This window comes from Bradyrhizobium sp. C9, assembly GCF_002532045.1.
Lineage (GTDB): Bacteria > Pseudomonadota > Alphaproteobacteria > Rhizobiales > Xanthobacteraceae > Bradyrhizobium.
Genome location: NZ_NWTG01000006.1, coordinates 282,351 through 338,578, shown reverse-complemented (window position 1 = coordinate 338,578; position 56,228 = coordinate 282,351). Strand labels below are relative to the sequence as shown.

Here is a 56,228-nt window from a genome sequence, read left to right as displayed (position 1 = left end):
TCTATCAGCTGCCCGACCAGCAGTTCGCGAACCTCTACTGGTTCCGCTACGACTGGTTCACCAACCCGGAGTACAAGGCCAAGTTCAAGGCCAAGTATGGCTACGACCTCGGCGTGCCGGTGAACTGGTCGGCCTATGAAGATATCGCCGACTTCTTCACCAACGACGTCAAGGAGATCAACGGCGTCAAGGTCTACGGCCATATGGACTACGGCAAGAAGGACCCCTCGCTGGGCTGGCGTTTCACCGACGCTTGGCTGTCGATGGCCGGCAACGGCGACAAGGGTCTCCCGAACGGCCTGCCGGTCGATGAATGGGGCATCCGCATGGAAGGCTGCCGTCCGGTCGGCTCGTCGGTCGAGCGTGGCGGCGACGTCAACGGCCCGGCGGCGGTCTATTCGATCGTCAAGTATCTCGACTGGATGAAGAAGTATGCTCCGCCGCAGGCGCAGGGCATGACCTTCTCCGAGTCGGGCCCGGTGCCGTCGCAGGGCAACATCGCCCAGCAGATCTTCTGGTACACCGCCTTCACCGCCGACATGGTGAAGCCGGGGATCGCCGTGATGAACGCGGACGGTACGCCGAAGTGGCGTATGGCTCCGTCGCCGCACGGCTCGTACTGGAAGGACGGCATGAAGCTCGGCTACCAGGACGTGGGTTCGGCCACGCTGCTGAAGTCGACCCCGGTCGACCGCCGCAAGGCGGCTTGGCTCTATCTGCAGTTCATCGTCTCCAAGACGACCAGCCTGAAGAAGAGCCAAGTCGGTCTCACCTTCATCCGTGAATCCGACATCTGGGACAAGTCGTTCACCGAGCGCGCGCCGAAGCTCGGCGGCCTGATCGAGTTCTACCGCTCGCCCGCGCGCGTGCAGTGGACCCCGACCGGCAACAACGTGCCTGACTATCCGAAGCTCGCCCAGCTCTGGTGGCAGAACATCGGCGATGCGTCGTCCGGTGCGAAGACGCCGCAAGCTGCGATGGACGCGCTCGCCGCGGCCCAGGATTCGGTGATGGAGCGTCTTGAGAAGTCCGGTGTGCAGGGTGCCTGCGGACCGAAGCTGAACAAGAAGGAAACCGCCGAGTACTGGTACAAGAAGGCCGAGAAGGACGGCACCATCGCTCCGCAGCGCAAGCTCGCGAACGAGAAGCCGAAGGGCGAAACGATCGACTACGACACGCTGATCAAGTCGTGGCCGGCGAGCCCGCCAAAGCGCGCCGAAGCGAAGTAAGAAGGCGTACCAGCCCACGCCATCCGCAAACTGCAAAAGGCCGGGAGCAATCCCGGCCTTTTTTGCTGGATCTGTGGCTGTGGAGACCGGTTCAGGATTGTGCTCAAATGCGACGATGAGGTCATCATGCGTCTCCTTGTCGTCGCATCATGACCGGGGAGTTTCGCCATGCGCATGATTTTTCGCTGCGACCCGCGGCTTGCCGATCATCTGCCGCGGCCGTTCCCGGCCCGCAGCGCGTTGCCCGATTGGCTGCGCGCGATGCCGGCGAAGGCGCATTCCGACATCCACGACCGCGAGATCCGCACGGTCAAGCAATGTCCGCCCTTCGTCGATGCGATGGCCCATGGGGTCATGATCCCGCTGCCCTGCGACGTTAGGGTCGAGCGCGGCGTGTTCGCCTGGGACTGGGACATTCCGGAGCCGGCGACGCAGCGCCATCCGCGCGCGCCGCTCAGCTTCCATCCCGTCGCGCAATTCGCCGGCGCGCCGTTCGCCAACGGTCAGGCTGCGCTGAAATTCAACAGCTTCTGGACCATCGAGCTCGAGCCGGGCTGGTCGCTGTTCGCGACGCATCCGGTCAATCGCGACGACTTGCCGTTTCGCGTGATCTCGGGACTGGTCGATGCCGACCGGTTTCACGACGGCGGGATCAATTTCCCCGCGGTCTGGACCCAACCGGATTTCGCCGGCGTGTTGCCGAAGGGAACGCCGGTCGTGCAATGCTTCGCGGTGCCGCGCGCGGCCCCTGAACTGGTGTTCGAGGCCTTCGACGACGCGCATCGCGAAGCCTATTCGAAGGTCGTCGGCGAGGTGCTGGCGGCACCCAATGTCTACCGCAAGCATTTCCGCGCCAAGCGCGGCCGGTTAATGACCTAGCGCCGCGCGCAGCGCGCGCTCATCGAGCCACAGCCGGCCGTGCGGGGCCGAGGTCAGCGCCATCGCGATCGATCCGAACAGCTGCGGACGCAAGGCATAGGCGCGCGCGAACGCCTGCATCGCGGCATCGGGCTCGCCGCTCTCCTGCAGCGTGATCCCGAGGTTGAGTGCGGCTTCGGCGTAGTCCGGCTTGATCTCGATCGCCTTGCGATAGGCGCGTGCGGCGCCGTCGCGATCGCGCAAATCCTGCCTTGCGACGCCGAGATCGAACCACATCGAGGCCGGCGCCGCGCTCGCGGTGGCGCGCTCGAGCAGGCTCACCGCAGCGGCGAGGTCACCAGCCTCCCACGCCAGCCGGCCAAGTCGTGCATTGGCTTCCTGATGCCCGGGGATGGCCTTGAGGATCGCCTCCCACGCCTCGCGGGCCTGCGGCTTGCGGCCGGCCAGCTCCAGTGTGCGTGCCTTCTCGACGAAGGCCTCGCGCTGCGGCTTGAGGGCGATGGCGCGGTCGAGATGGGCCAGCGCCGCATCGAATTCGCCGCCGCTGCGCGCGAGGCGCGCCGCGAGCAGCCGCGCCGCGGCATTGTCAGGCCGCCGCGCCAGGCTGGTCTCGACATGCCTGCGGGCCGGTGCGATCTCGCCTTTGGCGAACAGCACGGCGGCCAGCAGATGGCTCAGCATCGGCTCGCCGGGCTGGCGCGCAAGGCCGCGCTCGCAGAGTTCGATCGCCTCGCCATGCCGGCCGCCATTGAAGGCGACGGTGGCGCGTCGAACGATATCCTCGGCGTTGTCCTTGCTCATTCCGTGCGCGACCGTCTTCGGGTTAGCTCGTTGCAGTCCATGCTATGCGGCGCCGCAGGTCATGGCCAGCGCTCAGCGCGCCGCCGAGTGGCCGGCGGCCGCGCGCATCTGCATGTACGCCTGGTGGTGCGCCAGCGTCAGTTCCTGGCTGATGTGCGACAGCTCGGTCGCGGCGGCCTCGGCAGCCTCGCCGGCGGGCTGGGCGACGCGCACGAACATCCCGGCCTCGTAGGCGCGAACGGCCTCGCGCCAATCCTTTGATCCCGCCAGATGGGCCGCCAGCTCCACCGCATCCAGCATCGCGGCGTTGACGCCTTCACCACCGAACGGCGACATCAGATGCGCGGCATCGCCGAGCAGGGTGATGCCGGCGCGGTTGGTCCAATGATGTCCGACGGGCAGCGCGTGGATCGGCCGGAGTGCGAATTGATCACTGCTGGCGCGGAGCAGGTCGAGCAGGGCATCGGTCCATCCGGCGAATTCGCCGAGCAGCGCGTCACGCATCGCGGATGGGGAGGTGACGTCGAACCGCCGCTCGGCCCATTCGACGGGCACGCGGAACACCGCGTAGCCGCGCAAATGGGCATTGCCGTTGCGCAGGACCATCAGGCTGCGGCCGGCGCTCTCGGCGCCCATCTTGCCGCGGCCGACCAGCTCCGACAGAGCAGGGTGCCTCGTGTCGACATCGTCGATGCCGAACTCGACGAAGGTCAGCCCGCTGTATTGCGGCTGATAGCGCGACACCAGCGGCCGCACCCGGGACCAGGCGCCGTCGGCGCCGATCACGAGATCGAACGGCCCTTCGCGCGCATCGTCGAACAGGAGATCGTAACGGCCGTCATCGCGAGGGACGACCTCGCGCAGGCCGCGCGCCCAGGCCACGGCATCCGGCGGCAAGGATTGCAGCAGCAGGTCGCGCAGCGCCGTGCGGTCGACCTCCGGACGGTCGCCGGTCATGTCATCATCCGCGAGCAGCAGCCGGCCATCGCTCGCGTAGAGCCGGCTGCCCTGATCCTCGTAACGTGCGATGCGCAGGAAGCCGTCGGTGAGCCCGGCGCGCGCCAGCGCCAGTTGGCCGCTCTCGGTGTGCAGGTCGAGCGTGCCACCCTGCGGCCGCTCGGTTGCCGAGCTTTCGCGTTCGAACAGGCTCGTCTTGATCCCGGCAACCTGCAGCAGGCGGGCGAGCGTCAGGCCGCCGGGGCCGGCGCCGACGATGGCAATGCGAATGGGATCGGGACTCATGGACATCACGCTTACAGCAGGATACATAGGTGCCTATCTAATATAAATAGGGGCCTATGTAAATGGTGGGATCGTGACCGATTGGGACCTGTTCGATCGTCCAGCGCCGCTGGTCAATATGGCCTCGCGCAGCTTCCTCTGGCTCGGCGAGCGGCGCGTGAAGCCGCACGGCTTCAGCATCGGCCAGCTGCCGGTGATCTATCTGCTGCGCGACGGCAAGGCGATGTCGCAACGCGATCTCGCCCGCGCGGCGAAGGTCGAGCAGCCGTCGATGGCGCAGATATTGGCGCGGATGGAGCGCGACGGCCTGGTCCAGCGCACGCCGATGCCGGGCGACGGCCGCAGCCAGCAGGTCACGCTGACCAAGGCGGCCAGGGCGAAACTGCCGGCCGCGCGCAAGGCGTTGCATCGCAATCAGGACCAGGCACTCGCGGGTTTTACCGCAGCCGAAACCGCAACCCTGCTCGACCTGCTGCGGCGGCTCAATCGAAACCTCGATCGCATGGTCGTGGAGGAGGTTGAGAGCGGCGAAGCTGCCGAGGCGTAGAATCCGGCATGCAGCGCGCAATGAAAGAGGCCGGGAGTGATCCCGGCCTTTTCTGTTTTCTCCGTGGTCATCGCCCGGCTTGCCGCCTTCGCGGGGCATGACAGGCTTTGGTGTATGTCACTCCGCCGCTTCGGTCGCCTTCAGGGTCGGATAGTCGGTGTAGCCCTTGGCGCCACCGCCGTAGAAGGTCGCCTTGTCCCAATCGTTGAGCGGGGCGCCGGCCTTCAGCCGCTCGACCAGATCGGGGTTGGAGATGAACGGCTTGCCGAATGCGATCAGGTCGGCCGCACCTGCTTCCAGCACCTTCTCCGCCAGCGCGAAGTCGTAGCCGTTGTTGGCGACATAGGCCTGCTTGAAGCGCTTGCGCAGCGAGGCGTAGTCGAACGGCGCGTTGTCGCGCGGGCCGCCGGTCGCGCCTTCGATGACGTGGATATAGGTCAGCTTCAGCGCATTGAGCTGGTCGACGATGTAGTCGAACAGCGGTTGCGGATTGCTGTCGGAGACGTCGTTGGCCGGCGTCACCGGCGAGATGCGGATGCCGGTACGCTCGGCGCCGGCCTCCTTGGCGACCGCCTTGGAGACTTCCAGCATCAGTTGGGCGCGATTCTCGATTCCGCCGCCGTAGGCGTCGGTGCGCTTGTTGCTGCTGTCCCTCGCGAACTGGTCGAGCAGGTAGCCGTTGGCGCCATGGATCTCGACGCCGTCGAAGCCCGCCGCCAAAGCATTCGCGGTGCCGCGCTTGAAGTCCTCGATGATCCCGGGGATTTCCGACAGTTCGAGTGCGCGTGGCTCAGATACGTCGGCGAAGGTGCCGTTCACGAAGGTCTTGGTCTTGGCGCGGATCGCGCTCGGCGCCACCGGTGCGCCGCCGTTCGGCTGCAGCGAGGTATGCGAGATGCGGCCGACATGCCAGAGCTGGATGAAGATGTGGCCGCCGCGTTCATGCACGCGATCGGTGACCTTGCGCCAGGCCGCGACCTGTTCCTTCGAATAGATGCCGGGCGTGTCCTGATAGCCCTGGCCCTGCTGCGAGACCTGGCTCGCCTCGGTGATCAGTAGGCCGGCGGAGGCGCGCTGGCCGTAATAGTCCACCGCGAGCGGGCTTGGCACCATGCCGGGCGGCACCGCGCGGTTGCGCGTCAGCGGCGCCATCACGAAGCGGTTCGGCAGCGTCAGCGGGCCAAGCTTGTAGGGCTCGAGAAGTTTGGTCGGTTGGCTCATGTGAAACGGTTCCAGACAATGATCGATGAGGAGAGATTTGTGCATTGCCGCGACGAGCGCAATGGCCGGGATATGCCCAGTTTGCAGGCTAGCCGCGCACAATTCCGCCCATGTGGCCGGCGTCGAGGAACAGCGTGTGCGCGTTCACATAGGAGGATTCATTCGAAATCAGGAACAGCGCACTATAGGCGACCTCCCAGCCGGTGCCCTGGCGGCCGAAAGGCACTGTCACGGCGCGGTCCGATCGCCTGCGGCTGGCATCGCGGCCCATCGGCGTGTCCATGAAGCCGGGCGCGATCACATTGCAGCGAATGCCCTTGTCCTCGCCGGCGCGCGCGATCGCCCGTCCGAGCGCGATCTGCGCCGCCTTGGAGGATTCATAGGCCGGGTTGCGGCCGCCGGCGCGCTGGCTCGCCATCGAGGAGATCAAGATGATCGCGCCGCCCGGTGCCATCACCTCGAGCGCCTTCTGCGCGAACAGCATGTGGCTGCGCACATTGACGGCGTAGTCGCGGTCCCAGGCTTCCGCCGTCATCTTGGGCAGCGACAGTCCGGAGGAAATGCCGACATTCAGCGCCAGCCCGTCGAGCCCGCCGAGCTGTTGCGCGCAGCGTTCGACCGCAGGCGCGATTGCCGCGACATCGGAGACATCGACTACATCGGTGAAGGCCTTGCCGCCTTCGCCCGTGATCTGCGCGACCGTGTTGTCGGCGGCCTCCCGGTTGACGTCGAGGCAGGCGACCGAGGCGCCCTCGCGCGCGAACAGCACGCTCATGGCGCGGCCGTTGCCGATCGGCGGCTCTTCGTCAACGGTTGTGCGCTGTCCGGCACCGACCACGATGATGCGCCGGCCGGCCAGGCGGCCGTGGTTCTTCGCCAGCCCGAGCGATTCCGCATGCAGCGAGGCGGACGGATCGATGGCTTTCGGTGCGTGGGTCGACATGGCGTGCTCCCTGACGTCTTGTTGTTGTCAGGGAGCAGTAGCATGGCTGGGCGTGCGAGGCGACTTGTCCGCCGCAGCGGAAAAATCCCGCGACGGGGAATATGACGTCAGCTCACGCCGAGGAAATCGCGCTTGCCGATCTCGACGCCGTTGTGACGCAGGATGCCGTGCGCGGTGACGGCGTGGAAGTAGAAGTTCGGAAACGAGAAGGCGCTGACGAATTGCTGACCCTTCAAGGTCATGGTGCGCTCGGCGCCGATCGGGAAGGTGACGTCCTTGGCGTCCGCGCCGTCGAACTGCTCCGGCTTGAACGACTTCACGTAGTCGATCGTCTTCGCCAGCCGCTGTTTCAGTTCGCCGAAGCTCTTCTCGGTGTCGGGCGTCGACGGCACCTCGCTATGGGTCAGCCGCGCGCAGCCGCGTGCGGCGTGATCGCAGACCAGCTGCACCTGCTTGGTCAGCGGCAGCATGTCGGCATAGAGCCGCGATCCCAGCAGCACCTCGGGCGCGATCTTCTTGGCTTCGCAATGCGCTTCGGCCTTGGTCAGCTCGCCGGTGAGGCTGTTGAGGATCTGCAAGTAGGCGGGGACGACGGCGTCATGAAAGGACATGGGGATGCTCTTTGTTCTGATGAAATCCGGATCTGCCGAACGGCGATGCTGCACATGGGGCCGCGGTTGGAAAATACAACTGCGGACGGCTGTAACACTTGGTCAAATATTTCTCGGCCTTACCTCGCCCCGCTTGCGGGGAGAGGTCGGATCGCATCGTAAGATGCGATCCGGGTGAGGGGGACTCACGGCGAGTCGTGCGCGTGGAGAGAGCCCCTCACCCCAGCCCTCTCCCCGCAAGAGCGGGGCGAGGGAGTCCGAGCGCCTACCGCGTCCCCGGCATCGCGGCGTCGGCGGCCGGCTGCGTGCGGCCACCGCCGCGCATCCGCGCCAGCAGCTCCGCGGTCGGCCAGGAATCCGCCGGGAGGCCGTATTTCATCTGCATCGCTTTCACCGCACTGCGGCTCGCCTGGCCGAGCACGCCGTCGATCTTGCCGACGTCGTAGCCGGCGCGCGCCAGCAGGGACTGCAGCTCCTTGATCTCATTGAACGGCAGCTGCGCCACCGGCGCATGCGGCCGCTGCATCGGCGGTGCGCCCGCGATGCGGCCGGCGAGATAGCCGGCGGTGGTCGAGTAGATCAGCGAGTTGTTCCACTCGGTGTAGGCCGCGAAGTTGGGGTAGGCGAGGAACGCCGGACCCATCCGGCCCATCGGCAGCAGCAGCGAGGCCGGCATCTCGTCGTTCGGCAGCGGCTTGCCGTCGGTCAAGCTGACGCCGAGCGACGCCCATTTCGAGCGCGGCAGCTTGATGGTGAGGTCGGCCTGGTCCCACGGGAAGTTGGTGGCCGGCGGCACGCGCACCTCCTGCAGCCACGGCTCGCCGCGCCGCCACTTCAATCCGTTGGCGATGTAGTTTGCGGTCGAGCCGATCACGTCGGGGCCGCTGGCGAGCAGGTTGCGATGGCCGTCGCCGTCATAGTCGACCGCATAGTTGAAATAGTGCGTCGGCAGGAATTGCGTCTGGCCGAGCTCGCCGGCCCATGAGCCGATCATCTCATCGGGCGAGAGGTCACCGCGCTCGATGATCTTCAGCGCCGCGATGGTCTCGCCCTGGAACATCTCCGAACGGCGGCAATCATAGGCCAGCGACACCAGCGATTTCAGCGTCGGCAGATTGCCCATCTGGACGCCGAAATCGCTCTCCAGTCCCCAGAACGCGGCGATCACCGCCGGCGGCACGCCATACTCCTTCTCGGCGCGCGCGAACGCGGCCGCGTAGGTCTTGATGTATTGCTGGCCCTGCTGCATCCGGTAGTTCGCGGCCATGCGGCCGGCGAACTGGGTGAAGATCTGCCCGAATACGCGCTGGCCGCGGTCGCGGTTGACGATGCCCTGGTCGTAAATCAGGTAAGGCGCGGCCTCCGCGATCGTCCGCTGCGAGACGCCGGCGGCGACCGCCTTCTGCTTCAGCTCGGCCAGGAAGCGATCGAAGCTCTGCCCATTGTGGCAGGACGCGGCCCTTGGCGAGGCCACCGCGGCCGGGCGTGCCCTGACCGGAGCCGGACCTGCGGGATTGGGCAGCGGCTGCTGCGCCAGGGCAAGGGAAGAGAGCGCCAGCGCCCCCGCGATCGCTGCGATCATGATCGGGGCGCGGAGGGGAGATGCTGGCATCGATGTCACCGGCTGGGATAGGGGATCAAGGCACATCCTGCATACACCAGGGCGACACCGGGCAACAACGGGGTGCTGGTGTTAGACCAATTGGGCTTCGGCAGGTTGAAGAGCCGCCGCTATGATCGATAGGTGATTCGCGGGCAGGGGTGCTGGCGGATCGATCACGCCCGGAGGGACCCATGTGGAGTTTTCTCGAGCGTCTGTTGGATTCGTCGACGTTTTCACCACACGGCATCTGCCTGTTGTGGGAGCCGGAGCTGATCTGGCTGCACGTGATTTCAGACGCGATCATTGCTGCTTCCTATTTCTCGATTCCGTTTGCGCTGGCGATACTCGTATCCAAGCGGCGCGACTTTCAGTTCGGCTGGATGGCCTGGCCGTTCGCCGCCTTCATCCTCGCCTGCGGCCTCACGCATGTGTTCTCGATCTACACGCTGTGGGTGCCGATCTACGGGCTCGAAGGAATAGTCAAGGCGCTCACCGCAATCGCCTCGATCTTCACCGCGGTGCTGCTCTGGCCGCTGATCCCGAAAATCCTGGCGATCCCGACCGAGCAACAGCTGCGCGAGGCGCATGTCGCGCTTGCCGAGGAGGGCCGCCAGCGCCAGCGCTCGGAAGTCCTGCTCGAGCGTTTCCGCGAGGCCGAGGTCAATGAGAGCAAGATCCGCCAGGCGCAGAAGATGGAAGCGGTCGGCCAGCTCACCGGCGGCATCGCGCATGACTTCAACAACATCCTCACCGTCATCACCGGCACCATCGACATCCTGGCCGAGGCGGTCACCCACAACCGCCAGCTTACCGAGATCACCAGTCTGATCCGCGACGCAGCCGAGCGTGGTGCATCGCTGACGCGGCATCTGCTCGCCTTCGCGCGCAAGCAGCCACTGCAGCCGAGCGATGTCGACGTCAATGCTCTGATGGTCGACACCATCGAGCTGCTGCGGCCGACCATCGGCGACCATGTGGATATCGATTTTCGCGCGATGCCCGATCTGCCGCGCGCGTTGGTCGATTCCAACCAGCTGGTGACCGCGATCATCAATCTCGCGCTGAACGCGCGCGATGCGATGCCGAAGGGCGGCCGGCTGCGGATCGAGACCCGCACGGCCGAACTGAAGCCATCAGACGTGCATGGCCATGACGGGCTTGCCGCCGGCGACTATGTCGCGATCGCGCTGATTGACAACGGCCAGGGCATCGCGGAAGCCGATCTCGCCAAGGTGTTCGAGCCGTTCTTCACCACCAAGGACGTCGGCAAGGGCACCGGCCTCGGCCTCTCCATGGTCTACGGCTTCGTCAAGCAGTCCAACGGCCACATCGCGCTCGACAGCGAGGTCGGCCGCGGCACCAGGGTGATGCTCTATCTGCCGCGCGCGGCGGTGCTCTCGCCGGCCGCCGCACCCGAGCGCCGGCAGCCGGAGGTACGCGGCGCGCAGGAGATCGTACTCGTCGTCGAGGACGACAGGCTGGTGCGCTCCTACGTGCTGACCCAGATCGAGAGCCTCGGCTACACGACGTTGTCGGCCAACAATGGCGGCGAGGCGATCGCCGTGCTCGACAGCGGCGCGCCGGTCGATCTGTTGTTCACCGACGTCATCATGCCCGGCGCGATGAACGGACGCGATCTCGCCACCGCGGCGCAGAAACGGCGCCCCGGCCTGCGCGTGCTGTTCACCTCCGGCTACACCGAGAACGCCATTGACCAGGACGGCAAGCTCGAGGAGGGCATCCTGTTCCTGGCAAAGCCCTACAGCCGCGCCCAGCTCGCCCGCATGCTGCGCGTCGCGCTGCGCGAGGAGGAGACCGCACGCGCTCAGGAGCCGGCCGAGTAGGAAGGATCTCGTAGCCCGGATTTCGGTGCGCTCCACCGGGCTACGGGTGATTGCGTTTGCACATGACCAATCGTTAATCCGCGCCGCGTCGCTGCGACGCACGCCTTGCCCTTGCGGCTTCGGCCGCAAAATCCCTACCTCAACGGCGTCAGTTGTGGCAGCATTCCGCTCGCCGTGAGGGAACAACGATGAACTATTTCCGCACCGCGCTCCTGCTTGCCGGCCTCACTGCGCTGTTCATGGGTGTCGGCTATCTGATCGGCGGCGGCACCGGCGCCGTGATCGCGCTGATCGTTGCTGCTGCGACAAATCTGTTCACCTACTGGAACTCCGATCGCATGGTGCTGTCGATGTACGGCGCCCATCAGGTCGATGCGCGTTCGGCGCCGGACCTTTACAATCTCGTCGCCGAGCTCGCACAGCGCGCCAGCCTGCCGATGCCGCGCGTGTTCGTGATGGACGAGGCGCAGCCGAATGCATTCGCGACCGGCCGCAACCCGGAGAACGCCGCGGTCGCCGTCACCACGGGCTTGATGCAGCAACTCAGCCGGGAGGAGCTCGCCGGCGTGATCGCGCACGAGCTCGCGCATATCAAACACTACGACACGCTGACCATGACGATCACCGCGACGATCGCCGGCGCGATCTCGATGCTGGCGCAGTTCGGCATGTTCTTCGGCGGCAACCGCAACAACAACGGCCCGGGCATCGTCGGCTCGATCGCGATGATGATCCTGGCGCCGCTCGGCGCCATGCTGGTGCAGATGGCGATCAGCCGCACCCGTGAATACGCTGCCGACAATCTCGGCGCGCGCATCGTCGGCCAGCCGATGTGGCTGGCGTCCGCGCTCGCGAAGATCGAGAACGCTTCGCATCAGCTGCCGAACATGGAAGCCGAGCGCAATCCGGCCACCGCGCACATGTTCATCATCAACCCGCTGTCGGGCCACGGTGTCGACAATCTGTTCGCCACCCACCCTTCGACTGCGAACCGCATCGCCGCGCTGCAGCAGCTCGCCGCCGAGCTCGGCACCCAGACCGCGCCGCGCCCGGCCGGCGCGAGCTATCCGCCGCGCAGCCCGTGGGGCGGTGCATCAGGTCAGCGCGGGCCGTGGGGCTAGGGCGGGGCGAGTAGCGGCCGCAAAGGCGATGTGCTCCCTCGCCCCGTTCTTACGGGGAGAGGGTTGGGGTGAGGGGCTGTCTCCGCGCATTCGGTGACAGCTATATTGCGGAGGCTCCCCCTCACCCGGAAACGCATCTAACGATGCGTTCCGACCTCTCCCCGCGCGCGGGGCGAGGTGAAGCGGAGCGGAGCGTCGCTACGCGCTCGCGGCGTCCAGCCGCTCGACCTGACCTTTGGTCAGCTCGAGCCTTGCCGCCGCGACCAGCGTTGCGACCTGCTCGGGCTTGGTGGCGCTGGCGATCGGTGCGGTGATGCCGGGCTTTGCCATCAGCCAGGCCAGCGCGACCGCGGCCGGCTCGGCGTGGGTCTCTGCGGCGACCTCGTCGAGGCCGGCGAGGATGCGCATGCCGCGCGGGTTCATGTATTTCGGAATGCTGCGCGTACCGCGCGGGCTTTTGGCGAAGTCGCTCTCCGAGCGATATTTGCCGGTCAGGAATCCCGCAGCGAGCGAGAAAAACGTGATCACGCCGACGTCGTTCTCGACGCAGACGCGTTGCAGCGCGCCCTCATAGCTCGACCGCTCCGCCAGGCTGTATTCGGGCTGCATGCTCTCGTAGCGCGGCAGCCCGTTCGTTTTGGAAATATCCAGCGCGCTCTTGAGCCGCTCGGCCGAGAAATTCGAAGCGCCGATCGCCCTGACCTTGCCGGCCTTGATCAGCTTGTCGTAGGCCGCGAGCGTCTCTTCCTGCGGTGTCGTCTCATCGTCCTTGTGGGACTGGTAGAGGTCGATGTGGTCGGTCTGCAGCCGCCGCAGCGAATCCTCGACGGCGCGCGCGATGTAGTCCGGCTTCAAGCCGACATTGCCGTTGCCCATGTCCATGCCGACCTTGGTGGCGAGGATGATGCGGTTGCGGTTGCCGCGCGCCTTCATCCATTTGCCGATGATCGTCTCGGATTCGCCGCCATGATGGCCCGGCACCCAGCGCGAATAGACGTCGGCCGTATCGAGGAACGTCAGTCCATGCTCTAGCACGGTGTCGAGCAGCCGGAAAGACGCAGCCTCGTCCACCGTCCAGCCGAACACATTGCAGCCGAAGCAGAGGGGAGGGACGGTGAGGCCGGAGCGGCCGAGCGCGCGATGCTTCATGCGTGTTCTTTCTCTTGTTCTTGAGGGAGGCGCGGGACACTGGGGCAGATTGCCCCTATTTGCAAGGCACTGCGCGAGCCGCAACGACCAGAGGCGAAGCCGGAAGGGACCGATCGGAAAGCATGATGCAGGTCGTGTGTCAGGTCAGCCTCGCTGCCCCTCAGTCTGCGTCCTCGGGCGATTTCGTCGCAGCGCAGGATTTCATTCGCAGGACGTTTGATATAGATTGTCGCGCGAGCTGCCACCGGTCACGCCGAATTCCGGAGAATGAGCGGCAGCGCAACTGGCTATCGGCAGGCTGCTTCTTCCTCATTTCAGTACGAAATCTTCTTCTGCCCGGGCGGCGCCCGGGTGAATGGCTTTTCATTTCCAGCCAAATGGAGCGATTGCCATGCATTTCTGTCTCTCAGGGGAATACACGCCGCGATCCATCAACAGCATCATGGAGAACCCGACGACCAATCGGTATGAGGCGGCCAAGAAGTTGATCGAGGCGGGCGGCGGCAAGCTGATTTCGATGTATAGCACGGCGGCCGATGGCCCCGGCGTGATGGTGATCTTCGACGTGCCGGATCCGACCGTCGCACCCGCCATCACCGGCGTGGTCGTGGCGGCCGGCGCCATCCAGAATGTGAAGCTGGTCCGGCTCTTCACGCAGGACGAGATCAAGGTGGTGCGTCAGCACGCGAGCAAGCTCAAGGCCGCCTACTCGACTCCGGGAAGCTAGCAGGCAAGGACGACGAAACGCGGTGCAGATCGATCTGACGACCGCTGTCACTCGCGCGCGGCGGCGCTTCGCAGCGTCCCGCGCGGAGGCGAGGACCGTTGCGCGCCGCTGATCCGGGGCGCGTTTAACGGATGGGCAGTCGCTCGGGCGGACGTCGCGCGCGCATGCTGGCTCGCATAGCCCCGGCCGGTGGTGCCGTCGCATGACGTCCGCCGCCTCGTTCTATCTGTCTTCGACGCGGGGATTGCGGCAACCGTGCCGCTGCCGCTCACGAGGGCGGAGAGTCCAGATACACGTAAAGCGCCGCGATCTTGCCGTCGCGCGCGATGATGAAATCCACGCCGGTATAGACAGGCGTTTCGCCTCTCGGTCCGGAGCCCCACGCCAGGCGTCCCGAATTGTGCAGCGCCTGCGGCGCGCCGTGTGGCGTGTAAACAAAGTGCGGATGCGTCGCGCGGAGATCGCCGGCGAACTTGTCGAGCGCATCGCGGCCGACGAGAACGCCCGGCGGCGCGTAGAGCACGCAGTCCGCGGTGTAGAGCTCGTCGATTGCGGCCCTGCGGCGCACCGGATCGCCTTCGCCGAAAACCTCCGGGAGGTTACGGATGAGCAGCGTTTCGATCCGGCCCGCGTCTGCGCCCACGGAGGGCGGGACGCTGGTCTTGCCGGCATGCTCGTTCATCTGAGACCTCCATGTGGCTTCTGAGATGATGTGGTCACAGCCGCCGTCCTGAAACGGCAATGATGGAAAGTTATCGTTTCACATTTTGATGCATCGTCATGACGGGCTTTCGTTCGAAAACGTCCTGGCGCGCCGCATCGCGCCGCCAGCATCTCGGCGCGCGTCACATGCCTGCAATAATGAGCGACTAGTTGCTGCGTTGTCCTGTCAGCCTGCTGTCCGCGGTCAACCCTTGTCCAGAACCATGCTCATCTTGCGGGGCACGCTCGTGCTCTCGTTCGGCCTCTTGATCCTGTCCCCCGCGCCGGGCCACGCTCAAGACGCCAAATTTCGCAATCCGGAACAGGCGCCGCCGTCGTGGGCGCAGTTTGCCAAACTGGTCAAATACCGGTTCGAGGAGTGGATTGCGGCCGACGAGACGATTGCCAACCGCTTCCGCAACTGGGTCATCGAGCATTCCGGCAAGGAGAACGGGCCGCCGCCGACGCTCATCGTGCGTGCCTGGCTCAACCCGGACGGCACCGTCGAGCGCGTCTCGTTTCCGGCGCTCAATGATGCCGGCGCGACCGAGGACCTGCGGACCATCCTGAAGCGCGGCAATGTCGGCGAGGCGCCGCCGCCGGAAATGTTGCAGCCGCTCAACCTGCGCTTCTCGCTCAATCTGCGCAAACCCTGAGCGGTCGGCTACGCTCCTGCATTCTGCTCTCCTACCTCGGCGTCGTCCCGGCGAAGGCAGGGACCCACAACCACAAATGATCATTGTTGCGCGATGCCGGGACGACGAGTCCCGTTTACAATGCCTGCTGCGGAGCATGGGTCCTGGCCTTCGCCGGGGCGACGCATGGGGTGAACACCATGGCCAAACAACAGTCCGAACGTTCGCGACGCGCGTTCATCGCCGTCGCCATCGCAGGAATTCCCGCCGCACTTCTGCCGCGACCTGCCGCAGCCACCGACAAAATGACAAAGCCGCAGGCCGAATACCAGGACACGCCGAACGGCATCTACTCCTGCGGCCTGTGCACGTTGTTCGTCGCGCCCGACGGCTGCAAGGTGGTGGAGGGCGCCATCAGTAAGGACGGCTGGTGCAAGGCCTTTGCCGCGGTCGATTGATCTCACAATTCCCGCGCATTCGAGAACGCGAACGACGACACCCGCCGCGTGGTCTCATCCAGGATCAGGGTGCGCGTGATTGGCGGTTCGGCGCGCTGGCTGCAGTTCTCGCGCTCGCAGAGCCGGCAGTTGACGCCGATCGGCGTGCCCTCGACCTTCTCCAGATCCATGCCGGTGGCGTAGACGAGCTTGGCCGCATGACGGATTTCGCAGCCGAGCCCGATCGCAAAGCGCGGCTGCGGTTGCGGATAGGGTGCCACCGGCCGCCGCACCGTCTGCGCGATCGAGAAATAGCGCGTGCCGTCCGGCAGCTCGATCACCTGGCTGAGCAGGCGATCGGGCATGTCGAAGGTCGAATGCACGTTCCAGAGCGGGCAGGTGCCGCCGAATTTGGAGAACGGGAACGTGCCGGAGGAAAACCGCTTCGACACGTTGCCGGCATTGTCGACCCGCAGCAGGAAGAACGGCACGCCGCGCGCGTTCGGCCGTTGCAGCGTGGTGAGGCGGTGGCAGATCTGCTCGAACCCGGCATTGAAGCGCTGCGCCAGCACGTGGACGTCGTAGCTCAAGGCTTCGGCCGCAGAATGAAATGCCTGATAGGGCATCATCGCGGCCGCCGCGAAATAGTTGGCGAGCGTGATGCGGTAGAGCCGGCGCGCGGTGTCGTCGAGCGGGCCGGCGCGGCTGACGATCGCGTCGATCGCGGCGCCGCATTCGACGAAGCCGATCTGCAGCGCAAGCTGGAAGCTGCGGCCGGCACTGTCGACCAGTTCGGAGATCAGGATCTGCCGGCGATGCCGGTCGAAACGGCGCAGCGTCTCGCGCATCACGTCGACCGGCATGACGCGGGTGACGATCGAGTGCTTTTCGCGCAGCCGCGTGGCGAGGGCCGTGAACAGGCCTTCGGTCGGCACGTTGAGCTCGTCGCGCAGATTCTCCGCCGAGGTCTCCAGTTCCGGGAAATAGTTGCGGTTGGCCTCGATCAGGTCGCGCACCCGCTCGATCGGGTTGGCGTCGAACTGTGAGCCCTCGCGATCGGCCATCTGCGCCGCCACCAGCGTCTCGCCGCGGCGCGCCTCGGTATAAGCGGCGTAGAGCCGCTGCAGCGCATGCGTCACCCCGGGGCACAGCTCGGCGAGATCGCGCAGTTCCTGCTTCGGCAGGTCGATCTGGCGGAATAGCGGATCGGAGAAGATCTCGTTCAGTTCGGCGAAGAAGCGGTCCTCGTCGGCGGTGGCAAGGTCGCGCAGATCGAGGTCATAGGTCTCGGCCAGCCGCAGCAGGATCTGCGCCGTCACCGGGCGCTGGTTGCGCTCGATCAGGTTGATGTAGGAGGGCGAGATGCCGAGCCCCTCGGCGATCTGGGTCTGCGACAGCCCCAATTGCTGGCGAATCCGCCGGAAGCGGGGACCGACGAACAGCTTCTTTCCGGACTCGCCGGGCATGGCAGCTATCCTGACCTATTTTTGTGACAAATTTGACAAATCGACATTTATTACAAGTTCAGATGTTACATGACATCACCAATAAAAAACAAGGCATCTGTACGAACTTTCCGTTTTCGCGTTTATCTCCTGACACCCACTTCGCGATACTCTGTCAAGAATGTCGGTACGCCGAGCAGGTGCGAGGATCAGAATTCGGGCGGCTGAGCAGAGGCAGCAGGATTTTTTAGAGGAGACTGACGATGAGCAAGGGCAGCAATTTCTGGGTGATCGGCGGCGAGTTCGGCTCGATGAACTTCCACAAGCTCGTCGAAGGCTCCGCCCAGGTCCGTGGTCCGTTCAAGACCCGCAAGGAAGCCGAAGAGTGCTGGAAGGAAGTCTCGGAAGAGAGCCGCCACAAGGCCGGCGTGCGCTTCTCGATCGTCGAGGAGCCGTCGCGGGTTTCGGCCTGACGCCAAAATTATCTAGCTTAAGAAACGTCCAAGGACGGCGGCCCCATCCGGTTCATCCGGGTGGGGTCGACCGCTTTTGGGACAGTGCCGGGATCTTTCAGCTGGGGATAAGTGGCCACCTAAGTGCTTGGGAACCAACGTGCTTTGCGGACGTCATGGTTGCTGATAGGTTAATGGGTAAGGCAACCCGTCACCACGAGGCCGTAAGGCATGTCCGATCCGCAGAACACCGGCAGCGAGGCGCGCGAGATGCGGCCGACGTTGCGAGAGGCGCTGCGGCGGGCGCGGATCGAGGCGGCCGATCGCACCGGGGTCGTCGTCGAATTGCGCGACGCCGAGGTGGCGCGGCTCGAGATCCTCAACGACGCGCTCGATCCCTTGTTCGCGCAGGTGCCGGAGAAGGTCGATTTGTTCGACCGCGGCATCAGCCAGGGCGAAACGCCGCGGCTGTGGATTGACGTGGTCGCGCATGTGCTGATGGGCCGCGACAAGCGCATCTACCGCTTCGTGCAGGACACGAGGTTCGGCCGCATCGTGCTCGCCGAATCGCACGATGTGGCCGCGATCGTCGATGCGGTTACCGATTATGTCGCGCGGCGCATGATCGAGCGCGAGCATGCGATGGTGGCAACGCCGCTTCCGGCTGCCGAGCCACCGGCGCCGCCGCCCATGCCGGTGGTAGCGCCCAAGCGCCGCGGTGGGGTCGGCATGTTCGTGCTCGGCTTCGTCCTCGGCGCGCTGGCGCTGTTCGGCTTCGCGCTGCTGGCGAGCTTGCAGAATTTCTAAAGCATGATCCGGAAAAGTGCGAAGCGGTTTTCCCTCGCGACAAGCGCGGAGCGCGTTTGCGCGGAGATCATGCTCAAATGAAGGAAGGGGCGGGGGCATCGTGGTCATAACACCCGCCTCGGCATTTTTCGGCGTCCTGGCGGCTGCCGCGGTGGTCGGCAGCGCCGTGCTGTTCGGCAAATGGCAGGCGCTGCGGCGCGCCGAATATATCCGCACTTTCAAGTGGCCGGCGGGACTGCTCGCCCGGCTCGAGAAGCATCACCCCGGCTTCAGCCGCAAGGACAGCGCGCTGGTGTCGCGCGGCCTGCGGCAGTTCTTCCTCGCCTATCTGATGAGCGGCAAGCGTTATGTCTCGATGCCGTCGCAAGCGGCCGACGACCTCTGGCACGAATTCATTCTCTACACCCGCGAATACGACGCGTTCTGCCGCCGCGCCTTCGGATCCTTCCTGCATCATACGCCAGCGGTCGTGCTGGTGAAGGAGCGGCGCCGGAGCAATGAAGGGCTGCGGCGAGTGTGGTGGTATTGCTGCAAATACGAGAACATCGATCCGGTCAGGCCGACGCGGCTGCCGTTGTTGTTCGCGCTCGACGCCAAGCTGAACATTGCGGGCGGCTTCGTCTATCACACCGACTGCGAGGCGCTGCGCCGCAGCGGCATTGCCGGCGACAGTCCCTATTGCGGCGGCGATTTCTCCGACTCGTCGATCGACGGATCGTCGGCGGGGTTTGGCGATGCCGGCAGTGACGGGAGCCATGGCGGCCATGGTGGCGACGGAGGTGGCCACGGCAGCGGTGATGGAGGCGGAGGCGACGGGGGAGGCGGCGACAGCGGAGGCGGCTGCGGCGGTGGGTGTGGCGGCGGGGGCGGCGACTAGGAGAGCCGCTGCCGCTTCAACTCGCGAATGCCGTCGTGACTGCCGAGGCCGCGCACGGTCTGCTCGCAGCGCCAGCCGTTGCCGTCGCGCTCGATCGAGAACAGATTGTAGGCCGCCGCCGGATAGTGCTTGCGCGCCAGCGCCGAGGCCGACGGTACGCCGATCGCCGGGATCTTCCGTTCGGGGCCGTCGAACCACATCGTCGAATGGATGTGGTCGTGGCCATGCAGCACCAGCTCGACGCCATGCCGCTTGAGCAGCGCCAAGAGATGATGCGAATCGGTCAGCCGCTTGGCGCGCCCGTCGGAGTGTAGCGGGTGATGCACCAGGAGGACGCGGAAGGCATCCTCCTGCGACAGGTGCGCGAGGATCGTCTCCAGCGCGTCGAGCTGGGCATGGCCGAGCCAGCCGGTCGCCATCAGCGGCGGCGTCGGCACCGCCGAGGAGACGCCAATCAGCGCCACCGGGCCGCGGCGGCGCACGAACGGAAAGTGCGTCGCTGCGCCATCGGCGTCGCCGCGCAGATAATCGCCGAAGTGACTGACGAAGCGATGCCGGGTCGCGCGCACGTAAGCATCGTGATTGCCGGGGACCACCGTGACGTCGGCAGCGCCGCCGACGCCCTCCAGCCATTGCCGGGCCGGATTGAACTCGGCATCCAGCGCCAGGTTGACGAGGTCGCCGGTGACGGCGACATGGTCCGGTTGCTGCGCCTGCATGTCCGACACCAGCGCATCGAGCACGTCGCGGCGGTGATATTTGTGACGATTGCGCGTCCAGTTCAGGTAGCCGAAGGCGCGCTTGCCGGCGAGATCGCGCAGCCGCGCCGCCGGCAGCGGCGGCAGATGCGGATCCGACAGATGCGCGAGGCGGAACGCCGCCATCACGCGATTCCCTGCGGATTGTCCGTGAAAAGTGGCCGGCCACCGGTCATGTCGTGCTATCCCGAACGTCCTGCCCTGTATTGGCAAGAGCTGCGCAGCGGCGCAAGGATCAAAGCACGGATCAAACACCATGATGTCGAGGGTTCAGTGACGGTCCTGCTGAATTTGCGCAAGCGCTACGAGCCGCAGATCAGGTGGGTGTTTCATTTCTATTGGCGGCTGGCCCGGAGCATGACGCTCGGGGTCCGCGCCGTCGTGCTCGACGCCGACAACAAGGTGTTCCTGGTCAAGCACAGCTATGTCCACGGCTGGTACCTGCCCGGCGGCGGGGTCGAGGTCGGTGAAAGTTTTATCGAAGCGCTGCGGCGGGAGCTGGAGGAGGAGGGGCGGATCGCGCTCATGGGCGAGCCGGTGCTGCACGGCATCTTCCACAACAGCCACGTCTCGCCGCGCGATCATGTCGCGGTCTATGTCGTCAGGAACTACCGGCAGGACCGGCTACCGGAGCCGAATCGCGAGATCGTGGCCTGCGGCTTCTTCGATCCGGCCGATCTGCCTGACGACACCACCCCTGGTACGCGGCTGCGGATCGCTGAGGTGCTCGAAGGCAAGCCGCCGCCGGCCACATGGCGGTGATGGACCGCGCCCGCGCCAGATGCTATCCCGCGCCCCACAATGACTGAATTGTCCCTGACCATCCTGCCCGAGACCCCGAAAGACGCCCAGGCGATCGAGCGTCTGCACGAGCGCACCTTCGGGCCCGGCCGCTTCGCGCTCAGCGCCTACCGGTTGCGCGAGCATGTCGATCATCTGCTCGACGTCTCCTTCACGGCGCGGATCGGCACGCTGCTGGTCGGTTCGGTGCGCCAGCTCCCGGTCGCGATCGGCGATACGCCGGCCCTGATGCTCGGGCCGTTGACGGTCGAGCCGCCGTTCCGCAGCCGCGGCGTCGGCCGCGCACTGCTCGAACGCGCGATCAACGATGCCCGCGCCAAGGGCCATCGGCTGATCGTGCTGGTCGGTGACGCGCCGTACTATTCGCGGGTCGGCTTCAAGCCGGTCCCGAAGGGACGGATGACGATGCCTGGGCCGGTCGACTACAGCCGCCTGCTTGTCATGGAACTGGTCGACGGCGCTGCCGAGGGCGTATCCGGGCCGATCCAGCCGGACTGGAGCAAGGCGATCTGACGTTTCCGCGAGTGTTGCCGGAACGGTTGCGCGCTCTCGGAAACTGAAGCACAGTTGAGGCAAGCGCCGGGACAAGACCGACGCATGTCATATCAACAGGGAGAGTGCGCGCCATGATCAAGGTCAGTGTGATGTATCCGAACAATCCAGGCGCACGCTTTGATCACGAGTATTACCGCGACAAGCACATGCCGCTGGTGAAGGCGCGGCTCGGCGACGCCTGCAAATATTACACCGTCGACAAGGGGCTCGCCGGCGGCGCGCCGGGGACGCCCGCAACCTATGTCGGGATGTGCCACATCTTCTGCGACTCGGTTGAAGCCTTCGCGGCCGGCATGGGCAAGCACGCCCAGGAGATCATGGGCGACATTCCGAATTACACCGATCTGCAGCCGGTGATTCAGATCAGCGAAGTCGTCGTCGGCCACTGAACGGCGCAGACGTAGGGCACGATCCCTCTGCCGCTGACGGCAGAGGGATACGCTCATCTCAGAATTTCAGATTGACGAAGGCCCGCACGCCGAGGCCCGGCATCAGCACCTCGTCCTTGGTGTAGGACACCGAGCTGCGGATGTTCTGGTTGAGCAGATTGTTGCCGGCCAGGCCAAGCGTCATCTCGCGCGCACCGATCCACGATTGATTGAGCTTGGTGTTGTAGGTGATCTCCGCGTTCAGCAGATTGTAGCCCGTGGTCGGGGTCTCGCCGATCACAGCGATGTCGTTCTGCGCGAAGGCGTGCACCAGGTTGATGCGGGTGAACCAGTTGCTGTCGCGCCAGTAGACGCCGCCGCCGAGCCGCACCGGCGGAATCCGCGGCACGTTGCTGCCGTCGGTGAAGGTGGCGCGCACCACGTCGAACTGGTTCTCGATGCCCCAGATGCCGCCGTTGAGCGGGCCGATGTCGAGTTGGCTCTGGAATTCGGCGCCGCGGAGGATCGCATCGCGCTGTGAATAGACCGCCTGGCGGCCCTCATTGCCGGGATCGCCGTTGCCGCAGGAATCGAAATCGTCGCCGCACATCACCCCGGTCAGGCGGCGATAGATGAAGTTGCTGAAGCGGGTGTAATAGGCGGTGGCCTCGAAGCGGAACGGGCCGGTCGCCTTGCGCAGGCCGATTTCGACCGACTTCGCGGTCTCGATGGTCAGGTTCGGATTGCCGATGTCGAAGGTCGCGGTCGCATCATGCGCGCCGCGTGAGAACAGCTCGGCGGGCTTCGGCGCGCGCTCGACATATTGCGCCGTGATGCTGCCGACGAGATCGCCGGGCAGGTTCTGGATCAAACCGACGCTGCCGCTGACCGGCGTGTAGGACGGATTGCGTGAAACCGAGCTTTGCGGCGCGCCGTCCGGCAGGAAGTCCGCCGGGAAATCCGGTGTCGATCCATGCAGCTCGACATGCTCGATGCGGCCGGCGACCTGTGCCTTGGTCTGGTCCGTGAACTTGAACTCGTTGAACACATAACCCGCGATGCGGTTGTTGTTGTTCGGATTCCACAAGCCATTGAACAGTGTGCCCGGGTTGTCCGGGCTCGGCGCGGTCAGCTCCTGGTGTCCGCCCTGCAGGCCGAACGCAGTGGTCACCGTGGCGAAGCGCGCGTTGAACGGCATCATCTGCACCTCGACGCGAGCCTCCTGCTCCTTGCTGGTGAAGGTCTGGCGCACGCCGTCGCTGAACAGGTCGGCCGGATCCGCGAGGCCGAGTTCGTTGTGCCGATAGTCGGTCGCGCTGACCCAGAACCGCACGGCGTCGATCGCGGCCGCATCAGGCCGGTACTCGCCCTTGACGGCGATCTTGGTCTGATGCGCGTCGATTCGGGTCTGGTGATCGGAACCGTCGATGCCGGGGATGTGGTAGAGCGAGTCGTTCTGGGTGATCGACGCACCGATATAGCCGCCCTGGAAGAAGTAGGACGCGCCGACCGAGGCGCCGTCCGACTGCGTCGCGGAGTTCGGCTGGCGGCTATTCACCGGCCGGGTCTGATCGAACAGATACGGATAGCTCGGGATGCTGTAGTCGCTTGTCGTGCGGCCATAGACGTCGGCATGCACCGCGACATTGTTGCCGCCGGCGTCAAGCAGCATGCCGCCTTCGACGCCGCGATTGACCGAGCTCACCGACGTGCGGGTCTCGACATTGAGGCAACCGGGCGCGCCTGTGTCAGCCAGCGGCGCCTTCACCGGGAGCCCGTAGCTCTGGAACGGCGCCGCGGCACAGGTCGGCATCGCGTCGGGAATCCGGTTGTTGGTGGCGCTCACCACGCCGCCGATCGAGGTCGAGCCGTAGCGCAACGCCGCAGGTCCCCGCACCACCTCGATCTGGTTGGTCGAGAACGGATCGATCGGCACGAAATGGTCTTCGCCGAGATCCGAGACGCCGCCACCGCCGAGACCATTCTCGACAATGCCGACGCGGTTGACGTCGAGGCCGCGGATGATCGGCCGGCTCGATGCGCCGGGCGCGAAGCTCGAGCCGGTGATGCCAGGTTTGGAGAACAAGAGATCGCCGAGCGTGGCACCGCCGGCGCGCCGCAGTTCCTCGTTGGGCACCACGGTAACGGTCGCGAACTGGTCGGTGACGACGGGCAGCACGCCCTGCTGTGGTGCCGGCGACGGCGCTGCGTGCGCGGGTTGGTCCGCTGCGGCGCGTTCGCGGTTACGGCTTGGCGCGGCCCGGACGACGTGAACCGGCGCGCGCGTCGGCACCGTCCGATGCCGCTGGATCGGGCTTGGCGCCGTCACCGTGATGTCCGGGAGTTGCGTCGACGTGTCATCGGCCAGCGCGCCGCTATGCATTGCGCCGAGCAGCAGCCAGCTCGCGCCTCCGATGTGGAGTGCTCGTTTCTTCTGAAGTGTCATTGTCCCGATCCAAAGTCCCGGTCCCGTCGAAATGACGGATCGATCCCGATTTGCCCTGGCGGAGCAGGCCGCAACTGTGGCGCGGCCGTCCGCTCAGGGCGTGCAGCAATCAGTCGATGTCAGGACAGAGGAGGTGCGCGGGAGTGGAAGGCCGAGGGGGCCGATTTCAGATGGACGAATTCGGCATTGGTGGTGCGGAACAGAAGCTCGACGGCTTCCGGCAGCAACAGCACCGGCGGCGCCGTGAACAGCATGCTGCTCGCGAGCGAGATGACAGCGCAGATCGCGCAATTGTCGGCCGGATGGCGGTCGTTGTCGTGCCGCGTGGGCGGCTCGGTCCGGGTCACCTGGGCCGCGAGATCCGGCGTCGCCGAGGTCCCGATATAGGCGAGATCGAGCAGCGACAGGCCGGTCTGGATCGCGGGTGCCGCTTGCGCGGCCGCGATCGGGTGGAAGTGCCCGAACGACAGCACGAACTGGACGGCGAGCGCGAACAGCGCCAGCCGCGAACCAGTCTTGATGTGTCTCCGGAACCACTTCACGCCGATTGAACCCCGTCCATCGGAACGGCGCTCGTTCCCCAGCCGCCCGATGTTACATTATAACATCGGAGGGTGGCCGCGATGTCAACGGTGGTTCAGACACACTGTGTCGATCCGTTGCTGGTGTGTGATTGAGGCAACGGGGCCGATTGGACATCGAGCGTTATCGGGCTCAGCGTCCCTCGCGCAGCCAGGTTGCCGCGAATGCGCCGAGCAACAGCAGCAGGCCGACCAGGCCGGCGAACATCGGCAACACGCCAACGCCCTTGACCACGCTTGCGTCGCGCATCTTGACGCCGAGCCAGCCGTCGCCGCGGAAGATCGTCGACGCGCGCACCGGCACGATGCGCGGCATGTCGAGGCTCGATCCGTCGACGATGCGCCGTGCGTCGCCGCCGGTCGCCTGCGCCAGCGGCTTCAGCATGTCGGTGGTCGAGGTGACTTCCGAGAATTCCTTCGGGTTGGTCGGGCCGACATTGATCAGCGCCTTCAGGGTGCCGTCGGTGGCCTGCCACAGGCCAAGCTCGCTCGCCGGCAGCGTGGCGCGCCACTCGCCGGGATCGCCGGCGGTCAGGGTCAGTTCATGCGTGGCGCCGCTCGGCGACGTCACGGTGACCGGCGCGACGGTGTCGGCCATGGTCTGCCGCACCACCATGAGGTCCTTGCCCTGCACCTGCATGCGCAGCGCCTCTTCGTCGAGGTCGGGCTGCTTCATCAGCCAGTGCGACACCCGCCGCAACAGATCGAGATGCGGTCCGCCGCCTTCATAGCCGCGCGCCCACAGCCAGATCTGGTCGGAGAGCAGCAGCGCGACGCGACCTTCGCCGAACCGCGACAGCAGCAGCAGCGGCTTGCCGTCGGCGCCGGTCATGACCGGAGGGTTGATCGCGTTGCGGGTGTCGACGGTGCGGAAGAACCGGCTCCAATGCGGCGGCTCGGCATTCGAGCCTTCCAGCCCGCGCGTCACCGGATGGCGTTTCCCGGCATCGCTCAGATGCGCGTAGAACGGCTTCTCGGTGACCCCGACCGGTTCGGCCGGCAGCACCGAATCCAGCGGCGTGCGCCAGATGCTGGTGGTCGAGGCGTAATCTGGACCGGCCGAAACCAGCACCGCGCCGCCGGAGCGGACATAGCGCGCGATGTTGTCGAAATAGGCGATCGGTAGCACGCCCTGGCGGGCATAGCGGTCGAAGATGATCAGCTGGAATTCGTTGATCTTCTGCTGGAACAGCTCGCGGGTCGGAAACGCGATCAGCGACAGCTCGTTGATCGGCGTGCCGTCCTGCTTCTCCGGCGGACGCAGGATGGTGAAATGGACGAGATCGACGCTGGGGTCGGACTTCAAGAGGTTGCGCCAGGTGCGCTCGCCGGCATGCGGTTCGCCGGACACCAGCAGCACGCGCAGCTTGTCGCGCACGCCGTCGATCGCCACCACGGCGCGGTTGTTGACCGGCGTCAGCTCGTTCTCGAGCGGCGAGGCCTCGATCTCGACGATGTTGGGGCCGGCATGCTTGATATCGATATCGACGCTGGAGGTCTGGCCGCTGGTCAGTGTGCGCTCGTTGATCACCTCGCCGTCGCGGCGGATCGTTACCTTGGCGCGCTCGCCGGTGACGCCCTGATCGTCGAGCCGGTAGGTGATGGTCTGGGTCTGGCCGACGATGCCAAAGCGCGGCGCGGCCGTGATCGCGATGCGGCGATCGCGCTCGTCCTTGCGGCCGGTGATCAGGGCGTGCACCGGCGCCTGGAAGCCGAGCGCTTGCGCGTTGGCGGGAATATCATGCACGCGGCCGTCGGTGATCATAAACGCGCCGGCGACGCGCTCGACCGGAACGTCCGATAGCGCCGACGTCAGCGCGCCGAACAGCTTGGTGCCGTCGGTTTCGCCGTCGGCCTGGCCGGCTTCGACGACGCGGACCTCGAGGCCCTTGATCTGCTTCAGGCTGTCGACCAGCGCTTGCCGCGCCTTGTCGGTCTCCTGGGTGCGTGTGCCGAAATTCTGGCTCGGGCTCTTGTCGACCACCACCGCGGCGACCGAGGTCAACGGCTCGCGGTCCTCGCGGGTGAAGGAGGGATTGGCCAGCGCAAGCAGGATCAGCGCCAGCGCAGCGACACGCACCGCGGCGCCGCGCGCGCGCGACAGCAGCAACAGTGCCGCGATGACGACGATCGCGCCGAGCGCGATCCACAGCACGATCGAGGGAACCAGCGGTGTGAACGCGATACCGTAGTTCATATTATTGTCCCAGCCGCTCGATCAAGGCAGGCGCGTGCACCTGGTCGGCCTTGTAGTTGCCGGTCAGCGTGTACATCACGATGTTGACGCCGGCGCGGAAGGCGAATTCGCGCTGGCGCGGCTCGCCCGGCGTCAGCGGCAGCATCGGCTGCCCGTCGGGACGGATCGCCCAGGCGCCGGCGAGATCGTTCGACGTGATGATGATCGGTGAGACGCCGTCGCCGCCACGTGCCGGACGCTGCGCGGCCTCCTCGTCGTCCTCGCGCGGCAGCGCCTCGACCCAGGTCTGGCCCGTGTTGAAGCGGCCGGGGAAGTCGCGCAGCAGATAGAACGTCTTTGTCAGCACGTGCTCGCGCGGCACCGGCTCGAGTTCGGGCACGTCGAGAGTCGACAGCAATTCGCGCAGCGTCTGCATGCCCGGCGTCTGCGAGGCGCCATTGTCGCCCGGCGGCGCCTCGACGGCGTCGCGGGTGTCGAAGATCACCGTGCCGCCCTGCTTCATATAGGCGTCGATCTTGTTGATGGCGTCTTGCGCCGGCTTCGGTGCGCCCGGCACGATCGGCCAGTAGATCAGCGGGAAGAACGCCAGCTCGTCGCGCGCGGGATCAATGCCGACGGGATCGCCGGCCTCGAGCGCCGTGCGCTGGCCAAGGAACAGCGTCAGTCCTGACATCCCGGCCTTGACGATGGAATCGACGTCGGTGTTGCCGGTCACGACATAGGCCAGCCGGGTCTGCGACACCGCCTTGATGGCAAAATCGTCGCTGCTGCTGTTCTGCGCGCGCGTCGGCGACGGCACCATCATGGTCGCAAGGATGAAGGCCAAAACGAGCACGGCCGGCGCGGCGCGGCGCCGGATCAGCGCGGCAAGGCCGCCGCCGAGCATCGCCACCACGATCGCATCGAGCAGGAACAGCGCCAGCGCCGTCGACAGCATGATGCCGCGCAGGTCACGCGGCTCGGTGTTGGTGTAGGTCGCATGCTTCGCGCGCAGGCCGGACGTATCGAGCGGCGCAATGCGGTCGGCGGACGCGAGCGTGTTGACCGCGATCGGGCTCTCGGCGGTGCCGTAGAAGCCGGGCGGATGGTCCGCGGTGCCGCGGTCGCGATAGTCCGCCGACATCGGCTTGGCGGTCGAGGGCGGCGGGCCGAACGCGCCGAAGCCGTCCAGCGTGCGCAGCGGCGCCACGGTCTCGGCATTGGGATCGCTGGCGACGCCGGGGCCGGGCTTCGAGGTGTAGCCGGACATGTCGATCAGCCGGCGCAGCATCTCGACGAAGGTGCCGGACATCGGCAGATCCGACCAGCGCATGTCGGCGCCGACATGGAACAGGCTGACCACGCCCTTGCCACGATGCTCGCCGGTGACGAGCGGCGTGCCGTCCTCAAGTGAGGCCCAGCTCTTGGTCGCGAGCACGGCGTCGGGCTCGGCCAGCACCTGGCGGCTGACAGTGATGTCCTTCGGCACGGTGAGGCCCGTGAACGGGCCGTCGGCGGCGAACGAGGCCATGTGTTGCGGCTTCTCCCAGGTCAGGCTGCCGCCGAGCGTGCGTCCGCCGCGGCGCAGCTTGACGGGAACGAGGTCGTCATCGGCCTGGGCGAGGCGGGGACCTGCGAAGCGCACCAGCACGCCGCCTTGCTCGATCCAGGCGTTGAGGCGGTCGCGGATTTCCGGCGACAGCGTGCCGACATCGGCCATCACTATCATCGGCAGCCGCTGATCGAGGAATTGCCCGATCACCTGCTGCGGCGCGCCGCGATCGCCGAGCCTGACATCGGCGAACGGCGACAGCGCGCGGGAGAGATAGAAGGTCGACGCCAGCAGCGGCTGGGCGGTGTCGCTGCTCGCGCCCGAGACCACGCCGATGGCGCGGCGGCGCCAGCGCCGGTCGAGCAGTTGCACGGCGCCGGCCGAATGCTCGCCGGAGATTTCGAGCCGTGCGATGTCATTGCGCAGTTCGACCGGAAGATCGAAGGCGGCTTCGGTCTCGCGCTCCTGCGGGCCGAAGGCGTAGCGGGCCTCGCCGATCGGCGAGCCCTTGGCGTCGACCGCGCGCACCGTTCCTGCCGCGATGCCGCTTTCGGTGCGCAGCACCTTCACGGTCATCTTGGCCGCGGCGTTCTCGGCCGCGACCAGCGCCTGCGCGGATTGCGCGCCGCCGGCATAGATCGTCAGATTGCGGCTCTCGATCACCTTGCCGAGACCTTCGGTGAATTCGCTGCCGCGGCCGGTGTCGACGCCATCGGACAGCCAGGCGATGTCGCAGTCGCCGGTCGATTTGAGGAAACGCTCGAGCGTCGCCAGGGTTTCAACGCGATCGATCGAGTAGGGCTTCGGCGCAAGCTGGCGCAACGCGACGCGCGCCGCGCCGGCCGGCATCAGCGTGATGTCGCGCGTCGGCTCGGACAGCGGCACCAGCGCGACGCCGCGGCGGTCGCTGTCGGCATTGGTGACCAGTTCGTCCGCGGCCTTGATCCGCGCGTCCCAGCTCGAGGCCGCGCTCCAGCCGTCGTCGAGCAGGATCACCAGCGGCTGCTTGCCCGCGGCAACGCCGGTCTGCGGATTCCAGATCGGTCCGGCAGCGGCGAAGATCACCAGCGCGGCGGCGGCGAGCCGCAGCAACGTCAGCCACCACGGCGTGCGCGACGGGGTCTCTTCCTTGGGCGCGATGTCGAACAGCAGCCGCGTCGGCGGGAACTCGATCCGGCGCGGTCGCGGCGGCATCACGCGGAGCAGCCACCACAGCACCGGCAGGCTGACCAGCCCCAGCAGCAGCAATGGTTCGGCGAAGGAGAGCGGGAGGCCTGCGATCATGCGCTGCGTCCCGCCTTGACGGTTGACCGGCCGCCGCCCTTGCTCACCATCATGCCGGCGTGCAGGAACAGCAGCAGTTCGGCCGCGGAGCGGCTGGTGGTATGGGGCGAGAACAGCCAGTCGAGCCGGTTGGTCTCGGCACGGATCTGGTCGCGATGCAGCGCGACGCGCGCGACATAGTCGCTCGCCCAGCTCTCGGCGCGGCCTGCAGTGATGACGCTGCCGGCCTCCGGCTCGACGAATTCGACGCGGCCTGAATAAGGGAAGGTCTCTTCGGCGGGATCGACGACCTGGATCATGGTGCCGTGCGCGCCCGACGAGGCGAGCCCGGCCAGCATGGTCGTGATCTCTGCGATCGGCGACCAGAAATCCGACAGCACGACGACTTCGGCCAGCGACGACGGCACGAAGGACGGCGGCAGGCTCGCGCGCGTCGTCTCGTCGTGCAACATCGCTTCCGCCATCTTGTCGATCACGTTGAGGCTTGCTGTCGGGTTCAGCAGGCCGGGAATGCCGACGCGTTCTCCGCCCGCAACGAGCAGCTCGGCAAGCGCGAAGGCGACGATCAGTCCGCGCTCCAGCTTGCTGTCGCGCGCCTCGCGCGAGGCAAAGGCCATCGAGGGCGAGCGGTCGGGCCAGATCCAAACGGTGTGCGCGGCCTCCCACTCCTGTTCGCGGACATAGAGATGGTCATCGCGCGCCGAGCGGCGCCAGTCGACGCGCTGCGACGGCTCGCCGGACACGAAGCGGCGGTATTGCCAGAAATTCTCGCCCGAGCCGGCGCGGCGGCGGCCGTGCAGGCCATGGATGACGTTGGCGGCGACACGGCGGGCCTCAAGCACAAGACGCGGCAGCGATGCGGCGAGCGTTCGGCTTTCGCCATCGGCACGTCGAACCGCCAGGATCTCCTCGTTCTGGTGCCTGTTGTCTGCCGCCATCAACCGATCCGCGTCTTCAACTGCTTGATCACGTCAGGAATGGTGCGGCCCTCGGCGCGCGCCGAGAAGGTGAGCGCCATGCGATGCTTGAGCACGGGCTCGGCGAGATCGAGCACGTCGTCGATCGACGGCGCGAGCCTGCCGTCAAGCAGCGCGCGGGCGCGCACCGCCAGCATCAGGGCCTGGCTGGCGCGGGGACCGGGTCCCCATGCGATCAGCTTGCCGGCTTCGCCGCCCTCGGTGCCGGGGCGCGCGGCGCGCACCAGCGTCAGGATCGCCTCGACCACGGAATCGCCGACCGGCAGGCGGCGCACCAGGCGTTGCGCCGTGATCAGCGTCTCGGCGTCCATCGACGCCTTGGCGAGCGTCTCGTCGGCACCGGTGGTTTCGAACAGGATGCGCCGCTCGGCGTCGCGATCGGGATAGTCGACGTCGATTTCCATCAGGAAGCGGTCGAGCTGCGCCTCGGGCAGCGGGTAGGTGCCTTCCTGCTCGAGCGGGTTCTGCGTCGCGAGCACGTGGAACGGCTTCGGCAAATCGTGCCGCGCGCCGGCAATGGTGATGTGCTGCTCCTGCATGGCTTGCAGCAGCGCCGACTGCGTGCGCGGACTGGCGCGGTTGATCTCGTCGGCCATCAGGAGCTGCGCGAACACCGGACCCGAGATGAAGCGGAACGAACGCTTGCCGGCCGAATTCTCGTCGAGCACTTCGGCGCCGAGAATATCCGATGGCATCAGATCGGGCGTGAACTGGATGCGCTTGGCGTCGAGGCCGAGCGTGACGCCGAGCGTCTCGACAAGCTTGGTTTTGGCGAGGCCGGGCACGCCGATCAGCAGCGCGTGGCCGCCGGACAGGATCGTCACCAGGGTGTTTTCGATCACCTGGTCCTGGCCGAAAATGACGGTGGCGACCGCTTCCTTGGCGGCCTTGATCTGGCCCGCGACCTGTTCGGCCGAGCGGACGATCACATCTTCCAGTTTCTCGACACTGTCTGCACCGGCCATTCGATCCGCTCCTTCTTGACGATGCGCTCGATTCTCGCGTCGTCACCACATGGGCCGCATGCTAAACCTATGCGAAGGCCATGTATTCGTTGAATTAAACTATCCCCACCTTATCGGTATTTCAGGGTATGAACGGCATCACGATGTGGCGAGAATGACATCCCGACCACATCTCAGGATACGTGCACCAAATGTGCCAGATTGAGGGTTGGAAACTTCAGGGCAAACAATGGCGAAGCAAGGGCAGAGCGATTCCGGCAGTGAAACTACGGGGCTCGGAGCGAAGGCGCTCGGAGGCAAGGGCCTCGAAGGGCTGACCACCGCGGCAAATCAAGCTGCGACATCGGGGCCGGCCGGACGCAAGGGCCTGCCGCCGGTTCATCTCTGGAATCCGCCGTTCTGCGGCGATCTCGACATGCGAATCGCGCCCGACGGCACCTGGTTCTACATGGGAACGCCTATCGGCCGCCCCGCGCTGGTGCGGCTGTTCTCCACGATCCTGAAGCGCGAGGACGGCAAGCACTTTCTCGTGACACCGGTGGAGAAGGTCGGCATCCGCGTCGACGACGCGCCGTTCCTTGCCGTGGAAATGCAGACGGAGGAAGACGCGCGCGGCCGTTTGCTCCGGTTCCGCACCAATGTCGATGATTGGGTCGATTGCGAGAAGGGCCACGGCCTCAGATTCGAGGCCGCCGAGGATGGCGGATTGACGCCCTATCTGCACGTCCGCGCCGACCTGTGGGCCAAGGTCACCCGCGCGCTCTACTACGATCTGGTTGACATGGGCGAGGAGCGGATGGTCGATGGTCAGGAGATGTTCGGCATCGAGTCCGGCGGCGAGTTTTTCGCGATGGCCGATGCCAGCCAGGTGAGGGGCGCACTTTGAACGAGCCGTTGCTGAAGGTGAAACCGGCGACGATCAGCTCGACGGAATTCTTCGCGCGAGCCCGCACGCGGCTCGATTTCGAAGTGCCGCCGGGCCTGGTCGATCCGCATATCATTCCGCGCACCGGAGATTCCGGCAACGATCGCATGCTCGAGATCGTAGCCCAGGAGCAGCCGGTGCGGCCGGCCGCGGTGCTGATCCCGGTGGTTGATCATCCCGAGCCGACCGTGCTGTTGACGCAGCGCTCGCCCAATCTGTCGAGCCATGCCGGCCAGATCTCGTTTCCCGGCGGCAAGATCGACGCCACCGATGCCTCGCCGCTCGATGCGGCGCTGCGCGAAGCCTGTGAAGAAGTCGGGCTGAAGCGGGAATTCATCGACCCTGTCGGCTATCTCGACCTCTATGGTACCGCGTTCGGCTTCCGCATCCTGCCGACGGTCGCCAAGGTGAAGCCGGGATTTACCTTGGAGATCAACGAGGCCGAGGTCGTCGATGCGTTCGAGGTGCCGCTCGCTTTCCTGATGAACCCCGAGAATCATCAGATCCACACCAAGGAATTCCGCGGCATGGACCGGTCCTACTACGCGATGCCGTTCGCTGAGCGCTACATCTGGGGCGCGACCGCCGGCATCCTGCGGGTGCTGTATGAGCGGATCTACCTGTCATGATCCGCACGGTGTTGACCGAGATCGGCATCTTTCTGGTCCCTTTCGCGGTCTATGCCATCTTCCTCTTCGCGACACGGTCCGGCGTGACGCTACCGGCATCATGGCCGCTCGACATGATCGCGAAGCTGACGCTGGCGGCGCTGGTGCTGGTCATCGTGAGCTTCGTGCTGCTCGCCGAACTGACCGGCGCGCCGCCGAACTCGACCTACGTTCCCGCTCATATCGAGAACGGCAGGCTGGTGCCGGGAGCTGAGAAATGAGCGAGGTGCGCCTGTTGTCCGACGCGCCATGGCTCGCTTCGGGGCCCGCGGCGCGCGTGCTCGGCCTGCTCAATGCCGGCGGCGAAGAGGCGCGGGTGATCGGCGGTGCCGTGCGCAACGCGCTGATGCAAATTCCGCTCGCCGACATCGACATCGCTACCACGGCATTGCCGGAGGAGGTGATCCGCCGCGCCAAGCGGGCGACCATCAAGAGCGTGCCGACCGGCATCGAGCACGGCACGGTGACCCTGGTCGTCGACGGTCAGCCCTTCGAGGTGACGACGCTGCGCGAGGACGCCGAGACCTATGGCCGCAAGGCCAAGGTGGCGTTCGGGCGCGACTGGGTGCGCGACGCCGAGCGGCGCGACTTCACCATCAACGGCCTGTCGGTCGACGCCTCCGGCGTCGTGCATGATCACGTCGGCGGTCTCGCCGATATCGAAGCGAGGCGGGTGCGCTTCATCGGCGATCCTGCGCAGCGGATTGCCGAGGATTATCTGCGCATCCTGCGCTTCTTCCGTTTCCACGCCGCCTATGGCGCAGGCGAGGTCGATCGCGCCGGCTATCTCGCCTGCATCAGTGGGCGCGCCGGACTTACGGGCCTCTCGGCCGAGCGCATCCGCATGGAGATGCTCAAGCTCGTGGTTGCGAACGGCGCTGCCGGCGCGGTGACCGCGATGGGCGATGGCGGGCTGTTGCTGCCGTTGTTTGGCGGCGTCGCTTATACCGGGCCGTTCGCGGCGATGATCGAGATCGAAAGGCTGATGGGCCTCGCGCCGAGCCCGACGCGCCGGCTCGCCGCGCTGACCGTCGCCGTGACCGAGGACGCGCGGCGCATCGCGAGCCGGCTACGGCTCTCCAATGCCGAAGCCAAGGCGCTCGATTCGATGGGGCATCGCTGGTGGCGCCTGCCCGGCATGGACGAGGCGCGTGCCAAGCGCAGGCTCTACCGGCTCGACGAGGAGCCCTATCGCGACCGGCTGCTGCTCGCATGGGCGCGAACCGGCGCGGGGCGCGATGTCGAGCAGTGGCGCGCGCTCGCCACGCTGCCGCAACGCTGGCGCGCCCCTCACTTTCCCTTGAGGGCGTCTGATTTCATTGCGCGCGGGATTGCCGAAGGACCAGCGCTCGGGCATGTACTGACCTTGGCCGAGGATGCTTGGCTAGCCGCGGATTTCCCGCTTGATCCGCAGGTGTTGTCGGGCATCGCCGACCAGACCGTTTCCCGCTTCACCCGCGATCATCGGCTTTGAATTTCCTCTCCGGCTTCGCAGACATCTCGCTCGTTCAAATTCTGCTCGTCGCAGCGGTTGCGCTGTTTGCTTCCGTGATCGGAGGGCTCGCCGGCTACGGCACCGGCGCCTTGATGCCGCTGGTGCTGGTGCCGATGGTCGGCGCCGAGCCGGTCGTGCCGATCATTGCGATCTCGTCGATCTTCACCAACACCAGCCGCTTCGTCGCCTTTGTCAGATTTGCCGACCGCCGCAAGGCGATCATCGTGATCGCTGCAGCATTGCTCTCCACAGCGCTCGGCGCTTACGGCTATACGCGGCTGACGAGCTCCGGCGCCTCGCTGGTGATCGGCAGCATGCTGATCACCAGCGTCCCGCTCAGGCGGCTGCTGCGCAAGCACAGCGTCAGGATCGGTGAGCGGGGCCTTGCGGCCGGCGCCGTCGGCTATGGCGTCGTGGTCGGCGGCACCGCGGGCTCCGGCGTCATCCTGCTGTCGCTGTTGATGGCGGCGGGCCTCGAGGGCGCCGCTGTGATCGCAACCGATGCGGTGATCTCGCTCACAAGCGCCGCGGTCAAGATTTCGGTGTTCGGTTTGACCGGTGTCATCACCGTGCAGGTGCTGGCGCTTGCGCTTCTGATCGGCCTGGTCGCCATTCCCGGCGCGTTCCTGGCCAGGGCCTTTGTCGAGCGGATGCCGGTGCATATCCACACCGCGATCCTCGATGCCGCCGTGGTCACCGGCGGCGTGGTGATGATCTCGAGCGCGCTGCGGGCGTTGTGACGGGAAGCGGCGGCGACGCTGCCGGCGGAGCGCCGGGCAGCATCGCCTGAATCTCATGCAGCCCTGTCAAGCAGCTTTACGCTTCTTCTTGCGGTCGCCGTCCTCGTCGTCGTCCTCTTCTTCGTCGTCATCCTCTTCTTCGTCGTCGTCCTGCTCGTCATCTTCCGGATCGATTTCGGTCGACTCGAGTGCGACGAGCGGCAGGGTTTCGCGGAACAGGTCGCCGTCCGTGCCCATCCACAGGCACTCGACCTTGTCCTCGTCGACTTCCACCACCGTGATCGGATGGCCGCCGGATTTCAGCATGACGACATCGCCTGGTTTCAGTTCCATGATTTCCCTCCGCGCTGGATGACGCGGATGGCAAGCTAGCGACCGGTGATGACAGTGCGATCACGGCCGGCGCCTGGCGCGATGGATTTGCTGTGAATACAGAAGCTGCGTTATTTCCGCGCGACCGGAACCAGTTCGGTCAGCGAGCGGATGATGCGGTCGGGCTTGATCGTCGATCCCGGCGGCAGCCCGACGCCGTGCACGTCCATCCAGATCGCGTAGATGCCAAGGCGCTGCGGCGCCACGACTTCCCACTCCAAATTGTCGCCGATCATCCAGGTATCCGGTGCGGTGACGCCGAGTGCCTGCATCGCGTGCAGGTAAGCGCGCTCCTCCGGCTTGCCGAAGCCGTGCTCGCCCTCGATCTGGATGTGATCGAAGCGATGGCCGAGCGCGAAGCGCTCGACCTTGGCGCGCTGCATGTCGGCGGCGCCGTTGGTGACCAGCGCGAGCTTGATGCCGAGCGCCTTGAACGTATCGATCGCTTCATGCGCGCCGGGGAAGATGAACATCTCCTCCTCGCGATAGGCGGTGAAGCGATCGGCGATGCGGTCCGCGAGATCGTCCGGCAGTGCACGGTGGCCGGCCGCCGCAAGCTGAGCGAAGCCGCCCTTCACGGTCAGCCGGCGCGCCTCGCCGAGCTTGATCCGCCAGATCGGCTCGGCGGTCGACCAGAATTGCCGTGCATAGGCCAACAGCGCGGTCGCGACCATCTCCGGGGGCAGGGGCGCGAGCTCCGCGGCGAACTCGGTGGTGATCGTGTTCCAGGCGATCTCGGGACGTCCATAGGCCGACAGGATGGTGTCATCCATGTCGATCAGCATCGCGCGCGGCAGCTTGGTCACGGCCATTTCACCTCCGGCGGCAGCGACGACAGGATCGAATCGACATTGCCGCCGGTCTTCAGGCCGAAGATGGTGCCGCGATCATAGAGCAGGTTGAACTCGACATAGCGCCCGCGACGGATCAATTGCTCATCGCGATCCTCCGCGCTCCAGTCGCTCTCGAAATTGCGCCGCACGAGGTCGGGATAGATCTTCAGGAAGCTGCGCCCGACGTCCTGGGTGAAGGCGAGATCGGCCTCCCAGTCGCCGCTGTCGTGCCAGTCATAGAAGATGCCGCCGACGCCGCGGGCTTCCTTGCGGTGTGGCAGATAGAAATAGTCGTCGCACCATTTCTTGTACTTGTCGTAGTCGGCGACGCCGTTCGGCCCGGTGCAGGCCTCTTTCATTGCGGAGTGGAAGGCGACCGTATCGGGGTCTTCCTGGGTGCGCCGCCGGTTCAGCACCGGCGTCAAATCGGCGCCGCCGCCGAACCAGGCCTTGGTGGTGACGACGAAGCGGGTGTTCATGTGCACGGCGGGCACGTTCGGATTGCGCAGATGCGCGATCAGCGAAATGCCGGAGGCCCAAAAGCGTGGATCGTCGGCGGCGCCCGGAATCTGCGCGCGGAACTCGGGGGCGAACTCGCCATGCACGGTCGAGCAGTGCACGCCGACCTTCTCGAACAGCCGGCCCTTCATGATCGACATCACGCCACCGCCGCCGGGCTTGCCGGTATGGTCGGTGCGATCCCAGGGGGTACGCACGAACCGGCCGGCATTGCCGGGATAGAGCGCTGCGGGGGCGTCGTCCTCGAGCTTCTCGAAGGCCGCGCAGATGTCGTTGCGCAGCGCCTCGAACCAGCTGCGCGCACGCGCCTTGCGGTCTTCGATGATGGCGGGGTCTGTTGGCAGCATGGCTAACCTTGCGGGCCGAAATAGGTGCAGCACTCGTTGCAGCTGTCGCGATGGACGCTGACGCGGGTCAGCTTGCCCGTGTGCTGCAATCGCTCCCAGATGAAGCGTGAGAGATTCTCCAGCGTCGGGACACCGATCGCCTCGATCTTGTTGAGGAACTTGTGGTCGAGCGTCTTCTGCACCTCGGCCATGGCGCGTTCCAGCAGGCCGAGATCGATCACCATCCCGGTCTTCGGATCGGGCGTGCCGCGGACGGTAACCTCAGCTCGAAACGAGTGACCGTGAATCTCCTCGCTGGCGGTGCCAAAGGTCGTCCCGGATAGCGCATGCGCAGCTTCGAACCGAAACGCTTTCGTCAATTCCCACATCTCTCTCAACAATCCAATTCTGTTAGGTCATCTGATGCCGAGCGTCTTGTGCGTCTGCACGCTGAGGCGCCATTGCGGGTGCTTCAGGCAGTATGCGATCGCAAGCTCGGTATTTTCGATCACGTCGGGGCCGTCCATCGGTTGCAGCGAGAAGCGCTCGAAGGCGAGGCCCGCAAAATCCTCCGGCGCGTTTTCCGGCTGCGGATAGACCAGCTTGAGTTCATGCCCCTTGCGCACCACGAGCCCGGAGGCGGCCTTGGGGCTGACGCAGATCCAGTCGAGCCCGTCGGGCGGCGCGATGGTGCCGTTGGTTTCGATCGCGATCGCAAAGCCGTGGCCGTGCAGGGCCTCGATCAGGGCGGTGTCGACCTGCAGCAGCGGCTCGCCGCCGGTCAGCACCACGTAGCGGTCGGCTCCGCCCCCGGTCCATTGCGCGGCAATGGTGCCGGCAAGCTCGGCTGCGTCGGCATAGCGGCCGCCGAGCGTGCCGTCGGTGCCGACGAAATCGGTGTCGCAGAACCGGCAGACAGCCCCGGCGCGGTCCTGCTCGCGGCCGCTCCAGAGGTTGCAGCCGGCGAAGCGGCAGAACACGGAGGCCCGGCCCGCATGGGCGCCTTCGCCCTGCAGGGTGAGAAAGATCTCCTTGACCGCGTAGCTCACCCAAAATCCCTTAAGTTGCCGAACCGGCAGTTATCGAACCGGCAAGTCCTGAGCCGGTTTGCCGCAGCGCCTCTCCGACTGCCATGGCCGCGGTGACCGCCACATTGAGCGAGCGCAAGGACGGCTTGATCGGAATCAGCAGCCGCGCATCCGCGGCGGCCACCACCGCCTCGGTCACCCCTGCCGTTTCGCGCCCGAAGAGCAGGACATCGGAGGCCGCATACGCGAAATCAAGGTAGGATTTCGCCGCCTTGGTCGTGAACAGGACCAGCCGGCATCCGGCCTCGGCCCGCCATTCCTCGAATTTCGACCATGAGTCGTGACGCTTCAACCGCACATGGTCGAGATAGTCCATACCCGCCCGGCGGAAATTCCGGTCCGAGGTGTCGAATCCCGCCGGTTCGATGATATGGGCTGACACGTCCAGGCAGGCGCAGAGGCGCAGAATCGTCCCTGTATTCTGGGGGATGTCAGGCTGGAACAGCGCGATCTGCATGGTGCGGGCGACCTGTGAAATCCGGATGAAATTGTCTCAATAAAACATCGCTCGGCGCGGATTTCGTGCATTGCACGTGTGCGAGCCGATAGCGGGCTTGCGCTCGTCCGGCAAGGGTGCCAATAGAACGATTCTGGACTGCTGTTCCGCCATTTGGGGTGGGGAATAGCGGTTTTCTGCCGCCGCGGGGGCCGCGGGCGCCGGCAGCCTTTCTTGGGGCGCTTCCCAGCGTCTCTGGGGCGGTTCCACCGGCTGCAGAAAAGAAAGGGCTAGGAATCGTGACGACAGCGTCTTCGGCGGACCATCCGACACGCCGTGATTTTCTTTTTGTTGCAACCGGAGCTGCCGCCGTTGTCGGCGCAGCCGCGACCGTCTGGCCGCTGGTTGCCCAGATGAACCCGGATGCCGCGACGATCGCGGCCGGCGCGCCGATCCAGGTCGATCTGACGCCGATCGCCGAGGGCCAGGACATCAAGGTGTTCTGGCGCGGCAAGCCGATCTACATCAGCCACCGCACCAAGAAGCAGATCCAGGAGGCCCAGGGCGTTGCGCTCTCGAGCCTGCCCGATCCGCAGCCCGACTCGGCCCGCGTCAAGGCAGGCCACGATCAGTGGCTGGTCGTGATCGGCATCTGCACCCATCTCGGCTGTATCCCGATCGCCCATGAGGGCAATTACGACGGCTTCTTCTGCCCCTGCCACGGCTCGCAGTACGACTCCTCCGGTCGTATCCGCCAGGGGCCGGCGCCCGCCAACCTGGCGGTGCCACCCTACGCCTTCCTTACCGACACCAAAATCCAGATCGGCTAAGTCCCGGACCCTCCGGGACTTCGGCTTCCCCTTGGACCCATCGCGTCGTTTTTCTTCTTCAGGATCGCATCAATGAGCGGACCATCTGATTTTCAACCGAGCAACCCCGCCTTGAAGTGGATCGAACGGCGCCTTCCGATCTTCGGCCTGATCCACTCCTCCTTCGTGGCCTATCCGACGCCGCGCAACCTGAACTACTGGTGGACCTTCGGCGCCATCCTTTCGATGATGCTGGCGCTGCAGATCCTGACCGGCGTGATCCTGGCGATGCACTACACGCCGCACGCCGATCTCGCCTTCAAGTCGGTCGAGCTGATCGTCCGCGACGTCAATTACGGCTGGCTGCTGCGCAACATGCATGCCTGCGGCGCGTCGATGTTCTTCTTCGCCGTCTACATCCACATGTTCCGCGGTCTCTATTACGGGTCGTACAAGGAGCCGCGCGAGGTGCTGTGGATCCTCGGCGTCATCATCTACCTGTTGATGATGGCGACCGGCTTCATGGGCTACGTGCTGCCGTGGGGCCAGATGAGCTTCTGGGGCGCCACCGTCATCACCAATCTGTTCTCGGCCGTACCGTATTTCGGCGAGAGCATCGTGACCCTGCTGTGGGGTGGTTATTCGGTCGGCAACCCGACGCTGAACCGCTTCTTCTCGCTGCACTACCTGCTGCCGTTCGTGATCGCCGGCGTCGTCGTGCTGCACGTCTGGGCGCTGCACGTCGCGGGTCAGAACAACCCGGCCGGCGTCGAGGCCAAGACCGAGAAGGATACTGTTCCGTTCACGCCCTATGCGACGATCAAGGACGCGTTCGGTGTGTCATGCTTCCTGATCTTCTTCGCCTGGTTCATCTTCTACATGCCGAACTACCTCGGCGACGCCGACAACTACATCCCGGCGAACCCCGGCGTGACCCCGGCGCACATCGTGCCTGAATGGTATTACCTGCCGTTCTACGCGATCCTGCGCTCGATCCCGAACAAGCTTGCCGGCGTCGTGGCGATGTTCTCGGCGATCATCATCCTGTGCTTCCTGCCCTGGCTCGACAGCGCACGGACCCGTTCGTCGAAGTATCGTCCGCTGGCCAAGCAGTTCTTCTGGATCTTCGTGGTGGTCTGCATCCTGCTCGGCTATCTCGGCTCGCAGCCGCCGGAAGGCATCTATGTGATTGCCGGCCGGATCCTGACGGTGTGCTACTTCGCCTACTTCCTGATCGTGCTGCCGCTGCTCGCCCGCATCGAGACGCCGCGCCCGGTGCCGAACTCGATCGCCGACGACGTGCTGGCGAAGAGCAAGGGCAGGGCCGCGACTGCAGCCTCCGTGGTGCTTGCGCTGGTGGTGGCTGGCGGCCTGTTCGCCGGCAGCACCCAGAATGCCAAGGCCGAGGAGGGCGGCGACACCCCGCCGGCGCAGAAGTGGTCGTTCTCCGGTCCTTTGGGTACCTATGACCGCGGCTCGCTGCAGCGTGGCCTCAAGGTCTACAAGGAAGTCTGCTCGGCCTGCCACAGCCTGAACTACGTTGCGTTCCGCAACCTCGCCGATCCCGGTGGGCCCGGCTATTCGGAGGCGCAGGCGTCGGCTCTCGCGGCCGAGTACAAGATCAAGGACGGTCCGAACGACCAGGGCGAGATGTTTGAGCGTCCGGGCCGCGCCGCGGATTACTTCCCGGCGCCCTTCCCGAACGAGCAGGCCGCGGCCGCTGCCAACGGCGGCAAGGCGCCTCCGGATCTGTCGCTGATGACCAAGGCGCGGTCCTACAAGCGCGGCTTCCCGCAGTTCGTGTTCGACTTCTTCACCCAGTACCAGGAGCAGGGACCGGACTACGTCGACGCCATCCTGCAGGGCTTCGAAGACAAGCCGCCGGCGGGCGTCACCGTCCCGGAGGGCACCTACTACAACAAGTACTTCCCCGGCCACGCCATCAAGATGCCGAAGCCGCTGTCCGACGGTCAGGTGACCTTCGACGACGGCTCGCCTGCGACGGTCAAGCAGTATGCGCACGACGTCACGACGTTCCTGATGTGGGCGGCCGAGCCGCACATGGAAGCGCGCAAGCGGATCGGCATGCAGGTGTTCTTCTTCCTGGTGGTGTTCGCCATCCTGATGTACTTCACCAAGCGCAAGGTCTGGGCCGACGCTCACTGATCTCAGCTATCGCGCGTTTGAAAAAGCCCCTTCGGGGGCTTTTTTGTTTTGTGCGTGTCCGAGGCCTGGGTTCGCGAGAAGCGCGTTGCTGCTTCGGCAGTCATGACGAGTGCGCGAGGGGGCCGCAGGGCGATTGCGTCCGTCATCGAGTACGGACAAAATGCCGGCCAATCAGCCGGCAAAACCTCGCGGAGGAACTCATGGGTACCAGCATCAACTTCAAGCGTCCGGACGGCAAGGAAGCGTCAGGCTATCTCGCCAATGCCGCGCGCGGCAACGCGCCTGGGGTCGTCGTGATCCAGGAGTGGTGGGGGCTGCAGGACCAGATCAAGGGAATGTGCGACCGCTTCGCGCGGGCCGGGTTCGATGCGCTGGCGCCCGATCTCTACAAGGGCAAGGTGGTGCCGTATCACGACACCGACGCGGCCGGCAAAGAGATGAACTCGCTCGACTTCATGGACGCCACCACGCAGACGGTGCGCGGCGCCGCGCAATATCTCGGCAAGAACGGCGCCAAGGTCGGTCTGACCGGCTTCTGTCTTGGCGGCGCGGTGACCATCATCGGCGCCACCAAGATCCCGGAGCTGACCGCCGGTGTGGTGTTCTACGGTATTCCGCCGGAGCAGGCAGCCAAGCCGGCGGACGTGAGGATCCCGCTGCAGGGGCATTTTGCCACCAAGGACGACTGGTGCACGCCGGCGCTGGTCGATGGTTTCGAGAAGGCGATGAAGGCCGCCGGCAAATCGCTGGAACTGTACCGCTATGACGCCGAGCACGGCTTCGGCAACGAGCAGCGCCTGTCGGTGCATGATCGGCAGTGTGCGGAACTGGCCTGGGACCGCGCGACGGACTTCTTCAGGAAGCATCTGGGGTAAAGACGCGTCCCGCACACGCTGTGTCGTCCCTGCTTTCGCTGGGACGACGGCGAGATTTAGCTCTCCGCCTTCACCTCGTCCCACCACGGGCAGGTGCCCGACATCAGTTTGAAATTACCCTCCAGCACCTGCACCGGCGCGCGCTTGCCCTCAGTGGCGGCGCGCATCCGCATCTCGCGCGCGACCGCGCGGTCCTCAGCCGACAGCCAGACCCGCTCGTGGCCCCACAGGCTCGGGCCGTCATACATCTCGAACGGCGTCCAGTTTGCGGGATCGATCTCGCGGCCGCCCCAGCCGCATTCGACCATGAAGGCCGACGGCGACTTGGCGTAGAACGACGTCATCAGATCGTTGGTGTGACGGCCGAGCGTGACGTTGACCCGGTCTTCCTTCATTGCGATGTCGTAGGCCTGACCGACATCGTCCAGCGAGAACAATTCCACCATCAGATGATGCATGCCGTTGCTGCCGGTCTCGATCAGCGCCAGCGAATGGTGGCGGGCATTGACGTGGAAGAAATAGGCGCGGAACGGCTTTTCGATGTAGTCGCTGAGGCCGAAGCCGAGCACGTCGACATAGAAGCTCATGACGGGTGCGATGTTCTCGACGGTCAGCACCGCGTGGCCGAGTCCAAGCGCGCCGGTGCGAAAGCCGGAGATCGAGCGCCCCGGCCGGAACGGCGTGTGGTCGATCTCGGGGCCATGAAACGCCTCCAGACGGTTGCCGGCCGGGTCCTGGAACGAGATCAGTCCGCGGACCCGCCTGCTGTCTGCGAGCGCCTGCGGCTCGGCGGTTACGGCAACGCCGGCATGCTCCAGCCGCGCCGCCAGCGCGTCGAGCGCTGTGGCATCCGCCACCTCCCAGCCGAAGAACCGCGTCCCTTCGCCCTGGGCGCGGTCGATCACGATGCGCTGCTTGCGGTCGTCCATCCGGAAGGCGAGCAGCGAGTTGCCGCGCTCGATCGCCTGCAGCCCGACCAGGCCGGTGCCGAACTGCCGCCAGTCGTCGAGCGCGTCGGAGCCGAAGCCGGCATATCCGAGCCCCAAAATCGCCATCTGCGTCTCCACCATCTGTCTGTTTTTTTGGCGGCCGATCCGGCTGCCATTTCGTCAAATCCTACGCGGATTCCCGTCGCTTCAAACCCGAAAATGCCGTCCAACAGGGCGCCAAGGGGCTTCCAAGGTTGGGGCAGGGGTGCCGGGCGATCCCTTGACACGGCCCGCGCCGGGTGGTGAGTAGCGGCCATGAGCACCGTTGCCAGTCCATCCCGTCGTTGGTGGCCCACCTTCTCATAGGTGGCCGGTGCGTTTTCATTTCCCAAAAACGTCGAAGGTCGCCATCGCAGTGCGACGGTCCCTTCGTTTGTCCTGTGTGGCGCTCTCTTCCCAAGTCTCGTAAGAGGATCACATGAACAGGACAGTCTTCTCCCTGCCGGCCAAGAGCGAGTATCTGACCAATGGCGGCCTTGCCGTCGCGCGCGTGGTCGAGCAGTTCACCGGCGGCGCCAATCGCCTCGATGATTTGATCGCACTCTTGGACCGCCGCCGCGGCGTGGTGCTGTCCTCGGGCACGACGGTGCCGGGCCGCTACGAGAGCTTTGACCTCGGCTTCGCCGATCCGCCGCTGGCGCTGGAAACGTCAGGCACCGATTTCTCGTTGCAGGCGCTGAACCCGCGCGGCGAGGTCCTGATCGCCTTCCTCGGCGACGTGCTGCGCGAGCCCTGCGTCGTGATCACGGAGCGGAGCGCAACGCGGCTCGCCGGCCATATCATCCGCGGCGCTGCGCCGGTCGAGGAAGACCAGCGCACCCGCCGCGCCAGCGTGATGTCGCTGGTGCGCGACATGGTGGCGGCGTTCACCTCCAATGCCGATCCGCTGCTCGGCCTGTTCGGCGCTTTCGCCTACGACCTCGTGTTCCAGATCGAGGACATCGTGCAGAAGCGCGCCCGCGAGGCCGACCAGCGCGACATCGTACTCTACGTGCCGGACCGGCTGCTGGCGTATGACCGCGCCACCGGCCGCGGCGTGGCGCTGAATTACGAGTTCTCCTGGAAGGGCAAATCCACCGCGGGCCAGTCGCACGAGACCGCGCCGAGCCTCTACGCCATGACCGGGCGGCAGGGTTTTGCTGATCACGGACCAGGCGAATACCAGGCGACCGTCGAAGTCGCCCGCGCGGCGTTCGCCCGCGGCGATCTGTTCGAGGCGGTGCCCGGGCAGCTGTTTGCCGAGCCCTGCGAGCGCTCGCCGGCGGAAGTGTTCCAGCGGCTCTGCCGCATCAACCCGTCGCCCTATGGCGCGCTGATGAATCTCGGCGACGGCGAATTCCTGGTCTCGGCATCGCCAGAGATGTTCGTGCGCTCCGACGGCCGCCGGGTCGAGACCTGCCCGATCTCGGGCACCATCGCGCGCGGCTCGGATTCGATCGGCGACGCCGAACAGATCCGCAAGCTCCTGAACTCGGAAAAGGACGAGTTCGAGCTCAACATGTGCACCGACGTCGATCGCAACGACAAGGCGCGCGTCTGCGTGCCCGGCACCATCAAGGTGCTGGCGCGGCGCCAGATCGAGACCTACTCGAAGCTGTTTCATACCGTCGACCACGTCGAGGGCATGCTGCGGCCGGGCTTCGATTCGCTTGACGCTTTCCTGACCCATGCCTGGGCCGTCACCGTGACCGGCGCGCCGAAACTCTGGGCGATGCAGTTCGTCGAGGATCACGAGCGGTCGCCGCGGCGCTGGTACGCCGGCGCGATCGGCTGCGTCAATTTTGACGGCAGCATCAACACCGGCCTCACCATCCGCACCATCCGCATGAAGGACGGCCTCGCCGAGGTGCGCGTCGGCGCGACCTGCCTGTTCGACTCGGATCCCGCCGCCGAGGACCGCGAGTGCCAGGTCAAGGCGGCGGCGCTGTTCCAGGCGCTGCGCGGCGATCCGCCGAAGCCGCTGTCCGATTTCGCGCCCGATGCCACCGGCTCGGGCAAGAACGTGCTCCTGATCGATCACGACGACAGCTTCGTGCACATGCTGGCGGATTACTTCCGTCAGGTCGGCGCCAACGTCACCGTGGTTCGGCACATCCATGCGCAGGACATGCTCAAGAAGAAGGGCTGGGACTTGCTGGTGCTGTCGCCGGGGCCGGGCCGCCCGGAGGATTTCGGCATCGCCAAGACCATCGACACCGCGCTGGAAAAGAAGCTGCCGATCTTCGGCGTCTGCCTCGGCGTGCAGGCGATCGGGGAATATTTCGGCGGTCAGCTCGGCCAGCTCGGCCAGCCCGCGCATGGCCGTCCGTCGCGGGTCCAGGTGCGCGGCGGCCGGCTGATGCACAATTTGCCGAATGAGATCGTGATCGGCCGCTATCACTCGCTCTATGTCGAGCGCGACAGCGTGCCCGAGGTGCTGGCGGTGACCGCGACCGCCGAAGACGGCGTCGCGATGGTGATCGAGCACAAGACCCTGCCGGTCGGCGGCGTGCAATTCCATCCGGAATCGCTGATGTCGCTCGGCAACGAGGTCGGCCTGCGCATTGTCGAGAATGCATTCCGGCTTAATCCGCCGGCCAATTGAGGATTGCGAGACCAATGACCTTCGACCACGACATCAAGGCGACCGTTCGCACCATCCCGGACTATCCGAAGAAAGGCATCCTGTTTCGCGACATCACGACCTTGCTCGCCGATGCCCGCGCCTTCCGCCGGGCGGTCGATGAACTGGTGCATCCCTGGGCGGGGGCGAAGGTCGACAAGGTCGCGGGCATCGAGGCGCGCGGCTTCATCCTCGGCGGCGCGGTGGCGCATCAGCTCTCGGCCGGCTTCGTGCCGATCCGCAAGAAGGGCAAGCTGCCGCACACCACGGTGCGGATCGCCTACTCGCTGGAATACGGCCTCGACGAGATGGAGATGCATGCCGACGCCGTGCAGCCCGGCGAGCGTGTCATCCTGGTCGACGATCTGATCGCGACCGGCGGCACCGCGGAGGGCGCAGTGAAGCTGCTGCGCCAGATCGGCGCCAACGTGGTCGCGGCCTGCTTCATCATCGACCTGCCGGATCTCGGCGGCGCCGCCAAGCTGCGCGCGATGGACGTGCCGGTGCGCACGCTGATGGCGTTCGAAGGGCATTGATCTCTTAGCCTCGCCCCGCGTGCGGGGAGAGGCCGGATTGCATCGAAGATGCGATCCGGGTGAGGGGGACTCTCCGCGCACTCCAATTTCGGTCGAATTTGCGGAGCCAGCCCCTCACCCCAACCCTCTCCCCGCAAGAGCGGGGCGAGGGAGCAGAGCTACCCTCGCTGCAGCAGCATGCTCAGTTCGAGATCGCGGAAGGTGGTGTAGTTCTTCCGGATCCACTGATGCAGCTCGGTCGACGAGTCCTTCTCCTGGCGCAGATAGCCGGTAAAGGAGAAGGTCAGCCGGTCGATATAGGTCTTCAGGAACACCGGCAGCGCCCGGAAGCGCAGCACCCGGCTGGCGGTCATGAGGGGCGGCAACTCGCCGCGCACCACGAATTCATTGTCGATCACGACGAGCGCGTTCGGCGGGATCATGCCCTGCAGCGTCTGGTAGCCGTGCACCGAGGCGCGGTCGGTATCGGCGACATACAGGATGACCGGCGAGACGCGGCGGCGCAGCGCCTCCTTCATCAGCCCGATCTGGTCGCACATTCTGAAGAATTCATCGAAGGCGTGGTAGCCGAGGTCGATCACCTTGGCGATGCCGTCATTGACGATGACGCGGTCCATCAGCTGCATCTTGCCGTAGGTGTCGATCACGTCGGCGGTTTCCGTGATCCGCGGCAGGTAGTCGAGCAGCGACGGCTCCTTCAGGTTGATGTCGTAGCAGACGACGTCGCCGTTCTTGAGCAGCAGGAATTCGCCGAGCAGCCGCGCGATCAGCGTCTTGCCGACCTGCGGGCGGGGCGAGCAGATGATGTAAACGGGCGTGGACGACATCGCCCGCTATATCAGGCCAAATTTTCGCCCAATCCAGCCCCATCGCCGCCCCCAGGCGCGATTTTTTCACTGCCGGGAGCGACTTTTTTCGCTGCCCCCGGCGCGACTATTCGGTCCCGTTTGAGCGCGACTATTTTTCGCCCTTAGCCGACTTGGCGCCGACCAGGTCGGTCAGCTTGATCCGGTCGTACTCGCTCCAGACATTGGCGAGCCAGTGCCGGACATATCCGCGCAGCACGAAGGAGTAGTTCGCGGCGTCGTCGTTGATGCCCTTGTTGGCGACGAATTTCAGGAACGGAACCGAGGAGACCTCGACCTGCTCGTAGGCCATTTCGTTGAGCTTCGGGATGGTCAGGTCCACGGCATCCTTGATGCGGTGGAAGTAGGAATTGTAGGTCGCCTGGTCCCACTGGAAGAACTGGGTGTCGTTGATGAAGTTCTTCACCAGGAAATACTTCGCGCCGCTCATGAAGTTGGCGGTCTCGGCGATCTCGTCCAGCGAGGCGATCGACGGGCCTAGGATATGGAACACGGCGAAGGTGATCTGGCCGGAGCGCGCCGCGTCGAGGAAGCCGATATCGCGCAGCGAGGCCAGTGCGGGCGACAACAGGCCGGCGCGGACGTCGATCACGGTGACCGAGGAACCGGCGTTCAGCGTATCGAAGATCTTCATCTGGTCCGCGGTCGTCGTCATGTCGACGATCTCGGTGATGTCGGGATGGAAGCGCTTCAGCGTGCCGCGCGGCGACTCGGTGTCGAACGCCCGGGTCTGCACGTTGTTGGCACTGAAATAGTCCAGGAGCGTCCGCGAGACGGTGGTCTTGCCGACCCCGCCCTTGTCAGCGCCCACCACGATCACAACCGGCTTTGCCATGGAAGTCCCTTAAAGCGCGCTCCCGACCGCGATGGCGATCGGCAAGTCCCCACACTGCTTTGGGCGCGAACATGGCAGAAACGAGGGAGAATTCAATTCCTTAAGGCGCCCACATTGGGTTTGGTGGGGATTTCCTTAATGGATTGAGTAACCTAGGGCACGATCAGCGGTGCGGGCCCCAAGGGCCTTGGAGCGGTCCCTGGAGCGGACCAAACGGTCCTCGCCCGGGGCCAGTGCCGGGCAGCGGCGGCGGATTGTTCGGTTGTGCAGGCGGCGTGTCGCCCCACGGGCCATGGGTCATCGGTGGGGGCTGGTCGCCTGCGGTGGATGGCTGGTCCGGCGTTCCCGTCGCGTCCGACGTCTCATCCGGCAGCGCCAGCGGTCCGGGATCGTGGCCGCCGGCAAATTTCACCAGGGCATCGACCCGAGATTTCACCGACGGATGGGTGGCAAACAGGTCGGCGAAACCCTCGCGCGGATTGTCGACACAGAGTTCCATCACTGCCGAGGTGGCGCCGGGCAACTCGCCGCGGTTTTCGATCTTGCGCAGTGCCGAGATCATCGCATCGGGATTTTTCGTCAGCTCGACCGATCCGGCATCGGCGAGGAATTCGCGCGACCGCGACAGCGCGAGCTTGACCACCTGCGACAGCAGCCAGGCCAGCACGATCAGCGCGACCGCGATGATGATGACGATGATCGCGCCGCCGCCCGAGCCCTTGCTGTCGCGATCCGAGGAGGATGACGACCGGGAGGATGACGAGGACGACCAGCCGCCGCCACCGCCGCTCCACGACAGATTTGTGAACAGGCGGAAGAACAGCTCGCCGAAGAAGCCGACCACGCCGGCGATGATCACGGCGACCACCATCAGCTGCACGTCGCCGTTCTTGATGTGGGTGAGCTCGTGGCCGAGCACGGCCTCGATCTCCTGGTCATCAAGCGCTTTCAGAAGACCCGTGGTGACGGTGATGGCGTATTGCCGTGGGTTCAGTCCGGTCGCGAACGCGTTCAGCGCCGGGCTGTCCATCACCTTCAGCTTCGGCATCGGGATGCCGCGCGAGATGCAGAGGTTTTCCAGGAGATTGTAGAGCCGCGGCTGCTGCTGCCGCGTCACGCTCTCGCCGCCGGTGACGGCGTCGATCATCTTCTGGTGGAAGAAATAGGCGATCACGATCCAGGCCACTGCCGCGATCGTCGCCCATGGGAAGGCCGAGACCAGATCGCGCGAGGCATGGGTCAGATAGTAATCGGCCGTGCGGCCGCTATCGATCATCACCTCCGCGACCAGCGCGCCGGCATAGACCAGCACGTAGATCAGCAGGAACAGGCCGCCAAGCAGCAGCATCGAACGAAACTTGTTCGATGCGATATGCGTGTAGAGACCATAGGCGGCCATGACGGAGCAGCCTCCCGCCGGCGTGCGTTGCGCCTCAGAACTTCACGCTCGGTGCCGCCTCGACCTCCGTGCGGCTGGCGCCGAGGTCGAAGAAATCCTTGCGGGTGAAGCCGAACATGCCGGCGAACAGCGCGGCCGGCATCTGCTGGATGCCGGTGTTGTATTCCTGGACCGCGTTGTTGAAGAAGCGGCGGCTGGCGGCGATCTTGTTCTCGAGATCGGAAAGCTCCGATGCGAGTTGCTGGAAATTGGCGTTGGCCTTGAGGTCCGGGTAGGCCTCGGACAGCGCGATCAGCCGGCCGAGCGCGCCGGAGAGCTGGTTCTCCGCTGCCGAGACCTGGGCCGGTCCCTGTGCCGAGATCGCCGAGTTGCGTGCCTTGATGACGTCGTCGAGCGTGCCGCGCTCATGTGCGGCATAGCCCTTCACGATCTCGACCAGGTTCGGGATCAGGTCGTGGCGCTGCTTGAGCTGCACATCGATGTCGGCGAAGGCCTGGCTGACGCGCTGGCCGAGCGCGACGAGGCGGTTGTAGGCGCTGAACGCAAACAGCACGAGAAGGACGATGACGCCGATAACGATCCAGCTGGTCGACATGACAGGGCAACTCCTGATGGACGAGACGGCGGCACCGTAACCCAAGATCGGGGCGCAGGGCAGCCCGCCGCGAAAAGGTGGGCATGGGTTGGTCGGGGATGGATACGAATTGGTTCAACATCGTCCGGTGAGGTCAATGTCGTCGTCCCGCTAATTCTACGTCGTCCCGGCGGAGGCCGGGACCCATACGCCGCGGCCCGTGGAAGGGGCACAAGCGGCGTCGGCTTCGCTTCACAACCGGGATCGGTGGTTATGGGTCCCGGCCTTCGCCGGGACGACGCTAGTAGCTAAACCGCATCGCCCCAGCGCCAGCGCCGGGCGCGTGCGTAATCGGCCTTCGCGCGCCGCGGCACCCTGGTGACGACGACGCCCCCAGGCGTGCACAGCTTAGCCGCAATCTCGACCTTGCCGACATCCGGCTGTTCCAGCACGCGCGATGGCCGGTTCTCAACGCGCGCGCGGCTCAGCGCAACATAGGCGAAGCGCTCGTCCTCGAACGGGGCGTCGGCGCCCTTGACCTGCTTGTGCGCGCGCGAGCGTTGCAGGCGCTGCGAGAAATGGCACCAGTCCGGCGCGACCAGCGGACAGGCACAGTCGTGCGGGCAGGGGGCTGCGACGTGGGCACCCGCCGCGATCAAGCGCGCGCGGAGTGCGATGATCCGCGCATAGCCCGCGGGCGTGCCGGGCTCGACGACCAATAGCGTATCGCCGGTTTTGGACCACAGTGCATCGGTCAGTGCCGCGCGCTCGGACTCGCCGAGCTCATTGATCATGTAGCTGGCAACGACGAGGTCGGCGGGCGGCGCCTTGTCCAGCAAGGCGCGGGCCTGGCCGAGTTGGTAGCTGGTGTCGTGGAGGCGGATGCTGTCGTGAAACAGCGCCTCGGCGAGCGTCCGCAGCGCGCCGTTGGCGTCGAGCAGGGTGAAGCCCTTGAGTGAGGCAAATGTCTCCGCGGCCGCCCAGGTCGCGGTGCCGGGGCCGGCGCCGACATCGAGCAGGCTCGCTGGCGCAAAATCCGGCCGGATCTCAGTCAGCGCATTGAGGCTCGCCACCACGGCCGCATAGGTTGCGGGCATCCGTGCCAGCGCATAGGCCAGCGCATCGGTCTCGGTCCGGATCGTCCCGGAGCCTCCGCCCTCCCGATAGGTCTGTGAGATGATCGCCGCACGGCCGGCGGCATCGCTGCGCGACAGGCCTTCGAGCCTGGCGTTGAGGGCTGCGCGCAGTTCGGCGGGAAGATCGGGTGAGGTCATCCGCTGGACTATCGCACGTCACGGCGAGCGGAGCGAAGCAATCCATGCCGCCACTTGTGGAGGCGTGGATTGCTTCGTCGCTTCAGCGCAAAATTGCTTCGCAATTTTGTCGCCGAGCTCCTCGCAATGACGGGGCCGAGAGGCCTCGCCTTGAGTCCGAGGTGCTTCGACGTAGGCCCTACGCCACATTCTGGTCGAGGATATCGACCGCGCCCTGCAGGTCGACCGACACCAGCTGCGACACGCCGCGCTCGGCCATGGTGACGCCGAACAGCCGGTTCATCCGCGCCATCGTGATCGGATTGTGCGTGATGATGATGAAGCGGGTTTCGGTCGACGAGGTCATCTCGTTCAGCAGGGTGCAGAACCGTTCGACGTTGTGGTCGTCGAGCGGCGCGTCGACTTCGTCCAGCACGCAGATCGGCGACGGGTTGGTGAGGAACACCGCGAAGATCAGCGCCAGCGCCGTCAGCGCCTGCTCACCGCCTGACAGCAGCGACAGCGTCTGCGGCTTCTTGCCGGGCGGCTTGGCGATGATCTCGAGGCCGGCCTCGAGCGGATCGTCGCTCTCGATCAGATGCAGCGCGGCTTCGCCGCCGCCGAACAGCTCGGTGAACAGCCGCTTGAAGTGGTTGTTGACGGTCTCGAACGAGGTCAAGAGGCGCTCGCGCGCCTCGCGGTTGAGGCTCTGGATGCCCTGCCGCAGCCGCTTGATCGCCTCGACGAGGTCGTCGCGCTCGGTGGTCAGCGCGGTGTGCTGGGTCTCGACTTCCTTGAGTTCTTCCTCGGCGCGCAGGTTGACGGCGCCCAGGCGCTCGCGGTCGCGGCGCAGCTTCTCGAGTTCTTCCTCGACCTGCGCGACCGGCGGCAGCTCCGCGCCCGGCTCGATCTCGGCGAGGCCCACGACCGCCTGCGGCTCGACCTCGAGCATGTCGTGGATCTCGCGCTCGATGTCGGCGAGGCGGCGGCGGGTGCCTTCCATGCGTTCTTCGGCGCGCGCGGTTGCCTCACGGGAGTAGGAGAGGGCTTCGAGCGTGGCCTTGGCGACGCGGTCGGTTTCGGCCATCGCGGCTTCCGCGGTCGCCAGGGCGTCGGCGGCGATCCGGCGATCGCCCTCGGCGTGCTCGATCTCCGTGATCAGCGCGCTGCGCTTCTCGGCGAACACTTCCGGCGCGTTGGCCAATTCCTCGCGCTCGGCCGATACCTCGGCGATGCGTTCTTCGATGGTCCCGACCTGCGAGGCGGCGCTGGTCTTGCGGCTCTGCCACTCGTTGCGTTCGGCGACGATCGCCTGGACGCGGCGGTCGGCGAGTTCGGCCTCGCGGGCGAGCGCCTGCGCCTCGGCGCGGACTTGCGCCGCGGCACGGCGCTGGTTGTCGATCTCGGCGCGAACCGCGGCGAGCTGGGCTTCGGTCTCGACACCCGGCGGCAGTTCGGACAGCGCGGCAACTGCGTTCTCATGCGCCGCTTCGGCCTCGGCGCGGTCGGCGGCGACGCGGCTGTGCGCCTCGGTCAGCGCCGATTTGCGCGCAGAGTGGCGATTGATCTCGCGTTCGGTCGCGGCATGGCGCTCGCGCGCGGCGTCGGTTTCGCGGCGGGCGGCGCGCACCGCTTCGCGCGAGGCACCCTCGGCGGCGGACGCCGAGCGCAGTTCTTCCTCAGCCGTCTCCAGCGCCTGGCGCTTGGCGGCGGCATCGATGCGGGCCTGTTCCAGCTCATGCTCGATGTCGACCAAGCGGGCGCGCTCCGCGAGGCGGCGGGCCGCGCCGGTTGGGGCATGGGCGTCGGCAACGAAGCCGTCCCAGCGCCAGACGTCGCCTTCGAGCGACACCAGCCGCTGGCCGGTCTTCAGCTGCGACACCAGCGCCGCGCCGCGTTCCTTGGCCACCACGCCGATTTGGGCCAGACGGCGCGCCAGCTCCGGCGGCGCCTGGACGTGATCGGCCAGCCGTTCGACGCCATCCGGCAGCGACGGATCGCCCGAAAGTTCACCGACATTGGTCCAACGCATCGGCGCGGAGGAATCCACCGGTGCATCGAGGTCGTCGCCGAGCACGGCGCCGATCGCCTTTTCATAGCCCTTGGCGACCGTGATGCCGTCGATGATCGGCGGCCACAGATTCTTGGTCTCGCTGGTGACGAGCTTGGAGATCGTGCGGGCTTCGGTCTCGAGCCGCTGCACGCGCTTCTCGGCCTCGGCAAGCGGATTGCGGGAGGCTTCCAGCGTCTGCCGTGCGGCGGCGTGATGCGCCTCGCTCTCCTGCACGGCCGCCTCGGATTCGGCGAGCGTCTGCTGCGCCATCTCCATGGCGGCGGCGAGCGCGTCGATGTCGCCGAGATTGCCGGTCTCCTGCGCGAGCTTGGTCTCCTCGGCCTGGACGTTGGCGATCTCCTGATCGAGTCGGGCCAGCCGGTCGCGATGCGTGCGCACGCCGGCTTCGAGCTGGTTGCGCTTGGCGGTCAGGTCGGCGAGCTGCGTGGTCAACTCGGAGAACTGGCGCTCGGTCGCGGCCAGGATCTCTTCGGCCTCGGAGACGCGCTCGTCGACGCCGGAGCGTTTCTCGACGCGCGACTTGATCTCTTCCTTCAGCTCCGCGTCTTCGGTGTCGAGCCGCTGCAACGCGATATCCGCATCCGAGGTCTGCTGCTGCTCGCGCGCGATGTCCTGGGCGAACTGAGTGAGGCGGCGATCGAGCTCGCCGACGCGTTCCTTGGCGCGCTGCTCCTCGCGGTCGAGCATCTCGCGCGCATTGGTCAGGCGCTGCAGGCCTGCGGCGGCGCGCGCCTCGGCGTCGCGCAGCGCCGGCAGTTCGGTGGCGCGGATCGCCTGGATACGCGCGGCTTCCGCTTGATGCTGGGTGCGCTCCGCCATCTCGCGCACGGCGAGATCATGGGTCCGCCCGGCGTCGTTGACGTCGGCATTGGCCCCGATCCAGCGCAGGTGGAACAGCATGGCCTCGGACTTGCGCACCTTGGCCGCGACCTCGCGGTAGCGAATCGCCTGGCGCGCCTGCTTCTTCAGGCCTTCCATCTGGCCGGTGAGCTGGCCGATCACGTCCTCGACGCGGGTCAGGTTGGTTTCGGCAGCCTTCAACCGCAGTTCCGCCTCGTGGCGGCGGGCATGCAGGCCGGCGACGCCGGCGGCGTCTTCCAGCACGCGGCGGCGCTGCTCGGGCTTGGCCTGGATGATCTCGCCGATCTTGCCCTGGTGGACGAGGGCCGGCGAACGCGCGCCGGTGGCGGCGTCGGCGAACAGGATCTGCACATCCCTTGCACGGACGTCGCGGCCGTTGATGCGGTAGACCGAGCCGGCCTCACGCTCGATGCGGCGGGAGATTTCGAGCAGCTGGCTGTCGTTCATTGCAGCCGGCGCCGAGCGATCCGAATTGTCGATTGTCATCACGACTTCGGCGTGGTTGCGCGCCGGACGGTTGCCGGAACCGGCGAAGATCACCGCATCCATGTCGGCGGCGCGCAGCGACTTGTGCGAGGTCTCGCCCATCGCCCAGCGCAGCGCTTCGACGAGATTGGATTTGCCGCAGCCGTTCGGTCCGACGACGCCGGTCAGGCCCGGCTCGATCATGAAATCGGTGGGTTCAACGAACGACTTGAAACCGTGCAGGCGGAGGCGCGTGAGCTTCATGTACACAAATCTCGTTTGGCCGGGCGCGAATCTCCCTGCCGTGACAATACCATGGATGGCAATGTCGGTGTCTGGGGTGAATAGCTGCGTGCAGCTCTCATGAGCGGCGACAATGGCGATGCGAGTGCGTCAGGGCAACCGCTTGACCAAGCTTTTCCCAAGGGATTTGCGAGGGATTTACAGGGGTTTTGTGGCCTCTGCATGTCCTCGAAGATTCGCATCGCGCGAATCAGGTTTTCAACAACCAAATTATGCGATGGCCGTAGGCCGTGATCGCAAATCATCCACAATTATCGTGCCGCGACTCGAACGCGGGCACGACGACGTCGGATTTGCGGGGCGCGTGATCAGCTCTTCAGCAGCGGATCGATGTGCTTGCTGAATTCCTCGAACGAGGTCTCGCCCTTCAGCATCTCGCCGTTGACGAAGAAGGTCGGCGTCGAGTTCACCTTCAGCACGTCGTTGGCGTATTTCTGGTCGGCGGCGATCTTGTCGAGCAGCGTCTGATCCTTCAGGCAGTCCT

At 65.9% G+C, this 56,228-nt stretch carries 54 protein-coding genes (2 of these 54 cut by a window edge); 24 read left to right on the top strand and 30 right to left on the bottom strand.

Annotated elements, in window-relative coordinates:
* Together CO675_RS16505 and CO675_RS16500 are read left to right on the top strand one after the other, a co-directional pair.
* Window positions 1-1,229, top strand: partial view of an ABC transporter substrate-binding protein gene (locus CO675_RS16505; RefSeq protein WP_173643029.1) — the 3' portion only. Its footprint begins 514 nt before the window's first position; only the last 1,229 of its 1,743 coding nucleotides appear in the window; its start codon lies off the left edge, out of view; the stop codon is at window positions 1,227-1,229.
* A gap of 168 nt (window positions 1,230-1,397) precedes the next feature.
* Window positions 1,398-2,108, top strand: coding sequence for a hypothetical protein (locus tag CO675_RS16500; RefSeq protein ID WP_097672936.1), 711 nt, complete (start codon window positions 1,398-1,400; stop codon window positions 2,106-2,108).
* On the opposite strand, the gene CO675_RS16495 is transcribed toward CO675_RS16500, so the two are convergent.
* Both CO675_RS16495 and CO675_RS16490 read right to left on the bottom strand, forming a co-directional pair.
* Window positions 2,097-2,909, bottom strand: coding sequence for a tetratricopeptide repeat protein (locus CO675_RS16495; protein ID WP_097672935.1), 813 nt, complete (start codon window positions 2,907-2,909; stop codon window positions 2,097-2,099). The two genes, CO675_RS16500 and CO675_RS16495, sit on opposite strands and share 12 nt — an antisense overlap.
* Before the next feature lie 72 nt (window positions 2,910-2,981).
* Entirely contained in the window at window positions 2,982-4,151 is a 1,170-nt protein-coding gene (locus CO675_RS16490) for an FAD-dependent oxidoreductase (RefSeq protein WP_097673012.1), read from the bottom strand.
* A gap of 73 nt (window positions 4,152-4,224) precedes the next feature.
* Here CO675_RS16490 and CO675_RS16485 point away from each other — a divergent pair, with 73 nt between their 5' ends.
* Entirely contained in the window at window positions 4,225-4,698 is a 474-nt protein-coding gene (locus CO675_RS16485; protein WP_097672934.1) for a MarR family winged helix-turn-helix transcriptional regulator, read from the top strand.
* A gap of 117 nt (window positions 4,699-4,815) precedes the next feature.
* Here CO675_RS16485 and CO675_RS16480 read toward each other — a convergent pair whose 3' ends face one another.
* From CO675_RS16480 to CO675_RS16465, 4 genes are all read right to left on the bottom strand, one after another.
* Complete coding sequence (locus tag CO675_RS16480; RefSeq protein WP_097672933.1) at window positions 4,816-5,919, bottom strand: alkene reductase; 1,104 nt, start codon at window positions 5,917-5,919, stop codon at window positions 4,816-4,818.
* Window positions 5,920-6,007: 88 nt separating this feature from the next.
* Window positions 6,008-6,862 (bottom strand): SDR family NAD(P)-dependent oxidoreductase, encoded by an 855-nt coding sequence (locus CO675_RS16475; RefSeq protein WP_097672932.1) that lies wholly within the window; start codon window positions 6,860-6,862, stop codon window positions 6,008-6,010.
* 107 nt (window positions 6,863-6,969) lie between these two features.
* Window positions 6,970-7,473 (bottom strand): DUF1993 domain-containing protein, encoded by a 504-nt coding sequence (locus CO675_RS16470; RefSeq protein WP_097672931.1) that lies wholly within the window; start codon window positions 7,471-7,473, stop codon window positions 6,970-6,972.
* A gap of 265 nt (window positions 7,474-7,738) precedes the next feature.
* The gene (locus CO675_RS16465; protein ID WP_097672930.1) at window positions 7,739-9,055 is read right to left on the bottom strand and encodes a lytic murein transglycosylase; all 1,317 of its coding nucleotides are present in this window, start codon (window positions 9,053-9,055) and stop codon (window positions 7,739-7,741) included.
* 212 nt (window positions 9,056-9,267) lie between these two features.
* On the opposite strand from CO675_RS16465, the gene CO675_RS16460 reads away from it, so the two are divergent.
* Window positions 9,268-10,920, top strand: coding sequence for an ATP-binding protein (locus tag CO675_RS16460; protein WP_097672929.1), 1,653 nt, complete (start codon window positions 9,268-9,270; stop codon window positions 10,918-10,920).
* Window positions 10,921-11,108: 188 nt separating this feature from the next.
* Entirely contained in the window at window positions 11,109-12,041 is a 933-nt protein-coding gene (gene htpX, locus CO675_RS16455) for a zinc metalloprotease HtpX (protein ID WP_097672928.1), read from the top strand.
* A 198-nt stretch (window positions 12,042-12,239) separates the two neighbouring features.
* On the opposite strand, the gene CO675_RS16450 is transcribed toward htpX, so the two are convergent.
* Window positions 12,240-13,190, bottom strand: coding sequence for an aldo/keto reductase (locus CO675_RS16450; RefSeq protein ID WP_097672927.1), 951 nt, complete (start codon window positions 13,188-13,190; stop codon window positions 12,240-12,242).
* A gap of 355 nt (window positions 13,191-13,545) precedes the next feature.
* Here CO675_RS16450 and CO675_RS16445 point away from each other — a divergent pair, with 355 nt between their 5' ends.
* On the top strand, window positions 13,546-13,917 hold the full coding sequence (locus tag CO675_RS16445) for a GYD domain-containing protein (RefSeq protein WP_245452780.1): 372 nt from the start codon (window positions 13,546-13,548) through the stop codon (window positions 13,915-13,917).
* A 268-nt stretch (window positions 13,918-14,185) separates the two neighbouring features.
* Here CO675_RS16445 and CO675_RS16440 read toward each other — a convergent pair whose 3' ends face one another.
* A complete protein-coding gene (locus CO675_RS16440) occupies window positions 14,186-14,599 on the bottom strand; it encodes a nuclear transport factor 2 family protein (protein ID WP_097672925.1) in 414 nt (137 codons plus the stop codon).
* Window positions 14,600-14,843: 244 nt separating this feature from the next.
* Between CO675_RS16440 and CO675_RS16435 the strand changes: the two genes are divergently transcribed.
* Both CO675_RS16435 and CO675_RS16430 read left to right on the top strand, forming a co-directional pair.
* Window positions 14,844-15,275: a hypothetical protein gene (locus CO675_RS16435; RefSeq protein WP_245452779.1), complete on the top strand. Its 432-nt coding sequence runs from the start codon at window positions 14,844-14,846 to the stop codon at window positions 15,273-15,275.
* Window positions 15,276-15,445: 170 nt separating this feature from the next.
* Window positions 15,446-15,712 (top strand): iron oxidase, encoded by a 267-nt coding sequence (locus CO675_RS16430; protein WP_143279024.1) that lies wholly within the window; start codon window positions 15,446-15,448, stop codon window positions 15,710-15,712.
* 2 nt (window positions 15,713-15,714) lie between these two features.
* Here CO675_RS16430 and CO675_RS16425 read toward each other — a convergent pair whose 3' ends face one another.
* A complete protein-coding gene (locus CO675_RS16425) occupies window positions 15,715-17,157 on the bottom strand; it encodes a helix-turn-helix domain-containing protein (RefSeq protein WP_097672923.1) in 1,443 nt (480 codons plus the stop codon).
* A 242-nt stretch (window positions 17,158-17,399) separates the two neighbouring features.
* Between CO675_RS16425 and CO675_RS16420 the strand changes: the two genes are divergently transcribed.
* From CO675_RS16420 to CO675_RS16410, 3 genes are all read left to right on the top strand, one after another.
* A complete protein-coding gene (locus CO675_RS16420; RefSeq protein WP_016839740.1) occupies window positions 17,400-17,609 on the top strand; it encodes a DUF4170 domain-containing protein in 210 nt (69 codons plus the stop codon).
* Between the two features lie 210 nt (window positions 17,610-17,819).
* A complete protein-coding gene (locus tag CO675_RS16415; protein ID WP_097672922.1) occupies window positions 17,820-18,395 on the top strand; it encodes a hypothetical protein in 576 nt (191 codons plus the stop codon).
* 100 nt (window positions 18,396-18,495) lie between these two features.
* Window positions 18,496-19,272 (top strand): glycine-rich domain-containing protein, encoded by a 777-nt coding sequence (locus tag CO675_RS16410; protein WP_198964621.1) that lies wholly within the window; start codon window positions 18,496-18,498, stop codon window positions 19,270-19,272.
* Here CO675_RS16410 and CO675_RS16400 read toward each other — a convergent pair.
* Window positions 19,269-20,156, bottom strand: a complete 888-nt coding sequence (locus CO675_RS16400; RefSeq protein WP_097672921.1) for a metallophosphoesterase family protein — start codon at window positions 20,154-20,156, stop codon at window positions 19,269-19,271. The two genes, CO675_RS16410 and CO675_RS16400, sit on opposite strands and share 4 nt — an antisense overlap.
* Window positions 20,157-20,303: 147 nt before the next feature.
* On the opposite strand from CO675_RS16400, the gene CO675_RS16395 reads away from it, so the two are divergent.
* The 3 genes from CO675_RS16395 to CO675_RS16385 all read left to right on the top strand — a co-directional run bounded on the left by CO675_RS16395 (window position 20,304) and on the right by CO675_RS16385 (window position 21,775).
* Window positions 20,304-20,792, top strand: a complete 489-nt coding sequence (locus CO675_RS16395) for an NUDIX domain-containing protein (protein ID WP_097673010.1) — start codon at window positions 20,304-20,306, stop codon at window positions 20,790-20,792.
* 39 nt (window positions 20,793-20,831) lie between these two features.
* On the top strand, window positions 20,832-21,344 hold the full coding sequence (locus CO675_RS16390) for a GNAT family N-acetyltransferase (protein WP_097672920.1): 513 nt from the start codon (window positions 20,832-20,834) through the stop codon (window positions 21,342-21,344).
* Between the two features lie 113 nt (window positions 21,345-21,457).
* Complete coding sequence (locus tag CO675_RS16385; RefSeq protein ID WP_092124536.1) at window positions 21,458-21,775, top strand: EthD family reductase; 318 nt, start codon at window positions 21,458-21,460, stop codon at window positions 21,773-21,775.
* Between the two features lie 58 nt (window positions 21,776-21,833).
* Here the strand turns inward: CO675_RS16385 and CO675_RS16380 are convergent, their stop codons facing one another.
* The 6 genes from CO675_RS16380 to CO675_RS16355 form a co-directional block, all read right to left on the bottom strand.
* Window positions 21,834-24,200, bottom strand: coding sequence for a TonB-dependent receptor (locus CO675_RS16380; protein ID WP_097672919.1), 2,367 nt, complete (start codon window positions 24,198-24,200; stop codon window positions 21,834-21,836).
* A gap of 119 nt (window positions 24,201-24,319) precedes the next feature.
* Window positions 24,320-24,742 carry a DUF2946 family protein gene (locus CO675_RS16375; protein WP_198964620.1) on the bottom strand — a complete coding sequence of 141 codons (423 nt, stop codon included), beginning with the start codon at window positions 24,740-24,742 and terminating at the stop codon, window positions 24,320-24,322.
* 172 nt (window positions 24,743-24,914) lie between these two features.
* Window positions 24,915-26,978, bottom strand: coding sequence for a hypothetical protein (locus CO675_RS16370; protein WP_097672917.1), 2,064 nt, complete (start codon window positions 26,976-26,978; stop codon window positions 24,915-24,917).
* A gap of 1 nt (window position 26,979) precedes the next feature.
* A complete protein-coding gene (locus tag CO675_RS16365; protein WP_097673009.1) occupies window positions 26,980-29,790 on the bottom strand; it encodes a DUF4159 domain-containing protein in 2,811 nt (936 codons plus the stop codon).
* On the bottom strand, window positions 29,790-30,731 hold the full coding sequence (locus CO675_RS16360; protein ID WP_097672916.1) for a DUF58 domain-containing protein: 942 nt from the start codon (window positions 30,729-30,731) through the stop codon (window positions 29,790-29,792). The genes CO675_RS16365 and CO675_RS16360 overlap by 1 nt, the downstream gene beginning before the upstream one ends.
* A complete protein-coding gene (locus tag CO675_RS16355) occupies window positions 30,731-31,735 on the bottom strand; it encodes an AAA family ATPase (protein WP_097672915.1) in 1,005 nt (334 codons plus the stop codon). The genes CO675_RS16360 and CO675_RS16355 overlap by 1 nt, the downstream gene beginning before the upstream one ends.
* A gap of 229 nt (window positions 31,736-31,964) precedes the next feature.
* On the opposite strand from CO675_RS16355, the gene CO675_RS16350 reads away from it, so the two are divergent.
* The 5 genes from CO675_RS16350 to CO675_RS16330 are packed head-to-tail and all read left to right on the top strand — an operon-like array spanning window position 31,965 to window position 35,563.
* Complete coding sequence (locus CO675_RS16350) at window positions 31,965-32,621, top strand: DUF1285 domain-containing protein (RefSeq protein ID WP_245452778.1); 657 nt, start codon at window positions 31,965-31,967, stop codon at window positions 32,619-32,621.
* 32 nt (window positions 32,622-32,653) lie between these two features.
* Complete coding sequence (locus tag CO675_RS16345) at window positions 32,654-33,289, top strand: CoA pyrophosphatase (protein ID WP_374708003.1); 636 nt, start codon at window positions 32,654-32,656, stop codon at window positions 33,287-33,289.
* Window positions 33,286-33,549 carry a DUF6111 family protein gene (locus CO675_RS16340; RefSeq protein WP_097672913.1) on the top strand — a complete coding sequence of 88 codons (264 nt, stop codon included), beginning with the start codon at window positions 33,286-33,288 and terminating at the stop codon, window positions 33,547-33,549. The genes CO675_RS16345 and CO675_RS16340 overlap by 4 nt, the downstream gene beginning before the upstream one ends.
* A complete protein-coding gene (locus CO675_RS16335) occupies window positions 33,546-34,802 on the top strand; it encodes a CCA tRNA nucleotidyltransferase (protein ID WP_097672912.1) in 1,257 nt (418 codons plus the stop codon). The genes CO675_RS16340 and CO675_RS16335 overlap by 4 nt, the downstream gene beginning before the upstream one ends.
* Window positions 34,799-35,563: a TSUP family transporter gene (locus tag CO675_RS16330; RefSeq protein WP_097672911.1), complete on the top strand. Its 765-nt coding sequence runs from the start codon at window positions 34,799-34,801 to the stop codon at window positions 35,561-35,563. Before CO675_RS16335 ends, CO675_RS16330 begins: the two co-directional genes overlap by 4 nt.
* Before the next feature lie 66 nt (window positions 35,564-35,629).
* Here CO675_RS16330 and CO675_RS16325 read toward each other — a convergent pair whose 3' ends face one another.
* The 6 genes from CO675_RS16325 to CO675_RS16300 form a co-directional block, all read right to left on the bottom strand.
* Window positions 35,630-35,869, bottom strand: coding sequence for a DUF2158 domain-containing protein (locus CO675_RS16325; RefSeq protein ID WP_097673007.1), 240 nt, complete (start codon window positions 35,867-35,869; stop codon window positions 35,630-35,632).
* A gap of 137 nt (window positions 35,870-36,006) precedes the next feature.
* Window positions 36,007-36,747 (bottom strand): HAD family hydrolase, encoded by a 741-nt coding sequence (locus CO675_RS16320; RefSeq protein ID WP_097672910.1) that lies wholly within the window; start codon window positions 36,745-36,747, stop codon window positions 36,007-36,009.
* Window positions 36,738-37,634 (bottom strand): oxygen-dependent coproporphyrinogen oxidase, encoded by an 897-nt coding sequence (hemF, locus tag CO675_RS16315; protein ID WP_198964618.1) that lies wholly within the window; start codon window positions 37,632-37,634, stop codon window positions 36,738-36,740. The genes CO675_RS16320 and hemF overlap by 10 nt, the downstream gene beginning before the upstream one ends.
* 2 nt (window positions 37,635-37,636) lie before the next feature.
* On the bottom strand, window positions 37,637-38,002 hold the full coding sequence (locus CO675_RS16310) for a 6-pyruvoyl trahydropterin synthase family protein (RefSeq protein ID WP_097672909.1): 366 nt from the start codon (window positions 38,000-38,002) through the stop codon (window positions 37,637-37,639).
* Between the two features lie 27 nt (window positions 38,003-38,029).
* Complete coding sequence (queE, locus tag CO675_RS16305; RefSeq protein WP_097672908.1) at window positions 38,030-38,662, bottom strand: 7-carboxy-7-deazaguanine synthase; 633 nt, start codon at window positions 38,660-38,662, stop codon at window positions 38,030-38,032.
* Window positions 38,663-38,672: 10 nt separating this feature from the next.
* Window positions 38,673-39,158: a tRNA (cytidine(34)-2'-O)-methyltransferase gene (locus CO675_RS16300; protein WP_097672907.1), complete on the bottom strand. Its 486-nt coding sequence runs from the start codon at window positions 39,156-39,158 to the stop codon at window positions 38,673-38,675.
* Between the two features lie 278 nt (window positions 39,159-39,436).
* Here CO675_RS16300 and petA point away from each other — a divergent pair, with 278 nt between their 5' ends.
* The 3 genes from petA (at window position 39,437) to CO675_RS16285 (ending at window position 42,987) form a co-directional block, all read left to right on the top strand.
* The gene (gene petA / locus CO675_RS16295; protein WP_097672906.1) at window positions 39,437-39,967 is read left to right on the top strand and encodes a ubiquinol-cytochrome c reductase iron-sulfur subunit; all 531 of its coding nucleotides are present in this window, start codon (window positions 39,437-39,439) and stop codon (window positions 39,965-39,967) included.
* A gap of 72 nt (window positions 39,968-40,039) precedes the next feature.
* Window positions 40,040-42,112, top strand: a complete 2,073-nt coding sequence (locus CO675_RS16290; RefSeq protein WP_097672905.1) for a cytochrome c1 — start codon at window positions 40,040-40,042, stop codon at window positions 42,110-42,112.
* Between the two features lie 200 nt (window positions 42,113-42,312).
* Entirely contained in the window at window positions 42,313-42,987 is a 675-nt protein-coding gene (locus CO675_RS16285; RefSeq protein ID WP_097672904.1) for a dienelactone hydrolase family protein, read from the top strand.
* A 56-nt stretch (window positions 42,988-43,043) separates the two neighbouring features.
* On the opposite strand, the gene CO675_RS16280 is transcribed toward CO675_RS16285, so the two are convergent.
* The gene (locus CO675_RS16280; protein ID WP_245452777.1) at window positions 43,044-44,042 is read right to left on the bottom strand and encodes a VOC family protein; all 999 of its coding nucleotides are present in this window, start codon (window positions 44,040-44,042) and stop codon (window positions 43,044-43,046) included.
* Window positions 44,043-44,394: 352 nt separating this feature from the next.
* Between CO675_RS16280 and CO675_RS16275 the strand changes: the two genes are divergently transcribed.
* A complete protein-coding gene (locus tag CO675_RS16275; protein WP_097672902.1) occupies window positions 44,395-46,560 on the top strand; it encodes an anthranilate synthase component I in 2,166 nt (721 codons plus the stop codon).
* Between the two features lie 14 nt (window positions 46,561-46,574).
* Window positions 46,575-47,114 carry an adenine phosphoribosyltransferase gene (locus CO675_RS16270; protein WP_097672901.1) on the top strand — a complete coding sequence of 180 codons (540 nt, stop codon included), beginning with the start codon at window positions 46,575-46,577 and terminating at the stop codon, window positions 47,112-47,114.
* Between the two features lie 158 nt (window positions 47,115-47,272).
* Here CO675_RS16270 and CO675_RS16265 read toward each other — a convergent pair whose 3' ends face one another.
* From CO675_RS16265 to CO675_RS16235, 7 genes are all read right to left on the bottom strand, one after another.
* Complete coding sequence (locus CO675_RS16265) at window positions 47,273-47,941, bottom strand: P-loop NTPase family protein (RefSeq protein WP_097672900.1); 669 nt, start codon at window positions 47,939-47,941, stop codon at window positions 47,273-47,275.
* 130 nt (window positions 47,942-48,071) lie between these two features.
* Window positions 48,072-48,815, bottom strand: a complete 744-nt coding sequence (locus CO675_RS16260; protein WP_097672899.1) for a P-loop NTPase family protein — start codon at window positions 48,813-48,815, stop codon at window positions 48,072-48,074.
* Window positions 48,816-48,978: 163 nt separating this feature from the next.
* A complete protein-coding gene (locus tag CO675_RS16255; RefSeq protein WP_097672898.1) occupies window positions 48,979-50,214 on the bottom strand; it encodes a M48 family metallopeptidase in 1,236 nt (411 codons plus the stop codon).
* Between the two features lie 34 nt (window positions 50,215-50,248).
* A complete protein-coding gene (locus CO675_RS16250) occupies window positions 50,249-50,809 on the bottom strand; it encodes a LemA family protein (RefSeq protein WP_097672897.1) in 561 nt (186 codons plus the stop codon).
* A 287-nt stretch (window positions 50,810-51,096) separates the two neighbouring features.
* Window positions 51,097-52,062, bottom strand: coding sequence for a small ribosomal subunit Rsm22 family protein (locus CO675_RS16245; protein WP_097672896.1), 966 nt, complete (start codon window positions 52,060-52,062; stop codon window positions 51,097-51,099).
* 178 nt (window positions 52,063-52,240) lie between these two features.
* On the bottom strand, window positions 52,241-55,705 hold the full coding sequence (gene smc / locus CO675_RS16240) for a chromosome segregation protein SMC (RefSeq protein ID WP_097672895.1): 3,465 nt from the start codon (window positions 55,703-55,705) through the stop codon (window positions 52,241-52,243).
* A gap of 347 nt (window positions 55,706-56,052) precedes the next feature.
* On the bottom strand, window positions 56,053-56,228 hold the end of the coding sequence (locus CO675_RS16235) for a DsbA family protein (protein ID WP_092124558.1). The gene runs 481 nt beyond the window's last position; only the last 176 of its 657 coding nucleotides appear in the window; its start codon lies beyond the right edge, outside the window; the stop codon is at window positions 56,053-56,055.

Coding starts and splice junctions, on each gene's coding strand:
- CO675_RS16435 (WP_245452779.1), top strand. CDS start 14,844: ATGCTCATCTTGCGGGGCACGCTCGTGCTCTCGTTCGGCCTCTTGATC.
- CO675_RS16415 (WP_097672922.1), top strand. CDS start 17,820: ATGTCCGATCCGCAGAACACCGGCAGCGAGGCGCGCGAGATGCGGCCG.
- CO675_RS16450 (WP_097672927.1), bottom strand. CDS start 13,190: ATGAAGCATCGCGCGCTCGGCCGCTCCGGCCTCACCGTCCCTCCCCTC.
- CO675_RS16470 (WP_097672931.1), bottom strand. CDS start 7,473: ATGTCCTTTCATGACGCCGTCGTCCCCGCCTACTTGCAGATCCTCAAC.
- CO675_RS16420 (WP_016839740.1), top strand. CDS start 17,400: ATGAGCAAGGGCAGCAATTTCTGGGTGATCGGCGGCGAGTTCGGCTCG.
- CO675_RS16270 (WP_097672901.1), top strand. CDS start 46,575: ATGACCTTCGACCACGACATCAAGGCGACCGTTCGCACCATCCCGGAC.
- CO675_RS16465 (WP_097672930.1), bottom strand. CDS start 9,055: ATGATCGCAGCGATCGCGGGGGCGCTGGCGCTCTCTTCCCTTGCCCTG.
- CO675_RS16500 (WP_097672936.1), top strand. CDS start 1,398: ATGCGCATGATTTTTCGCTGCGACCCGCGGCTTGCCGATCATCTGCCG.
- CO675_RS16370 (WP_097672917.1), bottom strand. CDS start 26,978: ATGAACTACGGTATCGCGTTCACACCGCTGGTTCCCTCGATCGTGCTG.
- CO675_RS16245 (WP_097672896.1), bottom strand. CDS start 52,062: ATGACCTCACCCGATCTTCCCGCCGAACTGCGCGCAGCCCTCAACGCC.
- CO675_RS16335 (WP_097672912.1), top strand. CDS start 33,546: ATGAGCGAGGTGCGCCTGTTGTCCGACGCGCCATGGCTCGCTTCGGGG.
- CO675_RS16460 (WP_097672929.1), top strand. CDS start 9,268: ATGTGGAGTTTTCTCGAGCGTCTGTTGGATTCGTCGACGTTTTCACCA.
- smc (WP_097672895.1), bottom strand. CDS start 55,705: ATGAAGCTCACGCGCCTCCGCCTGCACGGTTTCAAGTCGTTCGTTGAA.
- CO675_RS16490 (WP_097673012.1), bottom strand. CDS start 4,151: ATGAGTCCCGATCCCATTCGCATTGCCATCGTCGGCGCCGGCCCCGGC.
- CO675_RS16310 (WP_097672909.1), bottom strand. CDS start 38,002: ATGTGGGAATTGACGAAAGCGTTTCGGTTCGAAGCTGCGCATGCGCTA.
- CO675_RS16265 (WP_097672900.1), bottom strand. CDS start 47,941: ATGTCGTCCACGCCCGTTTACATCATCTGCTCGCCCCGCCCGCAGGTC.
- CO675_RS16290 (WP_097672905.1), top strand. CDS start 40,040: ATGAGCGGACCATCTGATTTTCAACCGAGCAACCCCGCCTTGAAGTGG.
- CO675_RS16250 (WP_097672897.1), bottom strand. CDS start 50,809: ATGTCGACCAGCTGGATCGTTATCGGCGTCATCGTCCTTCTCGTGCTG.
- CO675_RS16495 (WP_097672935.1), bottom strand. CDS start 2,909: ATGAGCAAGGACAACGCCGAGGATATCGTTCGACGCGCCACCGTCGCC.
- CO675_RS16320 (WP_097672910.1), bottom strand. CDS start 36,747: ATGGCCGTGACCAAGCTGCCGCGCGCGATGCTGATCGACATGGATGAC.
- CO675_RS16380 (WP_097672919.1), bottom strand. CDS start 24,200: ATGACACTTCAGAAGAAACGAGCACTCCACATCGGAGGCGCGAGCTGG.
- CO675_RS16285 (WP_097672904.1), top strand. CDS start 42,313: ATGGGTACCAGCATCAACTTCAAGCGTCCGGACGGCAAGGAAGCGTCA.
- CO675_RS16400 (WP_097672921.1), bottom strand. CDS start 20,156: ATGGCGGCGTTCCGCCTCGCGCATCTGTCGGATCCGCATCTGCCGCCG.
- CO675_RS16480 (WP_097672933.1), bottom strand. CDS start 5,919: ATGAGCCAACCGACCAAACTTCTCGAGCCCTACAAGCTTGGCCCGCTG.
- CO675_RS16255 (WP_097672898.1), bottom strand. CDS start 50,214: ATGGCCGCCTATGGTCTCTACACGCATATCGCATCGAACAAGTTTCGT.
- CO675_RS16445 (WP_245452780.1), top strand. CDS start 13,546: ATGGCTTTTCATTTCCAGCCAAATGGAGCGATTGCCATGCATTTCTGT.
- CO675_RS16355 (WP_097672915.1), bottom strand. CDS start 31,735: ATGGCCGGTGCAGACAGTGTCGAGAAACTGGAAGATGTGATCGTCCGC.
- CO675_RS16385 (WP_092124536.1), top strand. CDS start 21,458: ATGATCAAGGTCAGTGTGATGTATCCGAACAATCCAGGCGCACGCTTT.
- CO675_RS16475 (WP_097672932.1), bottom strand. CDS start 6,862: ATGTCGACCCACGCACCGAAAGCCATCGATCCGTCCGCCTCGCTGCAT.
- CO675_RS16360 (WP_097672916.1), bottom strand. CDS start 30,731: ATGGCGGCAGACAACAGGCACCAGAACGAGGAGATCCTGGCGGTTCGA.
- htpX (WP_097672928.1), top strand. CDS start 11,109: ATGAACTATTTCCGCACCGCGCTCCTGCTTGCCGGCCTCACTGCGCTG.
- CO675_RS16300 (WP_097672907.1), bottom strand. CDS start 39,158: ATGCAGATCGCGCTGTTCCAGCCTGACATCCCCCAGAATACAGGGACG.
- CO675_RS16440 (WP_097672925.1), bottom strand. CDS start 14,599: ATGAACGAGCATGCCGGCAAGACCAGCGTCCCGCCCTCCGTGGGCGCA.
- CO675_RS16260 (WP_097672899.1), bottom strand. CDS start 48,815: ATGGCAAAGCCGGTTGTGATCGTGGTGGGCGCTGACAAGGGCGGGGTC.
- hemF (WP_198964618.1), bottom strand. CDS start 37,634: ATGCTGCCAACAGACCCCGCCATCATCGAAGACCGCAAGGCGCGTGCG.
- CO675_RS16425 (WP_097672923.1), bottom strand. CDS start 17,157: ATGCCCGGCGAGTCCGGAAAGAAGCTGTTCGTCGGTCCCCGCTTCCGG.
- CO675_RS16350 (WP_245452778.1), top strand. CDS start 31,965: ATGGCGAAGCAAGGGCAGAGCGATTCCGGCAGTGAAACTACGGGGCTC.
- CO675_RS16325 (WP_097673007.1), bottom strand. CDS start 35,869: ATGCTGAAATCCGGCGGCCATCCGATCACGGTGGTGGAAGTCGACGAG.
- CO675_RS16280 (WP_245452777.1), bottom strand. CDS start 44,042: ATGGCGATTTTGGGGCTCGGATATGCCGGCTTCGGCTCCGACGCGCTC.
- CO675_RS16275 (WP_097672902.1), top strand. CDS start 44,395: ATGAACAGGACAGTCTTCTCCCTGCCGGCCAAGAGCGAGTATCTGACC.
- CO675_RS16390 (WP_097672920.1), top strand. CDS start 20,832: ATGACTGAATTGTCCCTGACCATCCTGCCCGAGACCCCGAAAGACGCC.
- CO675_RS16340 (WP_097672913.1), top strand. CDS start 33,286: ATGATCCGCACGGTGTTGACCGAGATCGGCATCTTTCTGGTCCCTTTC.